The sequence below is a fragment of the Brevundimonas sp. genome, assembly GCF_029945885.1.
Lineage (GTDB): Bacteria > Pseudomonadota > Alphaproteobacteria > Caulobacterales > Caulobacteraceae > Brevundimonas.
This window is the reverse complement of sequence record NZ_JAQSDK010000004.1, coordinates 168,191-224,797: the sequence shown is the minus strand read 5'-3', so window position 1 is coordinate 224,797 and position 56,607 is coordinate 168,191. Positions and strand designations below refer to the sequence as shown.

General features: G+C 68.1%; 53 protein-coding genes and 1 tRNA gene (1 of these 54 running past the window's edge). 28 read left to right on the top strand and 26 right to left on the bottom strand.

From position 1 onward, the window contains the following. From PSV00_RS03645 to PSV00_RS03630, 4 genes are all read left to right on the top strand, one after another. Nucleotides 1-921 carry the 3' portion of a peptidoglycan DD-metalloendopeptidase family protein gene (locus tag PSV00_RS03645; protein ID WP_300445003.1) on the top strand. Its footprint begins 153 nt before the window's first position, so the window shows 921 of its 1,074 coding nt (coding positions 154-1,074); the start codon falls outside the window, past its left edge; its stop codon occupies nt 919-921. Nucleotides 922-1,074: 153 nt separating this feature from the next. Beyond that, nucleotides 1,075-2,439 carry a S41 family peptidase gene (locus PSV00_RS03640; RefSeq protein ID WP_300445000.1) on the top strand — a complete coding sequence of 455 codons (1,365 nt, stop codon included), beginning with the start codon at nt 1,075-1,077 and terminating at the stop codon, nt 2,437-2,439. Nucleotides 2,440-2,544: 105 nt separating this feature from the next. Then, nucleotides 2,545-3,753 carry a divergent polysaccharide deacetylase family protein gene (locus PSV00_RS03635; protein WP_300444997.1) on the top strand — a complete coding sequence of 403 codons (1,209 nt, stop codon included), beginning with the start codon at nt 2,545-2,547 and terminating at the stop codon, nt 3,751-3,753. 41 nt (nt 3,754-3,794) lie between these two features. After that, nucleotides 3,795-4,280 carry an RNA pyrophosphohydrolase gene (locus PSV00_RS03630; RefSeq protein ID WP_300444995.1) on the top strand — a complete coding sequence of 162 codons (486 nt, stop codon included), beginning with the start codon at nt 3,795-3,797 and terminating at the stop codon, nt 4,278-4,280. Between the two features lie 12 nt (nt 4,281-4,292). Here PSV00_RS03630 and PSV00_RS03625 read toward each other — a convergent pair whose 3' ends face one another. From PSV00_RS03625 to PSV00_RS03600, 6 genes are all read right to left on the bottom strand, one after another. After that, nucleotides 4,293-4,619 (bottom strand): multidrug efflux SMR transporter, encoded by a 327-nt coding sequence (locus PSV00_RS03625; RefSeq protein ID WP_300444993.1) that lies wholly within the window; start codon nt 4,617-4,619, stop codon nt 4,293-4,295. Nucleotides 4,620-4,748: 129 nt separating this feature from the next. Next, a complete protein-coding gene (locus tag PSV00_RS03620) occupies nt 4,749-5,018 on the bottom strand; it encodes an ATP synthase F1 subunit epsilon (RefSeq protein WP_300444990.1) in 270 nt (89 codons plus the stop codon). A gap of 3 nt (nt 5,019-5,021) precedes the next feature. Further along, nucleotides 5,022-6,578, bottom strand: coding sequence for a F0F1 ATP synthase subunit beta (gene atpD, locus PSV00_RS03615; protein WP_300444987.1), 1,557 nt, complete (start codon nt 6,576-6,578; stop codon nt 5,022-5,024). A 52-nt stretch (nt 6,579-6,630) separates the two neighbouring features. Next, nucleotides 6,631-7,509, bottom strand: a complete 879-nt coding sequence (locus PSV00_RS03610) for a F0F1 ATP synthase subunit gamma (protein ID WP_300444985.1) — start codon at nt 7,507-7,509, stop codon at nt 6,631-6,633. 31 nt (nt 7,510-7,540) lie between these two features. Further along, nucleotides 7,541-9,076 carry a F0F1 ATP synthase subunit alpha gene (gene atpA, locus PSV00_RS03605; RefSeq protein WP_300444982.1) on the bottom strand — a complete coding sequence of 512 codons (1,536 nt, stop codon included), beginning with the start codon at nt 9,074-9,076 and terminating at the stop codon, nt 7,541-7,543. A 66-nt stretch (nt 9,077-9,142) separates the two neighbouring features. Beyond that, entirely contained in the window at nt 9,143-9,697 is a 555-nt protein-coding gene (locus PSV00_RS03600) for a F0F1 ATP synthase subunit delta (RefSeq protein WP_300444979.1), read from the bottom strand. Between the two features lie 251 nt (nt 9,698-9,948). On the opposite strand from PSV00_RS03600, the gene PSV00_RS03595 reads away from it, so the two are divergent. The 3 genes from PSV00_RS03595 to PSV00_RS03585 are packed head-to-tail and all read left to right on the top strand — an operon-like array spanning nt 9,949 to nt 12,644. Beyond that, nucleotides 9,949-10,956 carry a cation diffusion facilitator family transporter gene (locus PSV00_RS03595; protein ID WP_300444976.1) on the top strand — a complete coding sequence of 336 codons (1,008 nt, stop codon included), beginning with the start codon at nt 9,949-9,951 and terminating at the stop codon, nt 10,954-10,956. A 57-nt stretch (nt 10,957-11,013) separates the two neighbouring features. Further along, nucleotides 11,014-11,853 (top strand): TerC family protein, encoded by an 840-nt coding sequence (locus PSV00_RS03590; protein WP_300444974.1) that lies wholly within the window; start codon nt 11,014-11,016, stop codon nt 11,851-11,853. A gap of 2 nt (nt 11,854-11,855) precedes the next feature. Next, the gene (locus PSV00_RS03585; RefSeq protein ID WP_300444972.1) at nt 11,856-12,644 is read left to right on the top strand and encodes a glutaminyl-peptide cyclotransferase; all 789 of its coding nucleotides are present in this window, start codon (nt 11,856-11,858) and stop codon (nt 12,642-12,644) included. 104 nt (nt 12,645-12,748) lie between these two features. Here the strand turns inward: PSV00_RS03585 and PSV00_RS03580 are convergent, their stop codons facing one another. Continuing rightward, nucleotides 12,749-14,911: a primosomal protein N' gene (locus PSV00_RS03580; protein WP_300444969.1), complete on the bottom strand. Its 2,163-nt coding sequence runs from the start codon at nt 14,909-14,911 to the stop codon at nt 12,749-12,751. A gap of 30 nt (nt 14,912-14,941) precedes the next feature. Here PSV00_RS03580 and fsa point away from each other — a divergent pair, with 30 nt between their 5' ends. Genes fsa through PSV00_RS03560 form a run of 4 tightly spaced genes read left to right on the top strand, consistent with a single transcriptional unit; the run spans nt 14,942 to nt 18,400 of the window. Further along, nucleotides 14,942-15,595, top strand: a complete 654-nt coding sequence (gene fsa, locus PSV00_RS03575; protein WP_300444967.1) for a fructose-6-phosphate aldolase — start codon at nt 14,942-14,944, stop codon at nt 15,593-15,595. 34 nt (nt 15,596-15,629) lie between these two features. Further along, on the top strand, nt 15,630-16,337 hold the full coding sequence (locus tag PSV00_RS03570; protein WP_300444964.1) for a DUF484 family protein: 708 nt from the start codon (nt 15,630-15,632) through the stop codon (nt 16,335-16,337). Then, on the top strand, nt 16,319-17,248 hold the full coding sequence (locus PSV00_RS03565; protein ID WP_300444961.1) for a tyrosine recombinase XerC: 930 nt from the start codon (nt 16,319-16,321) through the stop codon (nt 17,246-17,248). Before PSV00_RS03570 ends, PSV00_RS03565 begins: the two co-directional genes overlap by 19 nt. A 39-nt stretch (nt 17,249-17,287) precedes the next feature. Beyond that, nucleotides 17,288-18,400, top strand: coding sequence for an aspartyl protease family protein (locus tag PSV00_RS03560; RefSeq protein WP_300444958.1), 1,113 nt, complete (start codon nt 17,288-17,290; stop codon nt 18,398-18,400). Here the strand turns inward: PSV00_RS03560 and lpdA are convergent. The 5 genes from lpdA to PSV00_RS03535 all read right to left on the bottom strand — a co-directional run bounded on the left by lpdA (nt 18,354) and on the right by PSV00_RS03535 (nt 23,636). Continuing rightward, on the bottom strand, nt 18,354-19,760 hold the full coding sequence (gene lpdA, locus PSV00_RS03555; RefSeq protein ID WP_300444955.1) for a dihydrolipoyl dehydrogenase: 1,407 nt from the start codon (nt 19,758-19,760) through the stop codon (nt 18,354-18,356). The two genes, PSV00_RS03560 and lpdA, sit on opposite strands and share 47 nt — an antisense overlap. Nucleotides 19,761-19,903: 143 nt before the next feature. Beyond that, nucleotides 19,904-20,371, bottom strand: coding sequence for a hypothetical protein (locus tag PSV00_RS03550; RefSeq protein ID WP_300444953.1), 468 nt, complete (start codon nt 20,369-20,371; stop codon nt 19,904-19,906). A 72-nt stretch (nt 20,372-20,443) separates the two neighbouring features. Beyond that, nucleotides 20,444-22,231: a PAS domain-containing protein gene (locus PSV00_RS03545; protein ID WP_300444950.1), complete on the bottom strand. Its 1,788-nt coding sequence runs from the start codon at nt 22,229-22,231 to the stop codon at nt 20,444-20,446. A gap of 245 nt (nt 22,232-22,476) precedes the next feature. Beyond that, a tRNA-Gly gene (locus tag PSV00_RS03540) sits at nt 22,477-22,551 on the bottom strand. A gap of 302 nt (nt 22,552-22,853) precedes the next feature. Continuing rightward, nucleotides 22,854-23,636: an SDR family oxidoreductase gene (locus PSV00_RS03535; RefSeq protein WP_300444947.1), complete on the bottom strand. Its 783-nt coding sequence runs from the start codon at nt 23,634-23,636 to the stop codon at nt 22,854-22,856. Between the two features lie 55 nt (nt 23,637-23,691). Here PSV00_RS03535 and PSV00_RS03530 point away from each other — a divergent pair, with 55 nt between their 5' ends. Beyond that, nucleotides 23,692-24,090, top strand: a complete 399-nt coding sequence (locus tag PSV00_RS03530; protein WP_300444944.1) for a YkvA family protein — start codon at nt 23,692-23,694, stop codon at nt 24,088-24,090. A gap of 13 nt (nt 24,091-24,103) precedes the next feature. Here PSV00_RS03530 and PSV00_RS03525 read toward each other — a convergent pair whose 3' ends face one another. Next, on the bottom strand, nt 24,104-25,105 hold the full coding sequence (locus PSV00_RS03525) for an NADPH:quinone oxidoreductase family protein (RefSeq protein ID WP_300444942.1): 1,002 nt from the start codon (nt 25,103-25,105) through the stop codon (nt 24,104-24,106). A 194-nt stretch (nt 25,106-25,299) separates the two neighbouring features. On the opposite strand from PSV00_RS03525, the gene PSV00_RS03520 reads away from it, so the two are divergent. Both PSV00_RS03520 and PSV00_RS03515 read left to right on the top strand, forming a co-directional pair. Further along, the gene (locus PSV00_RS03520; RefSeq protein WP_300444938.1) at nt 25,300-26,208 is read left to right on the top strand and encodes an isoaspartyl peptidase/L-asparaginase; all 909 of its coding nucleotides are present in this window, start codon (nt 25,300-25,302) and stop codon (nt 26,206-26,208) included. A 95-nt stretch (nt 26,209-26,303) separates the two neighbouring features. Next, complete coding sequence (locus PSV00_RS03515) at nt 26,304-29,174, top strand: pitrilysin family protein (RefSeq protein ID WP_300444935.1); 2,871 nt, start codon at nt 26,304-26,306, stop codon at nt 29,172-29,174. A 47-nt stretch (nt 29,175-29,221) separates the two neighbouring features. Here the strand turns inward: PSV00_RS03515 and PSV00_RS03510 are convergent, their stop codons facing one another. From PSV00_RS03510 to rlmN, 3 genes are all read right to left on the bottom strand, one after another. Next, nucleotides 29,222-30,052 (bottom strand): serine protease, encoded by an 831-nt coding sequence (locus PSV00_RS03510; protein ID WP_300444933.1) that lies wholly within the window; start codon nt 30,050-30,052, stop codon nt 29,222-29,224. 7 nt (nt 30,053-30,059) lie between these two features. Then, on the bottom strand, nt 30,060-30,503 hold the full coding sequence (locus tag PSV00_RS03505) for a DUF350 domain-containing protein (protein WP_300444931.1): 444 nt from the start codon (nt 30,501-30,503) through the stop codon (nt 30,060-30,062). Nucleotides 30,504-30,632: 129 nt separating this feature from the next. Beyond that, on the bottom strand, nt 30,633-31,817 hold the full coding sequence (rlmN, locus tag PSV00_RS03500) for a 23S rRNA (adenine(2503)-C(2))-methyltransferase RlmN (RefSeq protein ID WP_300444929.1): 1,185 nt from the start codon (nt 31,815-31,817) through the stop codon (nt 30,633-30,635). A gap of 285 nt (nt 31,818-32,102) precedes the next feature. Between rlmN and PSV00_RS03495 the strand changes: the two genes are divergently transcribed. Then, nucleotides 32,103-32,681, top strand: coding sequence for a manganese efflux pump MntP family protein (locus tag PSV00_RS03495; RefSeq protein WP_300444926.1), 579 nt, complete (start codon nt 32,103-32,105; stop codon nt 32,679-32,681). 4 nt (nt 32,682-32,685) lie between these two features. On the opposite strand, the gene hslU is transcribed toward PSV00_RS03495, so the two are convergent. Beyond that, nucleotides 32,686-33,987 carry an ATP-dependent protease ATPase subunit HslU gene (gene hslU, locus PSV00_RS03490; RefSeq protein WP_300444923.1) on the bottom strand — a complete coding sequence of 434 codons (1,302 nt, stop codon included), beginning with the start codon at nt 33,985-33,987 and terminating at the stop codon, nt 32,686-32,688. Next, on the bottom strand, nt 33,984-34,571 hold the full coding sequence (gene hslV / locus PSV00_RS03485; protein WP_300444921.1) for an ATP-dependent protease subunit HslV: 588 nt from the start codon (nt 34,569-34,571) through the stop codon (nt 33,984-33,986). Before hslV ends, hslU begins: the two co-directional genes overlap by 4 nt. 141 nt (nt 34,572-34,712) lie before the next feature. On the opposite strand from hslV, the gene PSV00_RS03480 reads away from it, so the two are divergent. After that, nucleotides 34,713-35,120, top strand: coding sequence for a BLUF domain-containing protein (locus PSV00_RS03480; protein ID WP_300444919.1), 408 nt, complete (start codon nt 34,713-34,715; stop codon nt 35,118-35,120). Between the two features lie 45 nt (nt 35,121-35,165). Next, nucleotides 35,166-35,906 carry a molybdopterin-synthase adenylyltransferase MoeB gene (gene moeB / locus PSV00_RS03475; protein WP_300444916.1) on the top strand — a complete coding sequence of 247 codons (741 nt, stop codon included), beginning with the start codon at nt 35,166-35,168 and terminating at the stop codon, nt 35,904-35,906. Between the two features lie 2 nt (nt 35,907-35,908). Here moeB and PSV00_RS03470 read toward each other — a convergent pair whose 3' ends face one another. Then, on the bottom strand, nt 35,909-37,969 hold the full coding sequence (locus tag PSV00_RS03470; protein ID WP_300444914.1) for a S9 family peptidase: 2,061 nt from the start codon (nt 37,967-37,969) through the stop codon (nt 35,909-35,911). Nucleotides 37,970-38,036: 67 nt separating this feature from the next. Then, nucleotides 38,037-39,023 (bottom strand): D-glycerate dehydrogenase, encoded by a 987-nt coding sequence (locus tag PSV00_RS03465; RefSeq protein ID WP_300444911.1) that lies wholly within the window; start codon nt 39,021-39,023, stop codon nt 38,037-38,039. 74 nt (nt 39,024-39,097) lie between these two features. On the opposite strand from PSV00_RS03465, the gene PSV00_RS03460 reads away from it, so the two are divergent. The 8 genes from PSV00_RS03460 to PSV00_RS03425 all read left to right on the top strand — a co-directional run bounded on the left by PSV00_RS03460 (nt 39,098) and on the right by PSV00_RS03425 (nt 45,381). Then, a complete protein-coding gene (locus PSV00_RS03460; RefSeq protein ID WP_300444908.1) occupies nt 39,098-39,685 on the top strand; it encodes an SH3 domain-containing protein in 588 nt (195 codons plus the stop codon). An 88-nt stretch (nt 39,686-39,773) separates the two neighbouring features. Beyond that, complete coding sequence (gene fabA, locus PSV00_RS03455) at nt 39,774-40,316, top strand: 3-hydroxyacyl-[acyl-carrier-protein] dehydratase FabA (protein ID WP_300444905.1); 543 nt, start codon at nt 39,774-39,776, stop codon at nt 40,314-40,316. Between the two features lie 58 nt (nt 40,317-40,374). After that, complete coding sequence (gene fabB, locus PSV00_RS03450; protein WP_300444904.1) at nt 40,375-41,604, top strand: beta-ketoacyl-ACP synthase I; 1,230 nt, start codon at nt 40,375-40,377, stop codon at nt 41,602-41,604. 49 nt (nt 41,605-41,653) lie between these two features. Then, the gene (locus PSV00_RS03445; RefSeq protein ID WP_300444902.1) at nt 41,654-42,916 is read left to right on the top strand and encodes a cation:proton antiporter; all 1,263 of its coding nucleotides are present in this window, start codon (nt 41,654-41,656) and stop codon (nt 42,914-42,916) included. Between the two features lie 83 nt (nt 42,917-42,999). Further along, nucleotides 43,000-43,797 carry an enoyl-ACP reductase gene (locus tag PSV00_RS03440; RefSeq protein WP_300445167.1) on the top strand — a complete coding sequence of 266 codons (798 nt, stop codon included), beginning with the start codon at nt 43,000-43,002 and terminating at the stop codon, nt 43,795-43,797. Nucleotides 43,798-43,901: 104 nt separating this feature from the next. Continuing rightward, entirely contained in the window at nt 43,902-44,456 is a 555-nt protein-coding gene (locus PSV00_RS03435) for a hypothetical protein (protein WP_300444900.1), read from the top strand. Nucleotides 44,457-44,512: 56 nt separating this feature from the next. Continuing rightward, entirely contained in the window at nt 44,513-45,031 is a 519-nt protein-coding gene (locus PSV00_RS03430) for a hypothetical protein (RefSeq protein ID WP_300444898.1), read from the top strand. Nucleotides 45,032-45,204: 173 nt separating this feature from the next. After that, complete coding sequence (locus tag PSV00_RS03425) at nt 45,205-45,381, top strand: YegP family protein (RefSeq protein ID WP_300444896.1); 177 nt, start codon at nt 45,205-45,207, stop codon at nt 45,379-45,381. 30 nt (nt 45,382-45,411) lie between these two features. On the opposite strand, the gene rimM is transcribed toward PSV00_RS03425, so the two are convergent. The 3 genes from rimM to ffh form a co-directional block, all read right to left on the bottom strand. Beyond that, nucleotides 45,412-45,939 carry a ribosome maturation factor RimM gene (gene rimM / locus PSV00_RS03420; protein ID WP_300444894.1) on the bottom strand — a complete coding sequence of 176 codons (528 nt, stop codon included), beginning with the start codon at nt 45,937-45,939 and terminating at the stop codon, nt 45,412-45,414. A 111-nt stretch (nt 45,940-46,050) separates the two neighbouring features. Beyond that, nucleotides 46,051-46,653, bottom strand: a complete 603-nt coding sequence (gene rpsP, locus PSV00_RS03415) for a 30S ribosomal protein S16 (RefSeq protein WP_300444892.1) — start codon at nt 46,651-46,653, stop codon at nt 46,051-46,053. A gap of 27 nt (nt 46,654-46,680) precedes the next feature. Beyond that, nucleotides 46,681-48,204 carry a signal recognition particle protein gene (gene ffh, locus PSV00_RS03410; protein WP_300444890.1) on the bottom strand — a complete coding sequence of 508 codons (1,524 nt, stop codon included), beginning with the start codon at nt 48,202-48,204 and terminating at the stop codon, nt 46,681-46,683. A gap of 423 nt (nt 48,205-48,627) precedes the next feature. On the opposite strand from ffh, the gene ppc reads away from it, so the two are divergent. Then, nucleotides 48,628-51,324 (top strand): phosphoenolpyruvate carboxylase, encoded by a 2,697-nt coding sequence (gene ppc, locus PSV00_RS03405; protein WP_300444889.1) that lies wholly within the window; start codon nt 48,628-48,630, stop codon nt 51,322-51,324. A 72-nt stretch (nt 51,325-51,396) separates the two neighbouring features. Here the strand turns inward: ppc and PSV00_RS03400 are convergent, their stop codons facing one another. Continuing rightward, nucleotides 51,397-53,568: a M3 family metallopeptidase gene (locus PSV00_RS03400; RefSeq protein ID WP_300444887.1), complete on the bottom strand. Its 2,172-nt coding sequence runs from the start codon at nt 53,566-53,568 to the stop codon at nt 51,397-51,399. Nucleotides 53,569-53,693: 125 nt separating this feature from the next. On the opposite strand from PSV00_RS03400, the gene PSV00_RS03395 reads away from it, so the two are divergent. Both PSV00_RS03395 and PSV00_RS03390 read left to right on the top strand, forming a co-directional pair. Then, the gene (locus PSV00_RS03395; RefSeq protein ID WP_300444885.1) at nt 53,694-54,557 is read left to right on the top strand and encodes an aspartate/glutamate racemase family protein; all 864 of its coding nucleotides are present in this window, start codon (nt 53,694-53,696) and stop codon (nt 54,555-54,557) included. Between the two features lie 49 nt (nt 54,558-54,606). Continuing rightward, entirely contained in the window at nt 54,607-55,158 is a 552-nt protein-coding gene (locus PSV00_RS03390) for a hypothetical protein (protein ID WP_300444883.1), read from the top strand. On the opposite strand, the gene PSV00_RS03385 is transcribed toward PSV00_RS03390, so the two are convergent. Beyond that, a complete protein-coding gene (locus PSV00_RS03385) occupies nt 55,127-55,660 on the bottom strand; it encodes a carboxymuconolactone decarboxylase family protein (RefSeq protein ID WP_300444882.1) in 534 nt (177 codons plus the stop codon). The genes PSV00_RS03390 and PSV00_RS03385 overlap by 32 nt on opposite strands. 198 nt (nt 55,661-55,858) lie before the next feature. Continuing rightward, entirely contained in the window at nt 55,859-56,392 is a 534-nt protein-coding gene (locus tag PSV00_RS03380; protein ID WP_300444880.1) for a peroxiredoxin, read from the bottom strand. Between the last annotated feature and the right edge of the window lie 215 nt (nt 56,393-56,607).

Below are 56,607 nucleotides of genomic sequence, written 5' to 3'. Positions count from 1 at the left end.
GCCGCGGCCGAGATCGTCGACCTCGATCGCCAGCTGACCCAGCTGCGGACGACCGTGGCCACCGACGACCGCCAGATCACCGCCCAGCGGACCCGGCTGCGCGAACTGGGGGCCCGCGAGGCGGCCCTGATCGCCGACCTGTCGCGCGTGCGGGGGCGACAGTCGCGCCTTCTGTCGGCCTTGCAGATGATGAGCCGTCGCCCGCCGCCGCCGCTGTTGATCCCGGCGACGCGCGCGACCGAGACGGTGCGGGCCGCCATCCTGCTCAAGGCCATGGCCCCGGAGATCCAGGCCCGGGTCCGGGTCCTGACCGACCAGCAGGCCGAGATCGGCCGGGTGCGCCGGCTGGCGGCCCTGTCCAGCGAACGCCTGTTCACCGTCGAAAGCGCCCAAGGCGATCGCCGGGCCGAGATCGAGAGCCTGTCCGCCCGCAAGAGCGCCCTTCAGACCGTGCTGCGCAGCGAGGCCCAACAGGCCGAACGCGCCGCCGGCGTGCTGCAGGCCCGGATTCGCAGTCTCGGCGGCACGGTCCCGACCGGCGAGGTCGAGACGGTCAGTCGCACCGCCCGCCTGCCCGCCGGCCGCAGCCGGCTGACGCCGCCGGTCAGCGGCAGTCCGTCCGAACGGTTCGGGGCCGGCAGCGACGGCTGGCGCTGGCGCGCCGACCGTCGCGAAGTGGCGGCCCCCGCCACCGGCCGGGTCGCCTTCGCCGGCCCGCTCGATGACTGGGGCCAGGTCGTCATCCTCGACCTCGGTCCGGGCTGGCGCGTCGTCGTGGCCGGTCTCGAAGCCGTGTCGGTCAGCGCCGGGGACCGCGTCGACGACGGCGAGACCCTGGGACGCAGCGGGGCCGATGGCGAGGTCTATTTCGGTCTGAGGCGTGACGAACGGGCGATCGATCCCGCCCCGTGGCTGAAATGACCGGTCGGCTCGCGCCCGGGGCACGCGAAACCGCTTCCCAAGGCGTGATGACGCTGATTTTATCGCCGAAACCCGGCACGGCCACGATTTGGTCGCGACCACATCGCTTGTGAGTGACGGACGGGCCGTCGCAGGCCCACTGGAAAAGACCGAATGCGTAAATTGCTTCTCGTCGGCTGTGCCGTTCTCACCCTGGTGGGCGTCAGTGCCGCGACCGTGTCCCAGACCCCGCGCAACGAAACCTTCCGGATGGTCGAACTGTTCGGCGACGTCCTGGCCCTGACCGAGCAGGCCTATGTGGTGCCGGTCGACAACAAGAAGCTGATCGAGGCGGCCCTGGCCGGCATGATGACGGCGCTGGACCCCCATTCCAACTATCTGCCCCCCGCCGGCTACGGCGATCTGCGCGAGCGTACCGAGGGCCAGTATTCCGGCGTCGGCCTGACCATCACCTCCGAGGGCGGGCTGGTGAAGATCATCTCGCCGATGGATGACGGGCCCGCCGCCCGCGCCGGCGTCCAGGCGGGGGATGTGATCCAGTCGATCAACGGCCAGAACGCCGCCGGCCTGACCGTGACCCAGGTGTCGGAAAAGCTGCGCGGGGCCATCGGCACCACGGTCGACGTCACCTTCCTGCGCGACGGCGAGGATCCGCTGGAGGTCACGCTGACCCGCGAGGTCATCAAGGTGGAATCGGTCACCGGCCGGGTCGAGGGCGAGTTCGGCTATCTGCGGATCTCGACCTTCAACGAAAATACCGGCCGTGAGCTGACCGAGACCATCTCGCGCCTGAAGCGCGAGAACCCGGCCCTTAAGGGCTATGTCCTCGACCTGCGCAATAACGGCGGCGGCCTGCTGACGGCGGCCATCGATGTTTCGGACGCCTTCCTCGAACGCGGCGAGATCGTCAGCCAGCGCGGGCGCAAGCCGGACCAGATCGAACGCTATGCCGCCCGGCCCGGCGACCAGACCGGTGGCCTGCCGGTCGTGGTCCTGATCAACTACGGCTCGGCCTCGGCCTCGGAGATTGTGGCCGGCGCGCTGAAGGACCAGGAGCGGGCCACGCTGGTCGGCCTGACCAGCTTCGGCAAGGGATCGGTCCAGACCGTAATTCCGCTGAGGGGCGGGGCGGACGGGGCCCTGTCGATCACCACGGCGCGCTACTACACGCCGTCCGGGCGCTCGATCCAGAAGATCGGCATTGAGCCGGACCTCGAGGTGGCGCGCTCGGCCGCCGAGGCCCGGATCGTGTCACGCTCCAGCTTCATCTATTCCGAAGCCGCCTATGCCACGGCCCTGGACGCCTCGATCGGGGCCGAGCGCAGGGGAGCCCATACCCCCTATGAAGCGCCCGGCGAAGACTTCGACGAGGCCACGGACTATCAGCTGCAGCGGGCCTTTGACGTGCTTCGGGCCGGTGGGCATCTGGACCGGCTGGAGACCCCGCCGGCCGGTATAGTGGTCACCCTGCCCGAGGGTGCGGTCGACGGCGTCACCGCGGCGGCCCCGGCCAAATAGTCGCCACCGCATGGTGAACGCCGCGTTAGGGTTTCTTAACCGGCGTCGGGCACTCTGACTCTCGAAGAGGGCCGTGCGCACGGTCCCCGACCCGAGCGTACCGTCTTGTCCCTATTCGCCAAACGCCAGTCCGCCCTCGCCGCCGCCGCCGGTACGCCCCCGGCGCGTCGCAGCCTGCGTGAACGGGCGGCCCCGGTTCTGGCGGTGATGAAGAAGCCGCCGGCCGCCGTGGCCGGTGCCGGCCTGCTGCTGCTGGGGGCCGCGGCCCTGTTCCTGACCGTACTGGGCGACCCCCGGGCCGGAACCCCCTCCGCCCGGGTTTCGCTGACCCGCGAGGCCGTCGCCCCGCCCGAGGCCCCGTCCGGCCTCGACGCCTTTTCGGCCGGGGCCATGGGCCTGTACCAGGACCTGACCACGGCCGATGCCGGGCTCGACCCGAGCGGCGCGGCCGGAGGCGAGGCCCTGATCACCCTGCCCGACGGAGCCACCGTGGCCGGCGGATCCAGCATTACCGCACCGCGGCGCGAGGCCCAGCCCCTGCCCGCCAGCCCGATCGCCGGCCTCAGCCAGCCTGGCCCCAGCGGCCCCCTGCCGATGATCGCCACCGACGGCCGGGTGCCCGCCCAGGCCTATGCCCGCCCCTTCCGTGCCAACGGCAAGCCGCGCGTGGCCGTGATCGTCGGCGGCCTCGGCCTCAATGCCGTGACCACCCGCGCCGCCATCGAGCGCCTGCCCGCCGAGGTCACCCTGAGTTTCGTTCCCTATGCCGAGGGCCTGCAGGGCTGGATCGACCTGGCCAGGGCCCAGGGCCATGAGGTGATGATCGAAATCCCGATGGAGCCGACCGGCTATCCCGACAACGATCCCGGCCCCTACACCCTGCTGGCCGAGGCCGACGCCAATGACATCCAGGCCCGGATGGCCTGGTTGCTGGGCCGGGCGACCGGCTATTTCGGCGTGACCAACTATCTGGGTGACCGGTTCATGACCTCGGAGACGGGGATGACCGCCTTTATGGGCGTGCTGCGCCGCCGCGGCGTGGCCTTCGTCGACGACGGCTCGGCCAATCACAAGCCCGGGGCCTGGTCCCGCGCCAGCGCCGACCGGGTCATCGACGAGACCCAGTCCCCGACCGCCATCGTCGGCCAGCTGAACGCCATCGAGGCCCTGGCCAAGTCGCGCGGCCAGGCCCTGGGCACCGGCTTCAGCTATCCGGTGACGGTCGAGGCCGTCGCCCGCTGGAGCGCCGGACTGGACGCCCGTGGCCTGCAACTGGCCCCCGCCTCGGCCATGGCCCAGCGGCCCGGACGCTAAGCCGCTCGACCGCATCGGGACCGGAAGCTAAGGGTGGGATCATGACCGCGCCCGCGCCCGACCTGTCCCGCTATCGTGCCAATGTCGGCGTGGTGCTGTTCCACCCGGACGGGCGCGTCTGGTACGGCCGGCGTGCGGGCAGCAAATCCCCCCACTGCTGGCAGTTTCCGCAGGGCGGCGTCGACGACGGCGAGGCGTTCGAGATCGCGGCCCGGCGCGAGCTGTATGAAGAGACCGGCGTCCGCTCGGTCGAGCCGCTGGGGGCAACCGACGACTGGATCGCCTATGCGTTTCCGGTCGGCTACGGCGGCACCAAACAGGCGCGCGGCTGGCTGGGCCAGAAGCAGAAATGGTTCGCCTATCGCTTCACCGGGCCGGACTCCGAGATCGATCTGGACGCCCATGGCGAGATCGAGTTCGACGCCTGGCGCTGGGGTCGGCTGGACGAGGCCTGCGACCTGATCGTGCCGTTCAAGCGCGACGTCTATGCGCAGGTCGTGGCCGCCTTCACGGACCTGGCCGGCTAGGCCACGCCGGCATTAAACCGCATTGCCCGGCGCAAGCCGCATCAGGACCAGTCCGGCGACGATCAGGCCGGCGGCGGCCACCCGCATCGGATGCACCCCCTCGTTCAGCCACAGGGCCCCGACGACAAAGGCCCCGACCGCGCCGATGCCGGTCCAGACTGTATAGGCCGTGCCCAGCGGCAGGGCCTTCATCGAGATCGACAGCAGGCCGAAGCTCATCCCCATGGTCACGAAGGTGATCACACTGGGCCACAGGCGGGTGAACCCCGCCGACTGTTTCATGAAATAGGCCCAGACGATTTCGAGCAGTCCGGCGATGACGAGATAGACCCAGGCCATGGCGGCCCTCCACGTTGAAGGTGCCGGGCCGTCCCGGACTTCAACCCCGCAGATCCGGGGGAGGACGTGGCCTCGAGGTCGTATGTGGGACAGGGCGGCGGCGGTTCAGGCCGCGCCCGTCACCGGAAATCAGGTCGCGGCGACTTCCACCGCGTGCTCGGCCAGGATCGTCAGGCCTTCGGCGTTGACGTCGGCAAAGCCGCCCTGAACGTCAAAGGCACGGCGCGTATTGCCGTCGATGACCGTGACCCGGCCTTCGCGCAGGGCGGTCATGAACGGGGCGTGATCCGGCAGGACGCCGAAGTCGCCCTCAACGCCGGCGGCGTCGACCTGGTCGACGAGGCCCGTGAAGACCTCGCGCTCAGGCGACACCAGCGAGAACTGCAGCTTGCCGGCCATGGATCAGGCCGCCTCGGCGGCGAGCTTCTGGGCCTTCTCGACGGCTTCCTCGATCGCGCCGACCATGTAGAAGGCGGCTTCCGGCAGGTGGTCGTATTCGCCGGCGACAATGCCCTTGAACGAGCGGATCGTGTCTTCCAGCGACACGAATTTGCCCGGGGCGTTGGTGAACTGCTCGGCCACGAAGAACGGCTGCGACAGGAAGCGGCTGATCTTGCGGGCGCGCGAGACGATCAGCTTGTCCTCTTCGGACAGCTCATCCATGCCGAGGATGGCGATGATGTCCTTCAGCGCCTTGTACTGCTGCAGCACTTCCTGGACCGAACGGGCGACGCGGTAGTGTTCCTCGCCGATGACCAGCGGGTCCATGATGCGCGAGGTCGAGTCGAGCGGATCCACGGCCGGGAAGATGGCCTGGGCGGCGATGTCGCGGTTCAGCACGGTCGTCGCGTCAAGGTGGGCGAACGAGGCGGCCGGGGCCGGGTCGGTCAGGTCGTCGGCGGGGACGTAGATGGCCTGGACCGAGGTGATCGAGCCCTTCTTGGTCGAGGTGATCCGCTCCTGAAGGTTGCCCATCTCGGTGGCCAGGGTGGGCTGATAGCCCACGGCCGAGGGGATACGGCCCAGCAGCGCCGACACTTCGGAACCGGCCTGGGTGAAACGGAAGATGTTGTCGACGAACAGCAGGACGTCCTTGCCCTCTTCGTCACGGAAATATTCGGCCTGGGCCAGACCGGTCAGGGCGACGCGGGCGCGGGCACCGGGAGGCTCGTTCATCTGGCCGTAGACGAGGGCGCATTTGGAGCCCTCGGTCGAGCCGCCGTTCTTGGCAGGGTCCACGTTGACGTTGGACTCGATCATCTCGTGATACAGGTCGTTGCCCTCGCGGGTGCGCTCACCCACGCCGGCCAGAACCGAATAACCGCCGTAGGCCTTGGCGATGTTGTTGATCAGCTCCTGCATGGTCACGGTCTTGCCCACGCCGGCACCGCCGAACAGGCCGACCTTGCCGCCCTTGGTATAGGGGCACATCAGGTCGATGACCTTGATCCCCGTGACGAGGATTTCCGACGAGGTCGACTGCTCTTCAAACGAAGGTGCCTCGCGGTGGATCGGACGGTACATCGTGGTCTTGATCGGGCCCTGTTCGTCGATCGGCGCGCCGACGACGTTCATGATGCGGCCGAGGGTGCCGGGGCCGACCGGCGCCAGGATCGAGGTGCCGGTGTCGACCACGGCCTGACCGCGGGTCAGGCCTTCCGAGGTGTCCATGGCGATGGTGCGGACCATGTTCTCGCCGAGGTGCTGGGCGACTTCCAGAACCAGGGTGAACGGCTTGCCGGTCTTCTGGTCGACGTTCTGGGTTTCCAGGGCGTTGAGGATCGCCGGCAGCTGGCCGGTGAACTCGACGTCAACGACGGCGCCGATGACCTGGGCGATCTTGCCCACGCCGGTGCCGGCCGTGAAGGCGGTGTTGCCGGTCGCGGCGGCCGTGGAAGCCTTCGGAGCGGCCTTGGTGGCGGGCTTCTTGGCGGCGGGTTTCTTGGTTGTGTCGGTCATCGGTTCGTTCCGTTCGGAAGGTCGTGCGTGGCGTATCAGGGCGGGGATCGGATCAGAGGGCTTCGGCGCCGGCGATGATCTCGATCAGTTCGGTGGTGATCTGGGCCTGACGCTTGCGGTTGTAGCTCAGCGTCAGGGCATTGATGAGGTCGCCGGCGTTGCGCGTGGCATTGTCCATGGCAGCCATCTGGGCCGCGAAGAAGCTGGCCTGGTTCTCATACAGCGCGGCCAGCACCTGGGTCGTGATGTTGCGCGGCAGGAGCGTCTCGAGGATTTCCTCTTCCGACGGCTCATACTCATAGGCGGCGCCGTTCAGGTTGATCGGCGGCGCGTCACCGTCGACGACGGCCGGGATCAGCTGCTTCGGCGTCGGCACCTGGGCGATGACCGACTGGAAGCGGCTGTAGATCAGGGTCACGACGTCGGCGTTGCCGGTCTCGAACTCCTCGGCGATCAGGGCGGCAATCGGCTCGGCGGCGGGCAGGCCGACGACCTTGTGGTCGCTCATCTCGAAGGTGCGGACGATGCGGTCGCCATAGAGACGGCCAAGGCCGTCGCGAACCTTGCGGCCCACGGCGATGATGCGGACATCCTTGCCGGAGTCGATCAGGGTCTTGATGCGCTCGCGCGCGGCACGGATGACGTTGGTGTTGAAACCACCCGCCAGACCCTTGTCGCCGGTGGCGACGACGATCAGGTGCTTCTGGTCCGAACCCGTGCCCGCCAGCAGTTTCGGCGCGCCATCGCCCGACACCCCGGCCGCCAGATTGGCGATCACGGCGGCCATCTTGCGGGCATAGGGGCGGGCGCTTTCAGCCTGATCCTGGGCACGCTTCAGCTTGGCCGCGGCGACCATGTTCAGGGCTTTCGTGATCTTCTGCGTGGACTTCACGCTTCCGATCCGATTGCGCATTTCCTTGAGGCTGGCCATCCGGCGCTACTTTCTCGCTATCCGACCAGGCTCAGGCGAACGTCTTGAGGAAGGCGTCCAGCACCGACTTCAGCTCGGCCTCGAGCTCGGCGGTCAGATCCTTCTTGGCGCGGATGCCGTCCAGAAGGCCGGCGTTCGACGACTTGATGCGGGCCAGCAGCTCGGTCTCGAAACGGCCGATGTCGCCGACAGCGATGCCGTCGAGGTAACCACGCGTACCGGCGTAGACCGAGACGACCTGCTCTTCCATGGTCAGCGGGCTGTACTGGGGCTGCTTCAGGAGTTCCGTCAGGCGCGCGCCGCGGGCCAGCAGTTTCTGGGTCGAGGCGTCCAGGTCAGAGCCGAATTTGGCGAAGGCGGCCATCTCGCGATACTGGGCCAGTTCGCCCTTGATCGAGCCGGCGACCTTCTTCATCGCCTTGGTCTGGGCCGAGGAGCCCACGCGCGACACCGAGATGCCGACGTTCACGGCCGGGCGGATGCCCTGGTAGAACAGGTCGGACTCGAGGAAGATCTGGCCGTCGGTGATCGAGATCACGTTCGTGGGGATGTAGGCCGAAACGTCGTTGGCCTGGGTCTCGATCAGCGGCAGGGCCGTCATCGAGCCCGAGCCGTAGTCGGCGTTCAGCTTGGCCGAACGCTCCAGCAGGCGGCTGTGCAGATAGAAGACGTCGCCCGGATAGGCTTCACGGCCCGGCGGGCGGCGCAGCAGCAGGGACATCTGGCGATAGGCCACAGCCTGCTTGGAGAGATCGTCATAGACGATCAGGGCGTGCATGCCGTTGTCGCGGAAGAACTCGCCCATGGCCGTGCCCGAGAACGGGGCCAGGAACTGCAGCGGGGCCGGCTCCGACGCCGTGGCGGCGACGACGATGGTGTAGTCCAGCGCACCGCGCTCCTCGAGCGTCTTGACGATCTGGGCCACGGTCGAGCGCTTCTGCCCGATGGCGACATAGATGCAGTACAGCTTCTCGCCCTCGCCCTTGGCGGCGGCGTTGGTCGATTTCTGGTTCAGGATGGCGTCGATGGCCACGGCGGTCTTGCCGACCTGACGGTCACCAATGATCAGCTCGCGCTGGCCACGGCCGATCGGGATCAGGGTGTCGATGGCCTTGAGGCCGGTCTGCATCGGCTCGTGCACCGATTTGCGCGGGATGATGCCCGGGGCCTTGACGTCGACGCGGCGACGCTCGGTGAACTCGATCGGGCCCTTGCCGTCGATCGGCTCGCCCAGCGGGTTGACGACGCGGCCCAGCAGGCCCTTGCCGACCGGAACATCCACGATCTCGCCCAGACGGCGGACCTCGTCGCCCTCGGCGATCTGGTTGTCCTGACCGAAGATCACGGCCCCGACGTTGTCGCGCTCGAGGTTCAGGGCCATGCCCTTCACGCCGGCCTTCGGGAATTCGATCATCTCGCCGGCCTGGACATTGTCCAGACCGTGGATGCGGGCAATGCCGTCACCGACGGACAGAACCTGTCCAACGTCGGACACGTCCGCTTCCACGCCGAAATTGGCGATCTGCGACTTGAGGATAGCCGAAATTTCGGCGGCGCGGATGTCCATGATGGGCTCTCTGGCTTTCGTCTTTTGGGTCCGGACCCGCGGGCCCGGTCGTCAATTGGTGTTGGATCAGGCCCGCTTGAGGGCGAATTTCATCTGGTCGAGCTTGGTCTTCAGCGAGGCGTCGAACAGGCGCGAGCCGACCTTCACCTTCAATCCACCCAGCAGCGACGGATCGACGCGGGCGGTCATTTCGGGGTCCTTGCCCAGGGCCTGGGTCAGGGCGGCCTTGATGCTGCGCAGCTGCCCGGCGTCGAGGGCGGCGGCCGAAACCACCTCGGCGGCGACGATGCCGGCCTGTTGCGCATACAGGGCGTCGAAGCCTGCAATCACCGCCGGCAGGTCACCGGCGCGATGGTTCTGGCCCAGCAGGCCGAGGAATTTCACGGTGGTGGCGTCAAATTTCGCCTTTTCGGCCACGGCGACCAGGCCACGGCGCTGGTCATCGGCCGAGATGACCGGCGAACTGGCCAGACGGCGCAGGTCCGCGCTCTCGCCCCAGGCAGCGCGCAGGGCGGCCAGGTCGGCGCGTACAGCGTCGAGACACCCGGTCTCGCCAGCGAGGTCAAACAGCGCCTTTGCATAGCGCGCGCCGACTTCTGTCGTTCTGAATTCGTCAGCCACTTATTAGGTCCGCCCAAGGGAAAGCGTAGATCGAAGCGTTCGGGTCGCGACCGGCAACGGGGTCCGTGCCGGTCAAAGGCTTGAAATGCTTAGGAAAGCACGCCAAGGGCCGTTTCGTGAGAAACGCCCCGTGGAAGCCGGGCGCCTGATAGCATGGGCTTTTCCCGCTCGCAACCGACGCGAACGGAACGATAGGGTCGCAGCGACGCTCCCGTCGATCACCGCGCCTCTATCCGGACCCCGTTTCGCCCATGGCCGCTTCGACATCCAGGAACGTCATCTTCGCGGCCCTCGCCGGGAATACAGCCATCGCCATCACCAAGCTGGTGGCGGCCCTGTTCACCGGCAGCTCGGCGATGATGAGCGAGGCGATCCATTCCGCGGTCGACACCGGCAACCAGATCCTGCTGCTGATCGGGCTGAAACGGGCGGCGCGCCCGGCCACGCCCAGCCATCCGTTCGGTCACGGGTTGCAGCTGTATTTCTATACCTTTGTCGTCTCCGTGCTGATTTTTGGCGTCGGCGCGGTCATTTCCATCCTGCACGGCATCCACCGGATCGAATTCCCCGAAGCGATCCAGACGCCCTGGATCAACTATCTGGTGCTCAGTCTGGCCATCCTGTTCGAAGGGGCCTCCTGGTATGTCGCCCTGCGGGCCTTCGACCGCGAGCGCGCCGGCCGCCCCTTCCTCGCCGCCGTGCGCAACAGCAAGGACCCGACGGTCTTCACCGTCCTGTTCGAGGATACGGCGGCGCTGGCGGGTCTGGTGGTCGCCCTGGTCGGCCTGGCGGCCAGCCAGTGGCTGGGCCTGCCGGTGCTGGACGGCGTGGCCTCGGTCGTGATCGGGCTCATCCTGGCCCTGACGGCGGCCTTCCTGGCCTTCGAGAGCCAGAGCCTGCTGACCGGTGAGGCCGCCGATCCCGAGACCCGGGAGGGGATCGCCACCATCGCCCGGGCAGAGCCCGGCGTGGTCGGCCTGAATGACTCCAAGACCATGCATTTCGGGCCGAACGAGATTCTCGTGGTTCTCAGCCTCGATTTCGACAATGCCCTGTCTGCGGCCCAGGTCGAGAATACCGTCGCCCGGCTGGAACATCGCATCCGCGCCGCCTATCCCCAGGCGGGCCGCATCTATGTCGAGGCCCAGAGCGCCGCCAGCCACGCCGCCGTCCGCGCGGCCGTCCTGGCGGGCGGAGGACCGGGTGCCCTGGTCAGCGTGGTGCCGGACGGCGACGGGGGCGACACTCGGGTCGCTTGATGGCGGACCGCCCTGCCGCTACCAGAGGCACAGATCATCTGATCCGGGACCCCCTTCATGTTCGACAGCATCACACCCCTTCTCACCGACCCGGCGGCCTGGCTGGCCCTCGTCACCCTGATCATCATGGAGGTGGTGCTGGGGATCGACAATCTGGTCTTCATCTCGATCCTGTCGAACAAATTGCCCGAAAAGGACCGCCCGCGGGTGCGCCGCATCGGCATCAGCCTGGCCCTGATCATGCGCCTGGCTCTGCTGGCGACGATCGGCTTCATCGTCGCCCTGACCCAGCCGGTGTTCGACCTGGGCCTGACCGGCCCGATCGAACATGGCGCGCCCCTGTTCGAGACGGCCTTCAGCTGGCGTGACCTGATCCTGATCGCCGGTGGCCTGTTCCTGCTGTGGAAGGCGACCAAGGAGATTCACCACACCGTCGACCCGAGCCCGACCTCTGGCATGCTCGACAAGAAGGATGTGGTCATCGCCAACGCCGGGTCGGCGATCGTGCAGATCATCATGCTGGACCTGGTCTTCTCGGTCGATTCCATCCTGACCGCCGTCGGCATGACCGATCATGTGCCGATCATGATGGTCGCGGTGATCGTCGCCGTCACCGTGATGCTGCTGGCCGCGACCCCGCTGGCCAATTTCATCGACAAGAACCCGACCGTGGTGATGCTGGCCCTGGGCTTCCTGCTGATGATCGGCATGGTGCTGATCGCCGACGGCTTCGGCGTCCATGTGCCCAAGGGCTATATCTACACTGCCATGGCCTTCTCGGGCCTGGTGGAGGGTCTGAACATGATGGGCCGCCGATCCGCCGAGAAAAAACACGCGGCACGGGAAGCCCATGAGGCGGAACTGAACCCGCCCGTGGTCAACTCGTCCGGAGCCTGATCATGCGCCGGGCCGGACTGTTCCTGCTTCTACTGCTGGCTCCGGTTCCGGCCCTGGCCCAGGCACCGGCGGCCCCGCCCGCGCCCGCCGCCATTCCGGTCTACGGATTCGAGATCGTGAACCGCTATCCGCACGACCCCCGGGCCTTCACCCAGGGCCTTGAGTTCCGGAACGGCGAATTGCTGGAGAGCACCGGTCGCAATCCGTCGACCGTGCGCCGGGTTCGGCTGGAAGACGGGGTCGTGCTGCAGCGACGCGACCTCGACAGCGCCTATTTCGGCGAGGGCCTGACCGCCTTCGGCGACCGCGTCCTGACCCTGACCTGGAAGGGCGGCAAGGGCTTCATCTGGGGTCCCGACGACCTCGAGCCGAAGGGTGAGTTCACCTATGCGGGCGAGGGCTGGGGCCTGACCCATGACACAGAGCGGCTGATCCTGTCCGACGGCACGGCGACACTGCGGTTTCTCGATCCCCACACCCTGGCCGAGACCGGTCAGGTGCCGGTGACCCTGCGTGGACAGCCCCTGGCCCGGCTCAACGAGCTGGAATGGATCGAGGGCCAGGTCCTGGCCAATGTCTGGCAGACCGACTTCATCGTCCGGATCGATCCGGCCACCGGCCGGGTCAACGGCATTGTCGACCTGACCGGCCTGATGCCCGACCGATCGGGACTGGATCCGACCGACGCGGTGCTGAACGGCATCGCCTGGGACCCGGACGGTCGCCGCCTGTTCGTCACCGGCAAGAACTGGCCGATCCTGTTCGAAATCCGGCTGACCGGACCGCGCTAACCGCGGCATTCTGTCGGGCGGCGGTCGTCGGCCCTCCGGGACCTCCCGACCCGACACCGCCTGGCGCTCAAGCAGCGAGCGCCCGTGGCGCGAGCGGTAGCGCTTCAAAGAAAACTATAGGGATCCACGTCGACGGTCAGCCGAACCGAACCCGGCACCTTCACCCGGGCCAGCCAGGCGCGCAGGAAGCCCTGCAGGTCGACGTCGCGGTCGGCCCGCACCAGCAGCCGTTTGCGCCGCCGCCCCCGGATCAGACCCAGCGGCGCATCGGCCGGCCCATAGACCTCCAGCCGTTCGGCATTGGGAATGGCCTGGGCCAGGGCCTGGGCCGTGGTCTCCACCGCCACCGCATTCTCGCCCGACAGGATCAGGGCCGCCAGCCGGCCGTAGGGCGGCAGGGACGCCGCCTCGCGTTCGGCCAGTTCGGCGGCGACGAAGCCGTCTCGGTCGCCGGCCGCCAGCGCCTGCAGCACCGGATGGTCGGGCGTCCAGGTCTGCAGCAGGGCCCGACCCGGCCGGTCGGCCCGGCCGGCCCGGCCGGTGGCCTGGGTCAGCAGCTGGAAGGTGCGCTCGGCCGCGCGCAGGTCACCGCCGCGCAGGCCGAGATCGGCATCGACCACCCCGACCAGGGTCAGGTTGGGGAAGTTGTGACCCTTGGCCGCCGCCTGGGTGGCGACGAGAATATCGATCTCACCCGCGACCATGCTCTGGATCAGGGCCCGGGCCGATTTCGCATCGGGCACGGTGTCCGAACTGAACACGGCGGTGCGGGCCTCGGGGAACAGGGCGCGCACCTCCTCCTCGACCCGTTCGACCCCGGGGCCGACGGCGACGAGGGAGTCGACCGCCCCGCAGGACGGACAGGCCTTGGGCCGGGCCATGGTAAAGCCGGTCAGGTGGCAGACCAGCCGCCCGGTATAACGATGCTCGACCAGCCAGCTGTCGGTGTCGGGAGCCGTCAGCCGGTGGCCGCAGGCCCGGCACAGCACCACCGGCGCATAGCCGCGGCGATTGAGGAACAGCAGGGTCTGCTCGCCGCGGGCGAAGGTCTCGCCGATCGCCTCGCGCAGGGGCTGGGACAGCCAGGTCTGGGGGTCGGGCGGGGTTTGCCGCAGGTCCAGCAGGGCGATATCCGGCAGGACCGCCGCCCCGTGCCGCGCCGCCAGCTTCAGCCAGCCGTAGCGACCGCCGTGGGCATTCCACAATGTCTCCAGCGACGGGGTGGCCGAGGCCAGGACCACCGTTGCCCCTTCGATCCGCGCCCGGGCCACGGCCAGGTCGCGCCCGTGATAGACCAGCCCGTCCTCCTGTTTGAACGAGCCGTCGTGCTCCTCATCGATGATGATCAGCTTCAGGTTCGGAAAGGGCAGGAACAGGGCCGAGCGGGCCCCGACGACGATCGGGCAGGTCCCGGCGGCCACGGCCTCCCAGACCCGGCGGCGGCGCGGCGGGGTCACGCCCGAATGCCATTCGGCCGGGGCCGCGCCGAACCGGGCGGTGATACGGGCGATCAGGTCCTGGGTCAGGGCGATTTCAGGCAGCAGGATCAGCACCTGGGCCGCCGGGTCGCGCCTCAGGGTCCGGGCCACGGCCTCCAGATAGGCCTCGGTCTTGCCAGAGCCGGTGACCCCGTCCAGCAGGAAGGGCTCGAAGCCGCCCCGGGCCGTGGCCGCGGCGATGGCATCCGCCGCCGCCGCCTGATCCGGGTTCAGCGTCGCCGGGGCATGGTCCGGATCCGGTGCAGCAAAGGCGGTTTCGGCCGTGATCTCGACGGTTTCCAGCACCCCCTCGTCGACCAGACCCTTGATCACCCCGGCCGAAACCCCGGCGACCCGGGTCAGATCGGCGGCCGTCATCGATGTCTCGGCCAGGGCCGCCAGCACCGCCGTTCGCGCCGGGGTGGCCCGGCCCGGCTCCCGCTCTCCGATGCGTCGCACGCGGCGCTCCGGGCGCGGTCGCGGGGCGCGCAGCCCCTTGAGGGCGGCGGCGGCCATCTCGCCGGGCGGACTCAGGGTCCAGCGCGCGGCCCATTCGACGAAGTCGACAGTCCGGGGCGGCAGGCGCGGATCATCAACCAGCGCCGCCACGGGCTTGAGCCGCCGGTTCGATCCGGTAGTCTCGCGCACCTCGACGACAATGCCGCGGATCAGGCGCGGGCCCAGCGGCACAGAGACCTGATCCCCGCGCTCCAGCGCCAGGTCCGCGGGCACCTCATAGTCAAAGGCCTCGGCCACCGGCAGGGGAATGAGCACGGAGGCGACTTTCACTGTCTGTCCCCCTCGGCTAGAACCAGCGGCATGAAACTCTTCCTCGACACAGCCGACGTCGCCGTCATCAAGGACATGGTCCCCACGGGCATGGTGGACGGCGTTACCACCAATCCTTCGCTGATCGCCAAATCCGGTCGTAACATCGCCGAGGTCATCGCCGAGATTTGCGCCCTCGTCGAGGGGCCGATCTCCGCCGAGGCCGTGGCGACCGATTTCGAGACCATGGTGCGCGAGGGCGAGAAACTGGCCGCCATCGCCTCCAATGTCGTGGTCAAACTGCCCCTGACCTGGGACGGACTGCGGGCGACGCGGGTGTTTGCCGACAAGGGTATCCGCACCAACGTCACCCTGTGTTTCTCGGCCGCCCAGGCCCTGCTGGCCGCCAAGGCCGGGGCGACCTTCGTCTCGCCCTTCGTCGGCCGGCTGGAAGATGTCGGCGCTGATGGAATCGGCCTGCTGGACGACATCCGCACCCTGTTCGACATCCATGATTTCAGCACCGAAATCCTGGCCGCCTCGCTGCGCAATCCCGAACAGGTCACGGCCGCCGCCCTGGCCGGGGCCGACGCCGCCACCCTGCCCGCCGAAACCTTCAAGGCCCTGATCAAGCACCCGTTAACCGACAAGGGTCTTGATGCCTTCCTGGCGGACTGGGGCAAGACCGGTCAGTCGATTCTGTAATCGCGCCCCTGACGGGGTTCCGGGAGAGATCTTGTTGAACGGTACGCCTGATCTTTTTCCGGACGTCGAGACCGACGCGCCGCACTGGCCGGAAATCCGCACCTGGCTGCAGGCCCATCCGCATTTCCTGCTCGACGACCGGACCCTGCTGGAAGAGATCGGTCTGAAGCCGCACGGCCGCAATGTCGTCGAGTTCGGCCGGGCCGCCCTGACCCGGCTGGAGGCCGCCGCCGAGCGCGAGGCCGACGCCCGCAAGCGGATCGAGGCCGTGGCCCGCGCCAATTTCGCCGCCCAGACCCAGACCCATGTCGCCGCCCTCGACCTGCTGGAAGCCCGCAATCCGTCGGATCTCGCCCGCCGGCTCGACGCGGTGGCACAAGGGCGTTTCGGCCTGGCCGGGGCCGCCATTGCCGTGGAAAAGCCCGGCGGCGTTCCCTTCGGCTGGCGTAGTCTTGAAGCCGGCGGTGTCGACGGCCTGCTGGGCGACCATGGCCTGACCTGGCTGGGCCCCCATTTTGACGAACTCGACCTGTTCAGCGCCCCGGACGCCGAGGTGAAATCGGTCGCCCTGATCCGCATGACCCCCCATTTTCCCGGGGCTGACGCCACCAGCCGCCCGGCCCTGTGCGCCTTCGCCTCGGCCGAGGCGGACGGTTTTACGCCGGAGATGGGCTGCGAACTGGTGGCCTTCATCGCCCGGGTCGTCGAACGCACGGCCGAACGATGGCCCATCCTGAACTGACCGCCGCCGCCGCCCTGTCGGCCTGGCTCGAACATCTGGCCCACGAACGGCGGCTGTCGCCGCGGACGCTGGAGGCCTATGGCCATATCGGACGGCAGTATCTGGCCTTCCTCGAACGGCATCGCGGCGCGGCCCAGCGCCTCGCGGACCTGGGCACGGTCACGGCCGCCGAGGTTCGCGCCCATCTGGCCGAGCGTCGCGGCGGCGATCATCCGCTGAACGCCCGGTCCCTGAGCCAGACCCTGTCGGCGATCCGCACCTTGCACGGGTTTCTCGACCGCCGACTGGACACCCCGTCCCCGATGGTCGCCCTGGTGCGCGGCCCGCGCGTCAAACCGTCCCTGCCGCGGCCGATCACCGAGGACCAGGCGCGCGGCCTGTTGCACGAACCGCAGGCCGATCCCGACCTGCCCCCGTGGGAGGCGGCCCGCGACCGGGCGGTCCTGACCCTGTTGTACGGCTGCGGCCTGCGAATTTCGGAAGGCCTGTCCCTGACCCGGGCCGACGCTCCGGTGCCGGAGACCCTGCGCATCACCGGCAAGGGCGGCAAGACGCGGCTGGTGCCGGTCCTGCCGGTCGTGCGCACGGCGGTGGACGCCTATCTGGCCCTGGTGCCGTTTCCACTGCAGCCGTCCGACGCCCTGTTCCGGGCGCGCCGGGGCGGGCCGCTGAGCCCGCGCCACGTCCAGGCCACGGTCCAGACCCTGCGGGGGCGGCTGGGCCTGCCCGACAGCGCCACGCCCCACGCCCTGCGCCACAGCTTCGCCACCCACCTGTTGGGGGCGGGCGCGGACCTGCGCATCATCCAGGAACTGCTGGGCCATGCCAGCCTGTCGACGACCCAGAAATATACGGCCGTCGACGCTGAACGGCTGATGGGGGCCTATGCGGCCGCCCACCCGCGCGCCTGACCGTCGCGGATTCGCCATCGGGCCGAAACCCGGCTTAACATGACGATCGAAACCGCCGGGGAGTCCGCCCTGACCGTCGATCGAACACCAGGACCTGATCGCAGACTCCTGCTCGCCGGGCTCGGTGCGACGTTTGGGGGATTCGGCGGCGCGCCCGTCTGGGCCCAGGACAACGGGCCCCGGGAGGCCGTGCCGCTCGCGCCCGCCGCCGATGTCGCCGAAATCCGCCTGCTGACCAATCTGTTCAACCGGGTCGGAGCCCGGGTCTATATCAACGGACAGGGCCCCTTTGTCTTTGTGATCGACACCGGGGCAGGCACAACCTCGATCGCCGATACGGTCGCCGATCGCCTGGGCCTGCCGGCCGGTGACCCGGTGTTGGTCCACGGCATCACCGAAGCGGCCATGGCCCGCACGGTCAGGGTCGAGCGGCTGGACCTGAACGGCATGGGCTTTCCGCAGCTGCAGTGCCCGGTGTTCCAGCGCGATCAACTGGGCGCAGACGGCCTGATCGGCCTTGATGTCCTGAGCCGTTTCCGCCTGATGTTCGACGTGGCGCGCCGCACCGCCACCCTGACCCTGCGCGGGGTTCGGATTGTCCTGGGCGGGGACGTCCAGACCGGCTCACGCATCCGCAGGGGCCGTATGAATACCGTCCGGGGGCGCTATGGCCAGCTGGTCCTGACCCAGGTGCAGGTCGACGGGCAGACAACCTCGGCCTTCGTCGACAGCGGGGCCCAGTATTCAATCGGCAATCTGGCGCTCAGCCGGGCGATCTCGGCCCGCAATCCGGACCGGCGACGCGCCCCCCGACCGGTGCGGGTCTATGGGGTGACGGGACAGCGGCTGAACGCTGACCTGCTGCAGGTCGACGATCTCAGGCTGGGCCTGACCCGGCTGGGCTCAACCCCCCTGCTGTTCGCCGACCTTCACTGTTTCGAGACCCTCGAAATGGCGGATCGGCCGGCCCTGCTGTTGGGGGCCGACGTGCTCAGCCGCTTCCACGAGGTGACCCTGGACTTCCCGGACAATGCCGTGGCCTTCACCGGCCGTCGCCCGGCCCCGACCCGCGCGCTGAACCGACCGGCGAGCCAGACGCCGCCGGTCAGGCCTGCATGGTCCAGTTCTCGACGCCCATGGCCGCCTGTTTGACGGCCTCGGACCGGGTCGGGTGGGCATGGCTGGTGCGGGCGATGTCTTCCGACGCCCCGCCGAAGGCCATGGCCAGACAGGCCTCGCCGATCATCTCGCCGGCCTGGGGGCCGAGGATGTGCACCCCGAGGATCCGGTCGGTCGTCGCGTCGGCCAGCACCTTGGCATAACCCTCGGTCTCATGATTGATCTTGGCGCGGCTGTTGGCGCTGAACGGGAATTTGCCAACCTTGTAGGCGACCCCGTCGGCCTTCAACTGGTCTTCGCTCTGACCGACCCAGGCCACTTCCGGCGACGTATAGACCACGCTCGGCACCAGGTTGTAGTCGACGTGTCCGGCCTTGCCGGCGATCAGTTCGATCACGGCGACCGCGTCCTCCTCGGCCTTGTGGGCCAACATCGGACCGGTGGTGACGTCGCCGATGACCCAGACCCCGTCCTTGCCGGTACGGAAATGATCATTGCCGATGACACCGCGCTTGTCCGGCTCCAGCCCGACCGTCTCCAGACCGAGTCCGTCCGTATACGGACGGCGGCCGATGGCCACCAGGACCACATCGCCCTTCAGCGTCTCGGCGGCCCCGCCGGCGGCCGGCTCGACGGTCAGTTCGACGCCGTCCTTGCCCGATTTGGCTCCCGTGACCCTTGAGCCCAGCTTGAAGGTCATACCCTGTTTGGTCAGGACGCGCTGGAAGGCCTTGGCCAGGTCGCTGTCCATGCCGGGACTGATACGCGGCAGATATTCAACCACCGTGACCTCGGCCCCGAGGCGACGCCAGACCGAACCCAGCTCCAGGCCGATGATCCCGGCCCCGATGACGATCAGGTGTTTGGGTACCGCCGACAGCGACAGGCCGCCGGTCGAGTCGATGACCTTGCCGGCCTCGAAAGACACGCCCGGCAACGGGGTCGGCTCGGAGCCGGTGGCGATGACGATGTTCCTGCCCGACAGTGTGGTGGTCTTGCCATCGGCGGCGGTGACCTCGACCCTGCCCGGGCCGGTGATGCGGCCACGGCCGCGGATCCAGTCGACCTTGTTCTTCTTGAACAGGAATTCGATGCCCTTGGTCAGGGCCTCCACGCTTTCGGCCTTCTGTTTCATCATCTGGACCAGGTTCAGCTTGGGGCTGACCTCGATACCCAGGGTGGCGAACTCGGTATTGGCGGCCTCATACATTTCGGAGGCGTGCAGCAGGGCCTTGGACGGCATGCAGCCGACATTAAGGCAGGTCCCCCCGAGGGTGTCGCGCATCTCGATACAGGCTGCGGTCATCCCCAGCTGGCCGGCGCGGATCGCGGCATTGTAGCCACCCGGTCCGCCACCGATGATGATGACGTCATACGAATTGGCTTCGGCCATGAAATCCTCTGGGTCTCGAACGGGCGCGGGGGGAGCGCGCGGAACCTAGCGTCCGCCCTGCGGGCGTCAACTGTCACAGCCGATATAGGCGTCCCGGAGGCGATCAAACAGGGTTGCGCTGCGCAACAGGTCGGATCGCCGCCTCAGATCGTCAGCTGTCCCGGGGTCCGGACCCGACGCCGGCGACGACTGGCCAGCACGACCAGAACGCCCACAACCAGCAGGATGGCCAGCACCAGCCAGGCTGGATCGATCCCGAGACCGGATGTGGCCGGGCCGACAGCCTCGGCCGAGCGGGCGGCGATGTCGCTGCCGCTCCCCCCGCTGTCGAGTGCCAGTCGCAGGGCCGCATCCGCGATGAAGCCGAGGAAATAGGCGATCGCCGCCCTGGGGTTGCCCGCCCCCAGCATCAGGGCCGCCACCAGATACAGGACCGCTGCAGCGATCCAGAGCACGGCGGTGGGCAGGCCTCCGCCCGCAGCCTCGGCACCGGCCCGCATCGCGGCGGCCCCGGGGGAGGCCCCCTCAAGGAAGGGGGACACGATCGGCCAGGCCAGCCAGCCGGCATAGGCAATGACGACCAGGACGAGGATGAAGCGCAGCAGTTTCATGGTTGAACCTCCCGTTTCGGGACAAGGCTAACCACTGTTTCGGGGTCGAGACCAGACCCGGGTCGTCGGGCCTCAGGCGCTGGCAGGCAGGGTGATGGCCACCTCGGCCCCGTCACCGGGACGGCTGTCGATCGACAGGACCCCGCCGGACTGGCGCGCGAAGGCATAGGCCTGGGACAGGCCCAGACCGGCGGCCCCCTCCTTGGTCGTGAAGAAGGGTTCGACCGCGCGGGCCGCGAGTTCGGCGTCCATGCCGGGACCGGAATCCCGCACGCTCAGCCGCACCCCGCCCTCCATCAGGGCCTCCAGCCGCACCGCGACCGAACCCCGACCGTCGAGGGCCTCGATCGCATTGGCGAGCAGGGCCCGGACCGCGCCGTCAAAGGCGACCGGATCCAGACGGACCCGGACCTCTTCCGACGGCCCCTCGATCATCAGGTCGATGCCCGAACCGGCCTGGTCGCGCAGCTTGCCCTCGAGACCGCGCAACAGCACGCCCGCGTCCAGCACCTGCAACACCGGCGAATCGTCGCCCTGGGAGAAGGCGGTCAGCCGCCGCGTCAGCAATTCGCCCTTGCGGCCCGCCGCCAGGGCGGCCTGGCCCAGTCGCCGGATCCGTCCCGGATCGTCGGCCTGGCGCAACATCATGTCCAGGGCCCCGGTCATCACGCCGAGCAGGGCGTTGAAATCATGCGCCACACCGCCGGTCAGCCGGCCGACGCTCTCCATGCGGCGACCCCCCTCCAGTTCGGCGCGGGCATCGGCCTCGACCTTGCGAGCGGCCTCATGGGCAGCCACAGCCTCGGCACGGGCCTGATCCGCCGCATGACGGGCCGCAACAGCCTCGGCCACCAGCGCCGCCTCGCGATCAGCCGCCTCGGCCGTCACGACCTCCACCGTCGCCGCCGCCGCCGCCGCCGCATCCGCCTCGCCGCGGCCCTCGGCCCGTTCGCCGGCCAGAAGCACGGCGTCCGGCACGCCGGCCTCATTCAGCAAGGGCAACAGGGACCAGCGGACCGGACGGTCCGACTCCATCCCGGACAGGATCGGGTCGTTCACCTCCCTGCCCGTGACAGCCGCCTGCAGGACCGCCTGGCCGGAGACCCGGTCGGCCGCGTCGAGGAAGACATCAACAAAGGCCTGGCCGGTCAGGTCGGCGACCGTGTCCAGCACACCGAGGGCGGTCCGGTTGGCTTCCCGTATCCGGCCGTCGGCATCCACCACCACCAGGGCGCTGGAAGCGGCCTCGAACACGCGACGGGTCAACGGATCGGACGGGGCGACCGGGACCTCGATCATCTCGACCGGGGCGGGCTCGGGCTGGGTCAGGCTTTCGGTCTCGACGATGGCGGCGATCGAACCGGTCACCTCGCCGCGCGTGTCCTCGATCGGCATGGCGGTGACCGAGACCAGCATTTTGCGGCGGGTCGCCGGATTGGCCATCAGATGCTGGAACCCCTTGACCGTCTGGCCGCGTAGGGCCCGGGCGCTGGGCAGCAGGTCGGGCGGCACGGGACGGCCGTCGGGATAGGTGATGCCCCAGGTGGCGGAATGGAACCGCAGGCCGATCAGTTCGGCGTCGCGCCGTCCCAGCAGTTGGTGGGCGGCCCGGTTGGCGAAGACGAATTTCCCGGCCCGGTCGGTCTCGACCAGGGCGACCGGAATGGCGTTCAGGGTTTCCAGCAGCCGGCGGTCGGCGGCCTCGGCGACCTTCTGGACCATGTCCAGCTGGTCACTGGTGCTGACGTGCCGCACGCGGTGGGTCAGGGCGAACCAGAGGGAGACCAGGGTAATCGCCGCCAGCACGGCACATGTGCCGCCCAACAGCAGAACCCAGTTCACCTCACCTTCCATGAACATGCGCGATCGTCCCAAAGTGGCGCCCTGCGCGCCTCGCCCGCGACACCTTGCAAGAGGCGAACCGCAGGATTGTGGCACCCCTGTGAAGCGAGTCGCCACTCCGCCCCCAACCCTGGACGGGATGTGAGCTCAAACGCGACGATTGGCCCCGGCAAAAGACTCCGGGCGGCGGGCGGGGATGGGTCTGATATGCCCCTGGCGAAGGGCGCGAAAGACCGCGCCGCGCCGGGGACAGACTTCTCGACTGGAGCGGGCGAAGAGATTCGAACTCTCGACCCCAACCTTGGCAAGGTTGTGCTCTACCACTGAGCTACGCCCGCACTCCGCGACGGGCCCTGCATGGGCGATCCGTCTCGTCGAGAGGCGGGCGTATAGCGGACACCCCGGCCCCCTCGCAAGCCCCTTTTTCGTTTCACCGCTTTTGTTTAGCCGCGCTGAGAAGGCTTCGCCTTCTCGACCCGACTCGGCCTGGCGCTTCGCGCTGCGCTCATGTCGGGAGCGACCGCGTCCCGTCCCAGGCCGGAGGCGCTCGGGCCGGGAGCGACCGCGTCGCGACCATAGCGCCCAAAAGACGATGCGGATCGTCCGGGGCGATCAGCCTCGAGCGATCCGCTTCCGGCGATCAGCGCGGGGCCATCCGGATCGCCCCGTCCAGACGGATGCATTCGCCGTTGATGTAGACGTTGCGAGCCAGTTCCAGCACCAGGGACGCATAGTCGGCCGGTGTGCCCAGACGACTGGGGAAGGGAATCTGGGCGGCCAGGGCGTCCTGGATCTTCTGGTCCATGTCGGCCATCATCGGCGTCCACATGATACCGGGCAGAATGGTGTTGCAGCGGATACCTTCCCGGGCCAGATCGCGGGCCACCGGCAGGGTCATCGCATAGACCCCGCCCTTGGAGGCCGCATAGGCCGCCTGACCCACCTGGCCGTCCTGGGCCGCGACCGAGGCTGTATTGACGATCAGGCCGCGCTCGCCGTCCGCCATCGGCTCCAGAGTCACCATTCCCGCCGCCGATTGCGACAGGACGCGGAACGTGCCGAACAGATTGACCCGCACGGTGCGCTCGAAGGACGCCATGTCATGGGCGCGGATCTCGCCGGTGTCCTTCTTGCGCGACACGGTCTTCTGGCCGGTGGCGATCCCGGCGCAACTGACCAGCAGCCGCTCCTGGCCATGGGCGGCCCGGGCCTTGATGAAGGCGGCGGCGACCGAGGCGTCATCCGTGACGTCGACCTTGCAGAAGACCCCGCCGATCTCACGGGCGATGGCCTCGCCCTTCTCCTCATTGAGGTCGAACAGGGCGACCCGGGCCCCGGTGGCGGCGATGGCGCGCGCCGTGCCCTCGCCCAGGCCAGAGGCCCCGCCGGTCACCACGGCCGCGATCGAACTGTCGAGTTTCATGGCCGGAGCCCCTATATTGGAATGAACGTAAGCGTATCGCGGGGCTTTAGCCGCCATGACCGACAATGCCAAACCCGCCGACCCGGACGCCGCGCTGGATCCGGCCCGCGCCCTGATTCCGTCGGTGCAGCGCGTCAATGAGACACGGGTCGCCCGCGGTTTCTGGCCCAAGATCCGGCGGACAGCCGCCCGCATCCCCTTCGCCGACCAGGCGCTCAGTGTCTGGTACGCGGCCCGGGACCCCGAAACCCCGGCGGCGGCCAAGGGGCTGATGCTGGGGGCGCTGGCCTATTTCGTCATGCCGATCGACGCCATTCCCGACGTCTTCGCCGGGATCGGCTTCACCGACGACGCCGCCGTCATCGCCGCCATGATCGCCATGCTGGGGGCCAACATCAAACGCCGACACCGGGATGCCGCCGCCGAGGCCCTGAAGCGCCTCCAAGGCGACTGAACCCGCCCCGGGATCAGGACTCGACCGTCACCACGATCTTGCCCATGGCGCTGCGGTCGCCCAGGGCCTGGATCGCCAGATGGGCCTGTTCCAGCGGGAAGGTGCGGCTGACGCGCGGCTTGATCTTGCCCTCGCTCCAGAATTTGAACAGCTCGGCCATGTTGGCGGCATGCCCCGCCGGATCGCGCGCCACGGCGGCCCCCCAGAAGACCCCGATGACCGAGACGGACTTCAACAGGGTCAGATTCAACGGCAGGGACGGAATCCCGGCCGGAAAGCCGACGACCAGATAGCGACCGTTCCAGTCCATCGCCCGCAGCGCCGGCTCGGCATAGTCGCCACCGACCCCGTCATAGACGACGTCGGCCCCGTCGCGACCCGTGGCCAGTTTGAACTCGCCCGACAGCTGTTTCTGGGCCTCGCGGTCCAGCTTGCCCGAGGGGTAGATCAGGCCGTTGTCAGCCCCCAGGTCCAGGGCGAACTCGACCTTGTCATTGGTCGAGGCGGCGGCCACCACCCGGGCCCCCATCGCCTTGCCCAGCTCGACCGCCGCTGCACCGACACCCCCGGCCGCACCCAGCACCAGCAGGGTTTCGCCCGGCTGCAGCAGGGCCCGGTCCTTCAGCGCATAATAGCTGGTGCCATAGGTCATGATCAGGGCCGCGGCGGTCTCGAAATCCATGCCGTCGGGAATGGGGATGACCGAGTCCGCCCGCACGGCGAGACGTTCGACCAGACCGCCCCAGCCCGGAACGGCGATGACCCGGTCGCCCTTGCGCAGATGTTTGACACCCTCGCCGACCGCCTCGATCACCCCGGCCACCTCGCCCCCGGGCGAGAACGGTCGCGCGGGCTTGAACTGGTAGCGATCCTCGATGATCAGCGTATCGGGGAAATTGATCCCCACGGCCTTCACCTCGATGATCACCTCGCCCTTCATCGGCGTCGGATCCAGAACCTCCTCGACCACCAGGGTCTCGGGGCCGCCGGGGGTCTTGGAGAGTACTGCACGCATGTCGAAATTCCTGAAAGGTGGGCCGGATCTGGCGACCGGGGGACCCGAAACCGCCAGAATTCGGCGTCACGGGGAGGCCGTGAAACTTGCACGGACCGCCGGATCACGCGCATGGACAGGTCGAATACAAACCGCCCGGCGACGGCGCGAGACAGAACGCTAGCGGTCGCCGCCGCCCCAGGGAAGAGCCAGCCATGACCCGACACGCCCTTATTCTCCATGGCGGTGCCGGTGCCCGTCCGGAGCGCAACTACGATCGCGAGATCGACAACATGCGTGCCGTGGTCGAGGCGATGAAGATCCGGCTCGAGGCCGGGGCCTCGGCGCTCGACGTCGCCGTCGAGGCTACGGTGATGCTCGAGGACTCGGGCCTCTATGTCGCCGGGCGCGGGGCCTCGCCCAACCTGGCCGGGGCCTATGAGCTGGACGCCAGTCTGATGGACGGGGCCACGCGCAAGGCCGGGGCCGTCGCCGCCCTGCAGGGCTTCCGCAATCCGGTCCGCGCCGCCCGGGCCGTGATGGACCGGACCCCCCACGTGATGCTGGTCGGCGAGGGCGCGGCCCTGTTCGCCCATGACCAGGGGCTGGAGGCGATCGGCGACGAGGCCGCCTGGTTCACCCACGCCGGCAAGGGCGAGGACAACCATCCGCCCGGCACGGCCCCCGATGTGCTGGCCGGGGCCCTGTCGCACGGCACCGTCGGCTGCTGCGTGCTCGACTCGGCCGGTCGCCTGGCCGCCGCCACCTCGACCGCCGGGGTGTTCGGCAAGATGCCGGGCCGGGTCGGCGACACCCCCATCCCCGGGGCCGGAAGCTGGGCCGATGGCCATGTCGCCGTCTCGGGCACCGGTCAGGGCGAGTATTTCATCCGCACGGTCGCCTGCGCCCAGGTCAGCTGGCGCGTGGCCGCCGGGGCCAGCCTCGACGACGCCACCCGCGCCGTGATCACCGAGATCGGTGACCTTGGCGGCGACGGCGGCCTGATCGCCCTCGACCGTGACGGCCACATCGCCCATCCGTTCAACAGCCAGGGGATGAAGCGCGCCTGGCTGACCACCGACGGCGAAATCGGCGTCGAGGTTTTCGGCCAGACCACGGCCTGACCACGGCCTGACATTACAGCTCCGTAACGTGCGTGGAGGCGCGGCCCTGATAGGGTTGTGAAAAGCCCCTGACGGGGCCGTCCGGGAACCCACGCATGAAACTTCGTCTGATCACCACCGCCGCCGTGGTCGCCCTGCTGTCGTCCAGCCCCGCATGGGCCTATGAGGCCGCAGCTCCGGCCACCGCCGTCACTGTCACCGTCGCCGACACGGCACCGACCGGCATCGAGGTACCGCCGCTGGGCTTCACCCGGCGCACCCTGGCCAATGGCCTGGAAATCTATTCGGCCCTGGATGCCAACACCTCGAACGTCACGGTCCAGGTCTGGTACCGGGTCGGCTCCAAGGACGACCCGGCCGGTCGCTCGGGCTTCGCCCACCTGTTCGAACACCTGATGTTCAAGGCCACGCGCAACCTGCCGCCCGAGACCTTCGACCGGCTGACCGAGGATGTCGGTGGCTTCAACAACGCCTTCACCGCCGACGACATGACCGCCTATTACGAGGTCGTCCCCGCCAACCATCTGCAGCGGATGCTGTTCGCCGAGGCCGAACGGATGGGGTCGCTGGTCGTCGATGAGCCGACCTTCGATTCCGAGCGAGACGTGGTGAAGGAAGAATACCGCCAGCGGATCCTGGCCAGCCCCTATGGTCGGCTGTTCGGCCTGTTCACGCCCCAGACCATCTATCTGGACTCGCCCTACCGCCGTCCCGGGATCGGTTCGATCGAGGAGCTGGACGCCGCCACCCTCGATGACGTCCTGCGCTTCCACCAGACCTACTACAGACCCGACAATGCCATCCTGATCGTCGCCGGCAATTTCGATCCGGCGCAGATGAACGCCTGGATCGACCAGTATTTCGGCCCGCTGAAGCGGCCCACGACCCCGATGCCGGCCAATGACGTGGTCGAGCCCGAGCCGACCGGACCGCGCGAGGCCACCTTCTACGCCCCCAATGTGCCCCTGCCCGCCGTGGTCATGGCCTGGCCGACCGTCGCCTATCGCGACGCCGACCGCGCCGCCCTGACGGTACTGGACGGCGTCCTCTCCACCGGCGAGAGCAGCCGGTTGTACCGGTCGCTGGTCTATGACCAGCAGATTGCCGCCCAGATCGGGTCCAACCCGGACTTCGCCCAGCAGGCCGGTAATCTGACCGCCTATGCCATCATGACCCAGGGCCAGTCGCCCGAGGCGGGCATCGCCGCCCTGAAGGCCGAGATCGCCCAACTGCGCGATGAACCGGTGAGCGCCGCCGAACTGGCCGAGGCCAAGAACGAACTGGTCGCCAATACCCTGCGCGGACGGGAGTCGGTCGATGACCGCGCCACCACCCTCGGCAATGTGCTGATCATGACCGGCGACGCCAGCGTGGCCGACCGCGAGATCGCCGACATCCAGGCGGTTACGGCCGCCGATGTGCAGCGGGTGGCCCGGCGCTATCTGACCGACGACCGCAGCATCACCATGCGCTATCTGCCGGCCGACGACGAGCATCCGGCCTCGGTGCAGAACATGAATGTCGACGCCCCGGTGACCCTGGCCGAACTGGCCCCGGTCGGGACGCCCGCGACCCTGCTGCCTGCAGAACAGCGGCTGTCCCTGCCCCAGCCCGGGACCGAGATCGCCCCGGTCACGCCGCTGGTGTCGGACTTCCGCCTGTCGAACGGCCTGCGTGTCCTGGTCGCCGCGACCGAAGGCCTGCCGCTGGTCTCGGCCCGGCTCAGCTTCGAGGCCGGCTCGGCCGAGGATCCTGCCGGCAAGGCCGGGGTCGCCGCCCTCACCGCCGCCCTGCTGACCCAGGGCACGGCCGACAAGTCGGCTCCGGAGATCGCCACCCAGATCGAACAGCTGGGGGCCTCGGTCGGGGCCGGATCGGGCGTCGATTTCTCCAACGTCTATGCCAATGCCCCGGCCGACGTCTTTCCCCAGGCCATGGCCCTGATGGCCGACCTGGTGCGCAATCCGGCCTTCGCCGCAGAGGAGCTGGAGCGGCAGCAGGCCCAGACGCTGGACGGCCTGCGTGTGGCCCTGAGTCAGCCCGGGACCATCGCCTCCCAGACCGTGGCCCGGGTCATCTACGGCGGGGCCCCCTACGGGGCACCGTCGGGTGGCACGGTCAACAGCATCCCGGCCATCGACCGCGCTGATGTCGCCGCCTTCCACCGGGCCTATTACCGGCCGTCGGACGCCACCCTGGTGTTTTCGGGCAAGATCACCCCGGCCGAGGCGCGCACCCTGGCCCAGCAGGCCTTCGGTGACTGGCGCAATCCGGCCGACGCCGCCGCGACCGCCGCCCACCCGGCCGGCACAGTGCTGAGCCCGCGGATCATCGTCATCGATCAGCCCGGTGCCGGTCAGGCCGCCGTCGTGGCCGCCATCCGTGGCGTGTCACGCACCGACGCCGACTATTTCCCGCTGACGGTCGGCAACACCCTGCTGGGGGGGGGCTTCTCGTCGCGGCTCAATCAGGAGATCCGCATCAAGCGCGGCCTGTCCTACGGGGCCGGGTCCTCGCTCGGAGCCCGTCAGGACGTCGGCGTCTTCACCGCCTCGGCCCAGACCCGCAACGATGCCGCCGTGGAGGTGTCCGACCTGATCCTGGCCGAGATCGCCAGCCTGGCGACCACCCCGACCACCGAGGCGGACCTGGCCCCGCGCCGGGCAACCCTGATCGGCGGCTTCGGTCGCTCGCTGGAGACGGTCGACGGGCTCGGCGGTCTGGTGGCCAACCTGGCCCTGTACGACCTGCCGATGAGCGAACTGGCCGCCTATGCCGGCCGGGTCCGTGCCGTCACGCCCGAACAGCTGGAGGCCGCCTTCGCCCGCCATCTGCCGGTCAATGAGGCCAGTCTGGTGATCGTCGGCGACGCGGCCCAGTTCATCGACGCCCTGCGCGCCAAACATCCGGACGTCGAGGTCATCCCGTTGACCGACCTGAACCTGGACTCGGCGACGCTGCACTAGAGCGGGTCACAAGCCCCCGTCCGCCCGACGGGCGGGGGCACCGGTCGTCAGCCGCCGAGGCAGACCACCTGGGCCACCCGCAGGTCGCGCCGCATCGCGTCGGCGACCCGGCCATAGTTGTCGATCGTGACCGGCTCGCCCAGCAGCGGTTCATCAGCCTCCTGCAGGCCGCGCAGGGCGGCGCTGAAGCCTTCGGGCACCGTCGTATAGATCCGGCCGCGACGCGGGGCCTGGGCGATGGTCACACCCAGCGCCCGCCCCTGCCGGTCCAGCACCGGCGCACCGGACAGTCCGGCCAGGGTGCCGTCCAGTCCGGCCGTGCGGCCGACCTCGGCCCAGGCCAGGGCCTCTTCCTCGCGATGGCCACGGGCGCGGCCCTTCAGCGTTTCGCGACCCAGCAGGCGGGTGGTGACCTCACCGGCCCCGCCCTGCGGGAAGCCGGGATGAAAGGCGCGCTGGCCCGACCGCAGCGGCCGGTTCAGGGCCACCGGCACCGCCGGGGGACCGCCCTCGGTGATCAGGACCGCGACATCGGCGCGCGGGGCCAGACGCACGGCAGCGGCCACCGCGCGCCCCCCTCCGACCACCAGGGCGGGCTTGCGGCAGCCCTCGACCACATGACGGGCGGTGACCCAGCGACCATCGGCGGCGATGGAAAAGGCGGTGCCGGCGGTCGGCCGGAACAGGGAGTCGGGGGCATTGACCGTGACCGCGGGGTCGAACGGGGTCACCGGTCCCAGCAGGGCGTCCTCGATCTGATCCAGCGGCGGTGGGGCCGGCGGGGCATCCGCATTCTCACGGCGGCCCAGCGAGACCACCACGAGCACGCCGACGACGGCACCGTAGATCAGCCAGTCGGGCAGGCGAGGAAAATACATGGGCGCGTCAGCCCGTCAGGGCCGCTGCCAGGATCAGGGCCGTGGCCAGCTTGGCCCCGACCAGCAGCACCGCCGCCGAGATCTCACCCTCACGAATACGCTGCGGCAGGCCGGTCAGCAGGGTGTCGACGATGCGGAAGGCGAACAGCTGCAGCACCACTGTCGCCACGCCCCAGATGGCGATGTCGCGCACCGAGGTCGAGACCGACAGGGAGACGGCCAGCGGCACGGCCAGGCCGACCAGAATGCCGGCAAAGGCCACGGCCGCAGCGGAATTGCCGTCGCGGATCAGCGCGATCTCTTTCCACGGGGACAGCATCGCATAGACCGCCGCGCCCACGACCAGCAGGGCCAGGGTCAGGCCGAGATGCATGACCATGACCGGGAAGCCGCTGGCGAACGCCTGCACCTCCGGGCTGGACAGAACATTGGTAAGCGACGAGGGGTCCATGGAAATTCCGGCGAACGAAAGCAAAACATCCTTGCCTGATTGCGGACGTGATCCGCAAGCGTCGGCGGGCCACACCCGGTCAAGAAAGGTGACGGTGCGTTTCGGGGACCCCGACCAGGCCCCCGGGATTCAGGCGGCCACGACGGCGTCCGGGTTCGCCTTGCGCAGGGCGGAGGCGCGGACCTTTTCGCTTTCGGATTTCAGCTGGCCGCAGGCGGCCAGGATGTCGCGACCGCGCGGGGTGCGGATCGGCGAGGCATAACCGGCCTTGTTGAGGATGGCCGCGAACCGTTCGATCGTCTTCCAGTCCGAACACTCATAGTCGGTGCCCGGCCACGGGTTGAACGGGATCAGATTGACCTTGGCGGGAATGCCCTCGATCAATTTCACCAGCGCCCGCGCCTCTTCGGGACTGTCGTTGATACCCTTCAGCATCACATATTCGAAGGTGACCCGGCGGGCGTTGGAGATGCCGGGATAGGCGCGGATGCCGGCCATCAGCTGGTCCAGCGGATATTTCTTGTTCAGCGGCACCAGCACGTCGCGCAGGGCGTCATTGGTGGCATGCAGGCTGATCGCCAGCATGGCCTGGGTATTGGTTCCCAGTGGCTCCAGCTGCGGCACCACGCCCGAGGTCGAGACGGTGATGCGACGCCGGGACAGGGCGATCCCCTCGCCGTCCGAGATGATCTCGATCGCGTCGGCGACATGGTCCAGATTATAGAGCGGCTCGCCCATGCCCATGAAGACGATGTTCGACAGCCGGCGCTCGTCCTGGTCGGTGACGTCCTCGCCGAATTTGGGCCATTCCTCGAGGTCGTCACGGCAGACCTGGACCTGGGCCACGATCTCGGCTGCGGTCAGGTTGCGCACCAGCTTCTGGGTGCCGGTGTGGCAGAAGGTGCAGTTCAGGGTGCAGCCGACCTGGGAGGAGACGCACAGGGCACCGGCCCGGCCGACGTCAGGGATGTAGACGGCCTCGACCTCGATGCCCGGTGCCGTACGGATCAGCCATTTGCGGGTGCCGTCCTTCGACACCTGGCGTTCGACGATCTCGGGCCGGGCGACAGTAAAGACCTCGGCCAGCTTCGCCCGGGTTTCCTTGCCGATGTCGGTCATCAGGGCAAAGTCGGTGACGCCGTAGAAATGGATCCAGCGCCACACCTGGGTGGCACGCATCTTCGCCTTCTCGGGCGGGCAGACGCCGGCGGCGATCAGGGCCTCGCGCAGGGCCGTCCGCGTCATCCCCGACAGGGTGACGGGCGCGGGGGTGGCGGGCGTGGAGACACGCGAAAGATCGAGCGTGACGCTCAAGGCGATGATCCTGCGAAAACGGGGGAAGGCCGGCCTTATAACACAGATCGTCCGGGATTTAAGGCGCGGGAATGACGCTTGATCCCGACCACCGGCGTCTCTAGAAGCCGCGGGGTTGGGGAGTAGCAGCCGGCATCGCCCAGCCGGGATCGTATCAACACACTCGCACCTCCGTGGTGCGTGGTGCGATCAGCGGACCATCCGCCTTGCGAGACCAGCGCGCCCTCTGTCCGGCACCGGCCGGGGCGGGGGTGTGCTGTCACGCATCCGGTGGAGTCCCGACCCATGTCCCCGATCACCATTCTGCTGCTGTCCCTGAGCCTGTCCGCCGACGCCTTCGCTGCCGCCATCGGGCGCGGGGCCGTGCATCGCCCCACCCTGCCGGAGGCCCTCAGGGCCGGGCTGGTGTTCGGAATCATCGAGGCCGTCACCCCGGTGTTCGGCTGGGCCCTGGGCCTGGCCGCGGCCGATTTCGTCCAGTCGGTAGATCACTGGATCGCCTTCGGCCTGCTGGGCCTGGTCGGCGGCAAGATGATCTGGGAAGCGACCCGGAGCCCCTCTCCCGACGACGCGGCCCCCGCCCGCCCGCGAAGCCGGGGCCGGCTGGCCCTGGTCGCCACCGCCGTGGGAACCAGCCTGGACGCCGCCGCCGTCGGCGTCTCCCTGGCCTTTCTCGGCGTCAACATCGGCGTGATTGCCGTATCGATCGGCCTGACCACCTTCGTGCTGGCGACCCTGGGCATGCTGGTCGGCCGCGCCGCCGGGACCCGGCTGGGTCCCATCGCCGAACTGATCGGCGGCATCCTGCTGATCGGCATGGGCACGCGCATCCTGCTGGAGCACCTCGGCCTGATCGCCTGGTAAGGCGCTACAGGATGAACCGGCTCAGGTCCGCATTCCTGGCCAGATCACCGACCTTGTCGCGCACCGCCGCCCCGTCGAAGGTGACGGTCTGGCCCGACAGGTCGGCGGCCCGGTAACTGGTCTCTTCCAGCACCTTTTCCAGCACCGTCTGCAGCCGCCGCGCCCCGATGTTCTCGACCGCGCCATTGGCGGCTACCGCCGCATCAGCCAGGGCCTCGACCGCGTCGTCGGTGAACACCAGCGTCACCCCCTCCGTCGCCAGCAGGGCCTGGTTCTGGCGGATCAGATTGGCCTCGGGCTCGACCAGGATCCGCTTCAGGTCATCACGGGTCAGGGCCTTCAGCTCGACCCGGATCGGCAATCGTCCCTGCAACTCCGGCAGCAGGTCACTGGGCTTGGAGACGTGGAAGGCCCCCGAGGCGATGAACAGGACGTGGTCCGAGCGCACCGGTCCGTATTTGGTCGAGACCGTGGTGCCCTCAATCAGCGGCAGCAGGTCGCGCTGGACCCCCTCGCGCGAGACATCGGCCCCCGAGGTGCCCTGGCGCGCGGCGACCTTGTCGATCTCGTCCAGGAAGACGATGCCCTCGTTCTCGGCCAGCAGCAGGGCCTCCTTGGTCAGACTCTCCTGGTCCAGCAGCTTGTCACTCTCCTCGGCGACCAGCGGGCCCACAGCGTCGCGCACCGGCAGCTTGACCGTCTTGCTGCGCGGTCCGCCCATCTTGCCGAGCATCTCACCGAGATTGATCATGCCGACATTGCCGCCGCCGGGCATATCGAACCCCTGCATCGGCGAACTGGTATCGGTCAGGGCGATCTCGACCTCCTTGTCATCCAGCTCGCCCGCGCGCAGCTTCTTGCGGAAACTGTCGCGGGTCGCGGGCTGCGACCCCGGTCCGACCAGGGCGTCGAGCAGCCGCTCCTCGGCCGCCCCTTCGGCGCGGGCCTTGACCCCGGACCGGCGTTTGTCACGCACGATCACCAGGGCGCTCTCGACCAGGTCGCGCATGATCTGGTCGACGTCGCGGCCGACATAGCCGACCTCGGTGAATTTGGTCGCCTCGACCTTGAGGAAGGGCGAGCCGCCCAGTTTCGCCAGCCGCCGGGCGATCTCGGTCTTGCCGACGCCGGTCGGACCGATCATCAGGATGTTCTTGGGCGTGACCTCGTCGCGCAGGTCCTCCGGCACGCGCTTGCGCCGCCAGCGATTGCGCAGGGCTACGGCCACGGCGCGCTTGGCCTCGTCCTGGCCGACGATGAACCGGTCCAGTTCGGAGACGATTTCGCGGGGGGACAGGTCGGTCATCGGGCTGCCTCCGTCGCCGGAGACCGGTCACCCAGAACCTCGACCGTCAGATTGCCGTTGGTGTAGACACAGATCTCGGCGGCGATGGCCATGGCCTTGCGCGCCACCTGTTCGGCATCGAGTTCGGTGTGATCGATCAGGGCCCGGGCCGCCGACAGGGCGAAATTGCCGCCCGATCCTACCGCCGCCACCCCGTGTTCGGGCTCCAGCACATCGCCGACGCCGGTCACGGTGAAGATGGAGGTCGCGTCCGCCACCAGCAGCATCGCCTCCAGCCGGCGCAGATACCGGTCCGTACGCCAGTCCTTGGCCAGGTCGACACAGGCCCGGGCCAGCTGGTCCGGATACTGTTCCAGCTTGGCCTCCAGCCGTTCGATCAGGGTGAAGGCATCGGCGGTGGCCCCGGCAAAACCCGCCAGGACCCGGCCGTCCGCCAGGGTGCGCACCTTGCGTGCGGCCCCCTTAACGATGGTCGGCCCCATCGAGACCTGGCCGTCGCCGGCGATCACGGTGAGACCGTTTCGTCGCACCGCCAGGATGGTGGTGCCGTGCCAGTCGGGGAAGGTCGGATGCGATTGGGTCATGCAGGGCAGATGGCGACGCAATTGAAGCACATCAAGGCGAAAGCCATGAAGTTTCAACGGGACCCAAAGCCATATTATTGCCCATGTAATCCGTTACATTGTTAATACGTACCCTTAACCTGTCTAAATTGGGCCAAAGCTTTGCTATACCGGCTGATCTTCGTGAGCGACGCCGTTGGCCCCACAGGCACGACCACCCTGTCGATCGCCCAGATTCTCGGGGTTTCGGAACGCAACAACCGGCGCGACGACCTGTGCAGCGCCGTCCTGTTCCATGGCGGCAAGATCCTGCAGGCGGTCGAGGGAGCCCGCGCCGACATCGACCGGCTGATGCGCCGCCTCTCGACCGATCCCCGCCATTGCAGCCTGCGCATTCTCAGTGACGACCCGATCGACAGTCGCCGGATCAAGAGTCCGATGGCGCTTTGCGCCGTGCCGGCCCGCGAAGTCAGCCGGCGACTGGGTCAGCGCGACCTGACGCAGCTGAGCGCCGAGGAGGCACGGACCCTGCTGGGGGCCTGCCCCCAGTCCTGGCGCGTCGCCGCCTGACCCCGCCGGGGTGACCCGACGCCGGACCCGCGCTAGAGTTCGCGGGTGAACTTTTCAGACATCGAGATCGAGCGATACGCCCGTCACCTGGTCCTGGCCGAGATCGGCGGGCCGGGACAGCAGGCCCTGGCCCGGGCCCGGGTGCTGATCGTCGGCCTCGGCGGGGTCGGCGGGCCGGCGGCCCTGTATCTGGCGGCAGCAGGGGTCGGTGCCCTCACCGTGATCGACGACGACACCGTGGCCCTGTCCAACCTGCAACGCCAGATCGTCTTCGACACCGCCGACGTCGGCCGGGCCAAGGTCGAGGCGGGGACCGAACGCCTGGAGGCCCTGAACCCGGGCGTCGCGATCCGGGCCCTGGCCGAACGGCTGACGGCCGCCACCGCCACCGGGATGATCGCCGGTCATGACCTGGTGCTCGACGGCAGTGATGATTTCAGCACACGGTTCGCGGTCAACGCCGCCTGTGTCGCCACCGGCGTCCCGCTGGTCTCGGGGGCCCTGGGCCGCTGGAGCGGTCAGGTCGCGGTCTTCGAAGGCCGCCCCTGCTACCGCTGCCTGGTCCCTGACATTCCGCCCGAGGCCGAATCCTGCGCCCGCGCGGGGGTCGTCGGGGCCCTGGCCGGCGTGATCGGGGCCATGGCGGCCCTTGAGGCGATCAAACGGATCACCGGGGCCGGCACGCCCCTGTCCGGCCGGCTGATGCTCTACGAGGGCCTGGCCGGAACCGCACGGACCGTGGCCCTGCCCGCCGACCCCGCCTGTCCGGTGTGCGCCGGCGGCTGATCTCAGTCGGCCGACACCGGCGTGTCCACGGCCGGGACCGGACCTGCCCCGCCGGCCGGAAGGTGGGTGGCCAGGAAGGATTCCATCTCGCTCAGAACCCGCGTTTCGTCACGGCTGAGCCAGCGGCTGTGGCCGGCCCCCTCCATCACCACGAGGTGGACATCCTTTCGGGCACGGCGCAGGGCCCGCTCCATGTCCCGCGACTGGCTGACCGGCACCACCGTGTCCGCCTCGCCGTGGATCAACAGCACCGGCAGACGCCAGTCGTCGACCGCCCGGATCGGCGACACGGCGTCCAGCGCCGCCCGGTCATCCCGCGGATCGCCGATCGCCTTCAGCCAGTATTCGTAACTGTCGGAGTTCGCCCCCTCCTCGGTCCAGACCCAACGCAACATGGTGACCAGGTCGGACGGACCGGCGATCGAGATGACACAGCGGTAGAGGTCGGGCTGGCTGGCCCCGGACTGCAGCGCCGCATAGCCCCCGTAGCTGGCCCCGACGATACAGGCCCGGCCGGACTCGGCCAGGCCCGCAGCGATCAGATGGTCGACCCCGGCCGTGACGTCGTCCTGCATCCGGCGACCCCATTGACGATAGCCGGCCTGGGCGAAAGCCCGCCCCATGCCGGCCGAGCCGCGGAAATTGGGCTGGAACACCTGGTAGCCGCGTGTGGCCAGGAATTGGGCCCAGGTGTCATAGGTCAGATAGTCCCGGGCCTCCGGTCCGCCGTGCGGCATGACCACAAGCGGCAGGACGGCGTCGGGCGCCGCCCCCGGCGGGCGCGTCAGATAGCCGAACAGGGGCTGGCCGTCGGCCGCCGTATAGTCGATCCGCGACATCGTCCCGAGGGCGGTCTCGGGCAGTCGCGGATAGACCGCGTCGATATATTCCATGCGTCGCTCGTCGACGTGGAAGATGAAGAGCTCGCCGGGATTGTTGGGGGCCGAGGCCCGGACCAGCCAGCGCCCACCGTCCCGCGCCTGGGAGACCACCGAGACGCTCCAGCCCTCGCCGAAGAAGCGGCGGATTCCCGACATGACCGCATCGTCCTGCGGATCGAGGAAGTCGCAGCGATAGATGTCGGCCCAGTAGCAGCCGGCGACCAGTTCCCCCGAGTCGGCATTCTGCAGGATGCCGGTCACATCATAAGCGGGTTGCTGCCAGATCGCCGGGCCCATGGTGCGGCTGGTGAAGTCGAAGATATGCACGGCGGCCGTGGTGTCGTCCCCTTCCGGGGCCTCGGGCTGGACGGCGACATAGACCTTGCCGGGCGCTCCGGTCCCGCCCAGGATTTCGTAGTCCGGCAGGTCGCGAATCTCGTTGCGCCGCAGGCGATAGACCTCGGACCAGCTGCCGTCCGCCTCAAGCGCCTCCATGATCTCGATCTGGCCGACGCGGCGATAGGCGATGCGGCCGACGACGGTACCGTCACGATCGGTCACATAGTCGAGGACCCGGCGGTGGCCGGTCAGGACCTGCTCGGCCTCCCCGGTCAGGATATTGACGCGAGCCACGTCCAGCGAGCCCAGGGCCGTGCGATAGATCATCAGGATGTTGTCCGGATCGTTTCGCAACAGGTCGAGCACCTCGCCCGGCCGCGTATCCTTGGTGTCCGGGGCCTTGAGCTGAATGTGCGACGTGCCGTCCCGGGACATCGACAGGACCGACCGGCCGTAACGGTAGGACCGGATGTCGCCGGTGTCGCGATTGCCCGATCGCCTGACCTCCATCCGCGTGATCCCGATCACCAGCCGGTCGTCGGTCTTCCAGCGGATCCAGTCGATATAGACACCGCCGAAACTCTCGCGCGCCTCCCCGCCGGTCAGGACCATGACGGTCTTTTCCTGAAGATCGCGAACCTGGATGTCGCTGCGGTCGCCGTCGTGCGCGACCCAGACCAGATAGCGGCCGGACGGCGACAGACTGGCCCCGCTCACGGAAGGATCGGCAACGAAATCGGCGATGGTCGGCGGATCGGCGCGCGCCGGCGACGGCAGCAGCAGACCTGCCACGGTGAACCCGGCGGCCAGAAAGGCCACCCCGATCATACGGATAAGTTGCACAGACAATTCCCCCGAACCCTCGCGGGCATCAAGCCCCGCAGACCCCGGCGTCGTCAAGTCATGGAATTCAAAGCATTGCGGGAATGACGCGATCCGGCGGCCGGTGGCCGTTCTGATAGGTCAGGATATTGCCGATGACGCGGTCGCCCATGTCCTGACGCGCCTCGATGGTGGCCGAACCCAGATGGGGCAGCAGCACCACATTGGCGTGGCCCAGCAGGCCCGGATGGATCACCGGCTCCTGTTCGAACACGTCCAGCCCGGCCCCGGCGATCCTGCGGGTCCTGACCGCCTCGGCCAGGGCGGCCTCGTCGATCAGCTCGCCGCGCGCGGTGTTGATCAGGATCACATGCGGCTGCAGCTTCGCCAGCCGTTCAGCCGAGATCAGATGATAGGTATCCTTCGTCGCCGGGCAGTTCAGCGAGATCAGGTCCATCCGCGCCAGCATCTGGTCCAGGTCGTCCCAGTAGGTGGCCCCCAGCTCCTCGGCGATCATGGCCGGGACCGGTTTGCGGTTGTGATAGTGGACCTGCATGCCGAACGCCCTGGCCCGCCGCGCCAGGGCCTGGCCGATCCGGCCCATGCCGACGATGCCCAGCCGCTTGCCCCACAGTTTGCGCCCCGTCATCCAGGTCGGGGACCAGCCCTCGAATCCCCCGGCGGCCACCACCTGGGCCCCTTCGACGATGCGGCGCGACACCGCCAGAATCAGCCCCATCGCCAGGTCGGCCGTGTCCTCGGTCAGCACCCCCGGCGTATTGGTGACGATCAGTCCGCGCCCGACCGCCGCGTCGATGTCGATATGATCGACCCCGGCCCCGAAATTGGCGATCATCTTCAACTGCTCGCCGGCCCCGGCGATCAGGCTCGCGTCGATCTCGTCGGTGATGGTCGGCACGAGAACATCGGCGCGCTGCATGGCCGCCTCCAGCGCCGCCCGATCCATCGGCCGGTCGGTCAGGTTCAGCTCTGCGTCGAACAGTTCCCGCATCCGCGTCTCGACCGCGTCGGGCAGGCGTCTGGTTAATACGACCTTAAGCTTGCGGACGGACATTCGGAGCCTTCGGATTGACGGGTGACGGCGGGCAGAGACGCTCGCAACGCCCGCCCGCGACGGATTTCACACCGGTGTCTAGCAAAGCTGTCCCCCGCCGCCAAAGCCTGTCGAAGCGTATCGCCCTCGGGGCGGTCGCGATCGGCCTGGGCCTGATGGCCGGGGCCGGGGCCACCATGCCCGACGGACGTCCCACCCCGACCGGCCTCGACGTACCGCGCTGGGTCACGCTGAAGTCATCCCGGGTCCGCGCCCGTCAGGGTCCGGGCCTCGATTACCGTATCCTGTGGGAATACCGGGCCGCGGGCCTGCCGGTTCAGGTGATCGCCGAGACCCGGGAGTGGCGCAAGGTCTGCGATCCCGAAGGGTCGATCGCCTGGATCCACCGCACGGTCGCCTCGGGTCGCCGCACCGTCTTCAATGCCACGGCGGTCGAGGTTCCGGTCCACACCGGACGCTCCGACGAATCCCCCCTGCGGGCGCGCCTGTCCGCCCGCGCCATCGTTCCGCTGGATGAGTGCGAATCAGGCTGGTGCCGCATTCGCGCCCGCAAGCTGCACGGCTGGGTGCGCGCCGAGGCCGTGTTCGGAACCGAGCGGCACCCCCTGTGCGATGCGGCCCGTCCGGCGGGACAGGGACCGGACCGGCTGCCCGCTGGTTGAGCCGCCCGCCCGGCTCGTGTAACCCGGCGCAACACCGGCCCCATGCAGCGCGATGCGCCGCAGGTCGAAAGATATCCGGAGCGCCTGAGTGACCCAGTCGAAATACCCGTCGTCCTTCGATCACGAGGCCCTGCTGGCCTCGGGCCGCGGCGAACTGTTCGGCCCGGGCAATGCCCAGCTGCCGGCCCCGCCCATGCTGATGTTCGACCGGATCGTGACGATCAACAGCGACGGCGGTGAACACGGCAAGGGCTATGTCGAGGCCGAACTCGACATCCATCCGGACCTCTGGTTCTTCCAGTGCCATTTTATCGGCGATCCGGTCATGCCCGGCTGCCTCGGCCTCGACGCCATGTGGCAGCTGGTCGGCTTCTACCTGGGCTGGATCGGCGGCCCCGGCCGTGGCCGCGCCCTCGGCGTCGGTGAGGTCAAATTCACCGGCCAGGTCCAGCCGGACGTCAAGAAGGTGGTCTACAAGATCAACCTCAAACGGGTCATCAATCGCAGATTGGTGATGGGGATCGCTGACGGGGTGCTCGAAGCCGACGGCGTCCCCATCTATACTGCATCGGACATGCGGGTCGGCCTGTTTGGAGCCGCCCCGGTCTCCGGCGCTCCGTCCGGCGACTGAGCCGCGGCGAACAACAACCGCGGTCAACGCGGATACGGATTTAGGTAAGGAAGTCAGCATGCGGCGTGTGGTCGTCACCGGTCTGGGTATCGTCTCTTCCATCGGTCATGGAGCCGATGAGGTCACAGCCTCCCTGCGCGAGGCGCGTTCGGGCGTGGTCGCCGCCCCCGATCACATCGAACACGGCTTTCGCAGCCAGGTCTGGGCCCCGCCGTCGCTGGGCGTAAAGGCCGAGGACTGGGCCCCGCTGGTCGACCGCCGCGCCGCCCGCTTCCTCGCCAACGGCACCGCCTGGGCCCATATCGCCTTCGAGGAGGCGCGGAAGGATTCCGGCATGACCGCCGAGGAGATCCAGTCCGAGCGCATCGGCCTGATCGTCGGTGAGGGTGGTCCCTCGACCCAGGTCATCCTGCAGGCGGCGGCCACCACCATCGAAAAGGGCTCGCCCAAGCGTATCGGCCCGTTCGCCGTGCCCAAGGCCATGGCCTCGGGGCCCTCGGCCGTGCTGGCCACCTGGTTCCAGCTCAAGGGCATCAACTATTCGATCAGCTCGGCCTGCGCGACCAGCGCCCACTGCATCGGCGCGGGTGCCGAACAGATCGCCTGGGGCAAGCAGGACGTGGTCTTCGCCGGCGGTTGCGAGGACATCGACTGGTCGATGTCCAACATGTTCGACGCGATGGGCGCGATGTCGTCCAATTTCAACGACACCCCGTCGACGGCCTCGCGCGCCTATGACGCCACCCGCGACGGCTTCGTCATCGCCGGCGGGGCCGGCATCGTCGTTCTGGAAGAATATGAGCGGGCCGTGGCCCGTGGCGCGACCATCTATGCCGAGGTCACCGGCTATGCTGCCAACTCGGACGGCTATGACATGGTCGCCCCCTCGGGTGAGGGCGCGGAACGCTGCATGAAGCTGGCGCTCGACATGGCCGGCAATCCGAAGATCGACTATCTGAACCCGCACGGCACCTCGACCCCGGTCGGCGACTCCAAGGAGATGGGCGCGGTCCGTAACGTCTTCGGCGACCAGATGCCGATGATCTCCTCGACCAAGTCCCTGACGGGCCATTCGCTCGGCGCGGCCGGGGCCCAGGAAGCGATCTACTGCCTGCTGATGATGAAGAACGATTTCGCGGCCGAGAGTGCCCATATCGAAAACCTCGACCCTGAGTTCGAGGGCATGCCGATCCTGCGCAAACGCCACGACGGACCCCTGACCCACGTCATGTCCAACTCGTTCGGCTTCGGCGGCACCAACGGCACCCTGATCCTCAGCAAGGTCTGAGGACGGGAGCCAAACCGGGTCCGGTGCGCTAGCTTGTCTCCTGCATGAGGTGACGACCCTGACCGCCGATCCCTACGTCCTGTTCCTGCTCGGCCTCGGGGCCGTGATCCTGATGGTGTCCTGGGCCCCCGTCGGGCTGAAACGCTGGCCGCTGACCCTGGCCATATTGTGTGTCGCCATCGGCGTCGTGGTGTTCAGCACCGGGGTCCTGTCCTTCGATCCCGACCCGCGCACCTGGGACACCTTGACCGAACGGCTGGCCGAGCTGGTCGTCCTGATCAGCCTGATGGGGGCCGGACTGAAGCTGGACCGGCCGCTGGGCTGGCGACGCTGGGGCTCGACCTGGCGGCTGCTGGCCGTGGCCATGCCCCTGACCATCATCGCCACCGCCTTTCTGGGCTTCATGGGTCTGGGCTTCAGCCTGGCCATGTCGCTGCTGCTGGGGGCGGCCATGGCCCCGACTGATCCCGTGCTGGCCGCCGACGTCCAGGTCGGTCCACCCAGTTCCGGCGAGGAGGACGAGGTCCGTTTCGGCCTGACCTCCGAGGCCGGCCTCAACGACGCCCTGGCGTTTCCCTTCGTGCATCTGGCCATCCTCGCCGCGGCCGGAGGCCTGGCCTCGACCGCGGCCCTGACCGACTGGTTCACGATCAATGTCGTCTGGAAGCTGCTGGCCGGGGCCGGGGTCGGCTATCTGGTGGGGCGCGGCCTCGGCTATCTGATCTTTCATAGCCAGAGGACGGGCCTGTCGCGCCTCGGCGACGGCCTGGTGGCCCTGGCCGCCACCTTCCTCTGCTACGCCTTGGCCGAACTGGCCCACGGCTACGGCTTCCTCGCCGTCTTCGTCTGCGGCCTGACCATCCGGGCCTGGGAGCGCGACCACGACTTCCACAAGGAGATGCACGACTTCTCCGACCAGTTCGAACGGCTGCTGATGATGCTGCTGCTGGTGCTGTTCGGCGGGGCCCTGGCCAACGGCCTGCTGGACGCCCTGACCTGGACCGACGCCGCCATCGGCCTGGCCATCCTGCTGGTGGTGCGGCCGGTCGCGGGCCTGATCGCCATGATCGGTTCGCCCCAGCCGTGGCGCGAGCGGCTGCTGATGGCCTTCCTCGGCATCCGCGGCATCGGCTCGATCTACTATGTGGCCTATGCCCTCAACCACGGCGACTTCGGCAGCAGTGAGCGGCTGTGGGCCATTGTCGGCTTCATCATCCTGGCCTCGATCGTGATCCACGGGGTCAGCGCCAGCCCGATGCTGATGCGGCTGGCGCGACGCCGGGCCCGTCAGACGGCGGACGCCGACAGCTGATGCTTTCCCCGCGCGCGGCCCCCTGCTAACGCTCGGCCCAACAGATCAGGAGACAGACCATGGCGAGCGAGAGCGGCTGGAACATGCCCAAGGGTGACCTCATGAAGGGCAAGAAGGGCCTGATCATGGGAGTCGCGAACTCCAACTCCATCGCCTGGGGCATCGCCTCGCAACTGGCCGCCCAGGGGGCCGAACTGGCCTTTACCTATATGGGCGAAGGGCTGGAGCGCCGCGTGCGCCCGCTGGCCGAGAGCGTCGGCGCGAAACTGTTGCTGCAGGCCGACGTCACCGACGACGCCTCGATGGACGCCGCCTTCGCCGAGCTGGAAAAGGAATTCGGCACCATCGACTTCGTCGTCCACTCCGTCGCCTTCGCCAACAAGGACGAGTTGAAGGGCTCCTTCGTCGACAATACCAGCCGCGACAGCTTCCTGCTGGCCCTGAACATCTCGGCCTTCAGCTTCGTCGACGTGGCCCGGCGCGCGTCGAAGATCATGCCCAATGGCGGGTCGATGATCACCATGACCTATCTCGGCTCCGAGCGAGCCATCCCCAACTACAACACCATGGGTGTGGCCAAGGCGGCGCTGGAGGCGGCGACCCGCTACATCGCCCGCGACCTGGGGCCCAGGGGCATCCGCGTCAACGCCATCTCGGCCGGGGCCATGCGCACCCTGTCGCTGGCCGGCATCTCGGGCGGCCGCGGCATGATCAGCCAGGGCCGGGCCATGAGCGCGATGAAGGAGGACACCTCGATGGAGGGGGTCGCCGGCTGCGCCCTGTGGCTGTGCTCGGACCTGGGCCTGTCGACCACCGGCGAGATCATCCACGTCGACGCCGGCTTCCACATGATGGGCCTGGCCGGCGACGAGGAGGGCTGAGGCCGGGTCTCGCCGGATACTCGATTCCCTCTTAACGGGAACTTGATTCGGAGCGCAACCGGCCCTCAGGCATCGCGCCGTCTCTGACAGACAGGAGGCGAGCCGTGACCAACCCGGGCGACATCAGCGTCGTCGGCCAGCGCCGGTGGCCCGGAGGGTCGTTCCCGGGCGGTGGCAGCAAGGACGAGACCACCGGGGAAGTCCCGGAAACGGGGGAACTGCCGGACCCGCTTGAAGAGGTCATGCCGGATCCCTGCGCGGACTCCGTGCTGGCTGCTGTCTGGAACGCCGATGCGACCGGAGCGGAAGCGTTTTCTGGATTCAAAGTCAAAGCAGCGGAACTGGGTGACACTGGCCTGTATCAACGGGAGTTCGGTGCCAAAATATATCAGCACCCGGACGGGAGCATATATCTCGGCCCAATTACCTGGGGCGATCCAATGACAGGCACATTCAACTTCGACGAAAGTGGCATGACGCAAGCTAATTTGATCGGCGAGATTCACTCTCATCCTTCTCCGCAAATGGAGCCGTCAGCGGCCGATTGGACAAGACTGAACACGTTCAGCGACTGGACTCAGCGCAATTTCCGAACATACATCGTGTCACGGGATCAGAATGATCCGACCTCGGATTTTGCAATTCGTGTTCACGACTAGAGTTCCGATCAGAGCAGCGACAACCCGGGTCCCGAAGTGAACCCGGAGGCGCAACCATGTTCCTGACGATCTTGCTGGCTGGAGCGATCAACGCGCCGTCCCCGGTCGACTGGCTTCAACAACTGCAGGCGGAGCCTTTCGAACAGTCACGCCCGAAGGCGGTCATCATCCAGACTCGGGAGTTTGCCGCCTCAACGGCCATCAGCCTGTATGAGACGCGTTCGGCGGACGGGACCGGAACGGAGTCGTCCATCTGGCATGCGCGGCGCGAGGTCCGGACCGGAGATGACCGCGTCGTCGCCTGGACCTCAACCGTGTCGTGCGCGCCGTTGTTCTCGGTCGTTGTCGCCCTGGAGCGGCTGGCGCTGCCGAATGTCGAGCTGCGCCAACCTTCGGTGGACCAGTTTCCGACCCCCGCACCGGTGATGGGGAGCCTGCACCAGACGCATCTGGTGTGGGTTACCGCTTGGGATTCCGGAAACGCGCCGGTTCAGCTGACGCTGGAATCCCTCGGGTCGGGCCCGCCGAAACAGATCTATGACCTGGTCGACGCCCAGCTCTCGGACTGCTGGTGAATCCGAAGGACAACCGGCGGCACAAGCGCCCTTTTACACGGGCCTCCCGATAGTGGGCGCGGTCGGTCATCACGGCCCTGTGTCGGGAAACCCCGGTTTCACGCCTTGCCCCCGAGCCTGACTGTGACAGCCTGTGTCCGCCCCACGCCGGGGCCGACACAGGAGACTGCCGCGTGGCCCACAAATTCGAAATCTACAAGGACAAGGCCGGCGAGTTCCGGGTGCGCTTCAAATACAATTCCGAGATCATGTTCGCGTCCGAGGGCTACAGCTCGAAGGCCTCGGCCCAGAACGCCATCGACTCGGTCAGAAAAAATGCCCCCGGGGCCCCGGTCGAAGACAACAGCTAGGCCTCCCGGCCCGACGCAACCGATTTCGCTCTAGTCCGGTTCGCGCTCACCGACCTCTTCGGGGCGCACCACCCGCAGCCAGCCGTCGGCGATGTGCAGGTCCGGCACGGCTTCCCGGGTGAAGGGTACGAACCAGGTCGGCCCGCCCGTGGCCGGGGTGATTTCCAGCATGTCGCCGGCCCCGAAATTCTGCACCGTCCGGACCGTGCCCAGCACCGAGTCTTCGGGATCGCGCGCCTCCAGACCGACCAGGTCGGCCAGGTAGAATTCGTCCTCCTCCGGCTCGGGGAAGCGGTCGCGCGGCACATAGAGTTTCAGATTGCGCAGGGCGTCGGCCTGTTCCTTGGTCTCGACCTCCTTCACCCGGCCGACGATGCCGTCCCTGGTCGGACGGGCCGTCAGCACGGTCAGGGCGTGGCTGCCGTCGGCCCGCAGCAGCGGCCCATAGGCGGTCAGGGCCAGGGGGTCGGCCGTATAGGCGGTGATCTTGACCTCGCCGCGCACGCCGAAGCCGCCCGCCACATGGCCGACGAGGATAAGAGTGTCTGATGCCGTCATGACGTCCGTTCCCGCTTTCGCCCCCGGATAACAGAAAAGCAGCGCCCGGGCTTCGGGCGCTGCCTTCTGTCACCTGATCCCCGGCACAGGCCGGGGGCGGGCGGCTGAGGCCTAGGCCTCGGTCTTTTCTTCGGCCGGGGCTTCCTCGGCAGCCGCTTCAGCGGCCGGAGCCTCTTCAGCGGCAGCTTCGACGGCCGGGGTCTCTTCGGCAGCGGCTTCGGCGGCCGGGGCCTCCTCGGCGACGACTTCCGGCTCCGGAGCCGGGGCATTCCTAGCGGCTTCAGCAGCGGCAGCCGCCTCTTCCTTGGCCTTCACGGCAGCTTCGGCGGCTTCGATCTTGGCAGCGGCCTCGGCCTCGGCGCGGTCGGCCTCGCGCTGGGCGCGCTCGGCGGTGCGTTCCTGGGCCTTCTTGCCGGGGACAGCCTTGTTCGGGTTGTTGGACTGGGTCCATTTGACCGTCTGGCCCAGGGTCTCGTCCAGGCTCAGGAAGCGGGCGACGCGGTCGGTCGGCTGGGCACCCTTGCCGAGCCATTCAGCGATACGTTCGACCTTGAGCGTGACGCGCGGCTTGTCGCCGTCCTTGGGCAGCATCGGGTTGTAGGTGCCGACGCGCTCGATGAATTTGCCATCGCGCGGCGAATGGGAGTCAGCAACGACGATATAGTAGTAGGGGCGCTTCTTGGCACCACCACGGGCCAGACGAATCTTCAGCATTTTCAGTCTCTTTCTAGGGTTCTAATTCTATTTCTTGGAAGGGAAGCCCGGCAGGCCGGGAAGGCCTCCCGGCAGTTGTCCGCCGCCCAGGCCGGAGAGCCGGTCCTGGATGGCTTTCATTTCGTCAGCAGAGGGTTCCGGCATCTTGCCGCCGCCCATGGCCTTCAGCCGGGCCATGTCGGCCCCGCCGCCGCCCATGCCGGGCAGGCCGCCCATCATGGCCGCCATCTTCTGCAGGTTCTTGCCGCCGCCGCGCGACAACGACTTGACCATGTCGGCCATCTGCCGGTGCTGTTTCAGCAGGCGGTTGATCTCCTGCACCTCGACGCCGGACCCGGCCGCGACCCGCTTCTTGCGGCTGGCGTTCAGCAGGTCGGGCTTCCTGCGCTCGGTCTTGGTCATCGAGCTGATGATGGCGATCTGACGCGCGATCATCTTGTCGTTGATATTGTTGTCGGCCATCTGGGCCTTCATCTTGGCCACGCCCGGAAGCATGCCCATGATGCCCTGCAGGCCGCCCATCTTGGCCATCTGCTGCAGCTGGGCCGACAGGTCATTCAGGTCAAACTGGCCCTTGGCCAGTTTGCGGGCCATGGCCTCGGCCTTGGACTGGTCCAGTTCCTGGCTGGCCTTCTCGACCAGGGCGACGATATCGCCCTGGCCCAGGATCCGGCCGGCGACCCGGCGGGCGTCGAACACATCGAGCGCGTCGACCTTCTCGCCCGAGCCGAGATATTTGATCGGCAGGCCGGTCACGGCCCGCATCGACAGCATGGCCCCGCCGCGCCCGTCGCCGTCGGCGCGGGTCAGGACCAGGCCGGTCAGCGGCAGGCGCTCATGGAAGGCGGCGGCGGTGCGCACCGCATCCTGGCCGGTCAGGCTGTCGGCGACCAGCAGGGTCTCGACCGGGTTCGAGACCCGGGCGACCTCGGCCACCTCGTTCATCAGGGCCTCGTCGAGCGTAATCCGCCCGGCGGTGTCGAGGATCAGGACGTCGAAGCCCTGGAGTTTGGCCGATTGCAGCGCCCGCTTGGCGATCTCGACGGCCGACTGGCCCTCGACGATCGGCAGGGTCGCGACCTCGATCTGTTTGCCGAGGGTGGCCAGCTGTTCCATGGCCGCCGGACGACGCGTGTCCAGCGAGGCCATCATGACCTTCTTGCGATCGAATTTGGTCAGCCGCAGCGCCAGCTTGGCCGAGGTCGTGGTCTTGCCCGAGCCCTGCAGGCCGGCCATCAGGATCACGGCCGGCGGGGTGGCGTTGATATTGAGCGGGGTCGGCTCCTCGCCGCCCAGCATCTCGACCAGACCGTCATAGACGATCTTGACCACCTGATCGGCCGGCTTGACCGAGCGGATCACATCCTCGCCCGTGGCGCGTTCGGTGGCGAAGGCGATGAAATCCTTGACCACCGGCAGGGCGACATCGGCCTCCAGCAGGGCCACGCGCACTTCGCGCATGGCTTCCGCCACGTCCTTTTCGGACAGCGCGCCGCGCCCGGTGATCCGGTCGAAAACGCCTGTCAGTCGCTCGTTCAGGGCCTCGAACATATAAACCTCATGCCCGGTTTCGCTTCAGGCCAGAATGACCTGAATCCAGAAAACGGGCGCTCAGCACCGACGAGTTGGTTCGGTCCCCATAGAGAAATATCCCCTGGCGACGATCACGTCGGCAGGGGGTTCTCGCCCACCTCGTTCTCTCTCGGGGGCTAACGGTCTGTCGACCTACTTGAGCCCGACAGGGCCGTGCTCAAGTAGCGCGAAGCGCGGTAGCACCACCGACAAAGCTGTCGTGTGGGTGGAGACGCGAGGTTCACTTGCGCCGGAAGCCGGGGCTTATGCGCGAAAACCCGGCCAAAGACAAGCTGGCCCCGCGACGGAGCACACATCGGGTTTCAGCGTTACCATAGGCACTGCCCGTCCACCGCCATCCCGATAGGCTTGTCCGCTCATCCTCTCCCGAAAGACCCCGCCATGTCTCCCGCCACCGACGACCGCCTGCGCGAAGAAGTCCGACTGCTCGGCAGTCTGCTCGGCGATGTGATCCGGGATGAGGGCGGACCGGCCCTGTTCGACCGGATCGAGGCGGTTCGCCAGGCCTCGGTCGCCTATCACCGCGATCCCGAGGCCCACGACACCGGGCCGCTGGAGGCCCTGCTGGCCGAGCTGTCGCTCGACCAGGCGGTCGGCCTGGCCCACGGCTTCGCCACCTTCTCCCTGCTGGCCAATGTCGCCGAGGACCGCGCCGGTAAACGCCATGCCCGCGCCCTGTCCGCCGAGGGTGCCCGCGCCGACACCCCCGAAGGGGCGCTGGCCCGTCTGGCCGAGGTTGACCGCACCCCGGAGGATGCCCGCGACCTGCTGGCCGGGGCCCTGATCTCACCGGTCCTGACCGCCCACCCGTCCGAGGTCCGCCGCAAGAGTGTGCTCGATCGCATCGCCGCCGTCAGCGACCTGCTGGATTCCTGCGATCGCGACGATCTGGCCTGCGCGCCGGATAAACTGACCCGCGGCCTGCGTCGCCAGACCGTGATCCTGTGGGCGACGCGTCTGGTGCGCACCACCGGCCTGGTGGTCCAGGACGAGATCGACACCGTGGTCTCCTTCCTCGAACGCGTCTTCCTGCTGGCCGCCCCGGCCCAGCTGGCCGACTGGCGTCGCCGACTGAACGCCCCCGACCTGCCGCCCTTCATCCATATCGGCACCTGGGTCGGCGGCGATCGCGACGGCAATCCCAATGTCGACGCCACCGTGCTGGAGGCCGCCTTCCGCACCCAGGCCCGGGCCGTGCTGCGCTTCTATATGGAGGAGGTGAACGCCCTCGGGGCCGAGCTCAGCCTGTCGGACTCCCTGGCCGGGATCAGCGACGATCTGCGCGCCCTGGCCGAAGCCTCCGGTGACACGTCTCCCCACCGCGCCGGCGAGCCCTATCGCCGCGCCCTGTCCGAAATCTACGCCCGGCTGTCGGCGAGCCATCTGGTTCTGACCGGGATGCCGGCCGCCCGCCCCGCGCCGTTCGCCGCCCCCGCCTACAGCGGCCCGGACGCCTTCCGCGCCGACCTGCGGGTGCTGCGAGACAGCCTGATCGCCCACCACGGCGACGCCTTCGCCGACGACCGGCTGACCCATCTGATCACCGCCGCCGAGGTGTTCGGCTTCCACATGGCGACGATGGATTTGCGCCAGAACGCCGACGTCCATGAGCGGGTGGTCGCCGACCTGTTCCGCGCCGCCGGGGTCTGCGCCGACTATCTGGCCCTGGATGAGGAAGCCCGTATGACCCTGCTGGCGTCGGAGCTGGCCTCCGAGCGTCCGCTGTTCAGCCCCTATGCCGACTATGCCCCCGAGACCCTGAAGGAACGGGCGATTCTCGAGGTCGCCGCCGGGGCCCTGGCCCGCTTCGGCCCCCGGGCCCTGCGCACCCATATTGTCTCCAAGACCGACGCCGCCTCGGACCTGCTGGAGGTCTATCTTCTGCTCAAGGAGGTCGGCCTGTACCGGCCGTCCGAGCCCGGGGCCTGCCCGATCCAGGCGGCCCCCCTGTTCGAGACCATCGATGACCTGCGGGCGTCCAGGGCGACCCTGGCGCGGCTGTTGACCGAACCCTCGGCCCTGGCCGTAGCCCGGGCCCGCAGCGTGCAGGAAGTCATGATCGGCTATTCCGATTCCAACAAGGACGGCTCCTATCTGACCTCGACCTGGGAATTGCACGAGGCGTCGCGCGCCCTGCTCGACGTCACCCGCGAGGCCGGGGTGCGGCTGCAGCTGTTCCACGGTCGCGGCGGAGCCGTCGGCCGCGGCGGCGGCTCCAGTTTCGCCGGGGTCATGGCCCAACCCCAGGGCACGGTCGACGGACGGATCCGCATCACGGAACAGGGCGAGGTCATCGCCAACAAATACGGCGAGCCCGATGTGGCGCGGCGCAATCTCGACGCCCTGACCTGCGGGGTCCTGCTGGCCTCCTTGCGCCCGGCCCCGGACGAGACCTTCACCGCCCGCCACGGCGCGACCGTGGCCGGTCTGTCCAGCGCCTCGATGGCCGCCTACCGGGCCCTGGTCTACGAGACCGATGGCTTCGTCGACTATTTCCGTGCCGCCACCCCGATCGCCGAGATCGCCGAGCTGAAGATCGGCTCGCGCCCGGCCTCACGCAGCGCCTCGACCGCGATTGAGGACCTGCGCGCCATTCCCTGGGTGTTCAGCTGGTCGCTGTCGCGGGTTATGCTGCCGGGCTGGTACGGTTTCGGCTCGGCCATTCAGGGGGCCGACATGGCCGAACTCCAGGCCATGGCCGCCGAATGGCCCTTCTTCCGCACCCTGGTGCAGAACATGGAGATGATCATGGCCAAGGCCGATATGAGCATCGCCCGCCGCTATGCCGATCTGGTGCCTGACGCTGCCCTGGCCGACCGCATCTACGGGGCCCTGGTCTCGGAGTGGGACCGCACCCGTGACGCGGTCCTGACCATAAGCGGCCAGGACGACCTGCTGGGTGACCAGCCCGAGCTGGACCGACTGATCCGCCTGCGCCTGCCCTATATCGAGCCGCTGAACCACCTGCAGATCGAACTGATCCGGCGACGTCGCGCTGGAGACACCGACCCCCGGGTCCGTGAGGGGATTCTGCTGACGATCAACGGCGTCGCCGCGGGCCTGCGCAACAGCGGCTGACCGCCACGCCGCGGACATGAAAAAAGCCCGGCGGAGCGATCCGCCGGGCCTTTTTCATTCGGGTCGCCGGTCCTAGCTGACCGGGAAGCCCCGCACCCTGAGCAGGGCCGTCACATCGGGATCACGGCCGCGGAAGCGGCGATAGGCCTCGGCACGGTCGGTGGTGTTGCCCTCGGCCAGGATGATCGCCTTGTAGCGGGCGGCGATATCCGGATTGAACACGTCGCCCGACTCCTCGAAATAGGCCCAGGTGTCGGCGTCCATGACCTCGGACCACAGGTAGGAATAGTACCCGGCGGAATAGGCATCCGAGGTGAACAGGTGATTGAACTGCGGCAGGCGGTGCCGCATCACGATCTCCTTGGGCATTCCCAGCCGGGCGAGGCTATCGCGCTCGAAGGCATCGATGTCGGTCGGCGGCGTGGCCCGGGTGTGCAGGTCCATGTCGACCAGGGCCGAGGACAGATAGCTGACCGTGGCATAGCCCTGGTTGAAGGTTGAGGCGGCTTCGACCTTGTCGACCAGTGCCTGCGGCATCGGCTGGCCGGTCTCCACATGCTTCATGAAGCCGTCGAGGATCGGGCGCGACAGCACCCAGTGCTCATGCACCTGCGACGGATATTCGACATAGTCGCGCGGCGTCCCGCCAAGGGCCGGATAGACCACCTGCGATGACAGATAGTGCAGGGCGTGGCCGAACTCGTGGAACAGGGTCTCGGCGTCATCCAGCGAGATCAGCACCGGCTGGCCGCCTTCGGCCTTGGTAAAATTGTTGTTGTTCGACGCCAGCACATTGTCGATGCCGTCGTAGGCCGAATAGGAGCGGTAGGTTGTCATCCAGGCCCCGGAGCGCTTGCCGGCGCGGGCGAAGTCGTCCGAATAGAACAGACCGACATGGCGACCACTGGCCTTGTCCTTGACCTCGAACACCTCGACGTCCGGATGGAAGACCGGAACCCTTCCCGCCGGCAGCGGCGTGAACTCGAAGCCGTACAGACGCTCGGCCATGTAGAAGGCCCCGCGCTTGACGTTGCTCAGCTCGAAATACGGCTTCAGCTCATTCTGATCAAGATCGTACTTCTGTTTCCGGACCTTCTCCGCATAGTACAGATAGTCCCAGGGCTCGATGTCGTGGCCGGCGATCGCGCGCATGTCGGCGACCTCCTCGGTGACCCGCGCCTTGGCCGGAGCCCAGACCCGGTTCATCAGGCTCATGGCGGCGGCCGGGGTCTTCGCCATCGTGTCCTGCATCCGCCATTCGGCGTGGTTCGCGAAGCCCAGCAGGGCCGCGCGCTCGGCCCGCAGCTTTGCGATCTCGGCAATGATGGCATTGGTGTCATTGCCGTCGCCGTTGTCGCCCCGATTGACGAACTTCTTCCAGACCTGCTCGCGCAGAGCCCGATCGTCGGCGAAGGACAGGAAGGGGTCGACGCTGGAGCGGGTATTGACGATGGCAAAGCCGGTCAGGTCGCGGCTGCGGGCGGCGGCAGCTGCTGCCGCCTTGTTCGACGCGGGCAGGCCGGCGACGCCGGCCTCGTTCGGGATGAGGGTGTAGGCGTTCTCGTCAGCGACAACCTTCTGGCCGAAGCTGGTGAACGCGTTGGACAGGGCAGTGTTGATACGACCCAGTTCGGCCTTGCCGGCGGCGTTCAGGGCCGCACCGTTACGGACGAAAGCGTCGCGCGAGCGTTCGGCGATTCGGGTCTGCGCAGCGGTCAGGCCGGCCGCTGCGGCACCGTCAGCCACCGCCTTGACGCGCCGGAACAGTTTTTCGTTGAACGTGATCTCGTCGCCTGCGGCCGACAGAAGCGGCGACACCTCGGTGTCCACCGCCTGATAGTCGTCCGAGCCGATGTTGGAAGTCATGACGCCGTAGATGGCACCGGCGCGATCCAGCGGCTCGCCGGCCATCTGCATGGCCACCATTGTATTGGCGAAGGTCGGCGGCTCCGGATTATTGGCAATGGCGTTGATCTCGGCGCGCTGCAACTCAATGCCTTCCAGCAGGGCTGCGCGCAGCTTGGGTGCCGTGACCTGGCCCCAGGGCGGAACGCCTTCATAGGGGCCGGTCCACGGCTGCAGAAGTTCCGCACGCGGGGTCTGGACCGGCAACACCGTCCGGGCGACGCGGGCGTCTTCCGCGAGGGTGGCCGGCGAGGCCCCCCCCATATCAAGGCCGTTGGCTGCGCAGCCCGTAAGGGCGAAGAGGCTCGCGCCTCCGATGAGGACATGGCGTCTGTGCATGGTCGCTCCGTGATCTGGAATGTGTCTGATAGACCACCCTAGGCCTATTGCGCCTGACCGTCACATGAACGGAGCGTAATCTTGAACATTGGACGTGGCCGGGCCGGACGGCTAAAGGCCGCACCATGGCGATAGGCGTATTCGACTCCGGCGTGGGCGGGCTGACGGTCCACCGCGAACTGACCCGACGGTTTCCCCGGCGGGACTTCATCTATCTGGCCGACCAGGCCAACGCCCCCTATGGGGGGCGCGGCGGCGAGGACATCGTCGACCTGACCCGGGCCGGCTGTGAACGACTGTTCGAGGCCGGGGCCAGCGTCATCGTCCTGGCCTGCAACACCGCCAGCGCCATCGCCCTGCGCCGGCTGCAGCAGACCTGGGTGCCCGAGGCCCGGGCCCGCCATGGCCGCCCGGTCAATGTGCTCGGCATCATCGTCCCGACCATCGAGGCCGCCACCGGCCTGCCCTGGGCTTTCGAGGCGGAACGCTCGGAACGGTTCGGGGGCGAGAAGATCGAGGCGATCGACATCACCGGCGTCTTCTGCACGGCCGCCACGGCCATGAGCCGCGTCTATGAGATCGAGATCGACAAGCGTCGCGAGGACCTCGCGGTCTTTTCCGAACCCTGCCCCGGCCTTGCCGGACTGATCGAACTGGGTGCGCCCGCCGAGGAGCTGAAACTGGTCGTCGATGACCATGTCGACGCCCTGCGTCGCCGCATAGGCCGGCACCCGGACAAGGCCATCCTCGGCTGCACCCACTATGAGATCGTCGCCGACCTGTTCGCCGCCGCCCTGCCGCCCGGAACCACGGTGATCCACCAGCCGACCGCGGTGGCCGACGCCCTCGAACGCTATTTCCTGCGTCACCCGGACTATGATCTTGGTGTGGACGGCGGGCGTGAATTCCTGACGACCGGCAAGGCGGGCCCGCAGTCGGACCTGGTGGCCCAGTTCTGGGGCGAACCCCTCACCTTCAACCCGGCCTGACTTGACGGCGGCGACCACTGGTCGTCCGATCCGCCCGGGAGGATCCGGAATGCTGAAAGCAATTGTGAGCGCGACGGCCCTGGGCCTTTGTGTTGCCGAGCCGGCGGCCGCCGAGGTGGTCGATCGCCAGGATGACAGTTTCACCCTGCGCATGAGTGCGCCGGTTAATGCCGGATGGGGCCAGGCCTTCCTCGCGGTCGGCGACGTCCGTCATTGGTGGAACGCAGACCATACCTACAGCAACAACGCGGCAAACCTGTCGCTACCGCTCGAGCCGGGGGCCTGCTTCTGCGAGCAGATGGACGACGGCTCGGCCTTTGAGCACGGACGTGTCGTCACAGTGGACGCCCGGCACGGGGTTCGGCTGGACGCACCGCTCGGGCCGCTCAAGGGGCGGGCAACGCGGGCCTCCCTGACCTTCGGATGGACCGACACCATCGGGCGCGACCAGGTGCTGACCCTGACCTATGTCGTCGAGGGCGATGGTGTCGGCAGCCTGGCCGCGCCGGTCGATGAGGTTCTGACGGATCAGTTCGCGCGATGGGCCGCCTGGGCTCCCCGGATACGCCCTACGCCGAGAGTGCCGCCTCCGAGGCCGTGATCCGGCTGGCGGCGTGGACCACGGCGGCGATACGCATCGCGGCCTGCACCTGGGTATTGGGCACGCCGTGGGTCTTCAGCGCCGCCTCATGCGCGTCCATGCACGATCCGCAGCCGTTCAGGGTGCTGACGGCCAGTTCCCACAGTTCGAAATCGGCCTTGTCGACGCCCGGATTGGCCAGAACGTTCATCCGCAGCCGGGCCGGCAGGGTCGTGTACTCCGTGTTCTGCATCAGATGCAGGCCACGATAGTAGATGTTGTTCATCCCCATGATGGCTGCCGCCGACTTGGCCGCCGAGGCCGCCTCCGGGGTCAGGACCTCACTGGCCGCCGCCGTGATCAGCCGCACCACCGGGGCCACGCCGACCGCATGGGCGCAGGCCAGGAAACAGCCCCATTTCTGCTGGTCGTTCAGCACCGTCTCACTGGCCAGGGACGACAGGTTCAGCGAGATATCCTTGGCATAGGCGGGCATCAGGTCGCGCAGGGCGTCAATCGACATCTTGATTCCTTGGTGGGCTATCGCGCGCGACGCGGTCGCTCGCTACGTGAGCCGGATGGGGGCTGGTCTGGTTGACGGGCGCAGCCGCGCTCGGGCCGCGAGGCTCCGCGAGCCGGGCGTAGCGCCCGAAGAATGTGGCGGGTGACGGGAAGGCGACGACGCGAACGCCGCCGCCTTCCATCACGGGGTCAGCCGCCTTCAGGCAGCGAGCGTCTCACCGCCGACCGGGCGGTTGCAGGCGCACAGCTCGTCGGTCTGCAGGGCGTCAACGACCCGCAGGGTATCGGCCGGGGCGCGGCCGACGTTCAGGTTGGTGACATAGACGTGCTGCACGACATTGTGCGGATCGACGACGAAGGTGGCGCGCAGGGCCACGCCCTCCTCTTCGTTGAGGATGCCCAGTTGACGGGCGAATTTGCCGCCATTGTCGGCGAACTGCCAGATCGGCAGCTTGTTCAGGTCGGCGTGGTCACGGCGCCAGGCCAGTTTGACGAACTCGTTATCGGTCGAGCCGCCCATGACCACGGTGTCGCGGTCGTCGAACTCGCGAGCCAGCGAGGCGAACTCGGCGATCTCGGTCGGGCAGACGAAGGTGAAATCCTTCGGGTAGAAGAAGATGACCTTCCACTTGCCCTCGAAGCTCTCGCCGGTGATCGGTTCGAAGGCCGAGACGCCGTTTTCTTCGTGGTCGTTGAAGCCCGGCTTCACGCCAATGACTTTGAATTCCGGCAACTTTTCACCAACACCGAGCATATGAATTCCTGACAGACTAGGGACAAAAAAGACGGCGGAGAGGGGGAGCGCTCCGCCGATGACCGGTGAAATGGCCCTTCGCAGTTGCGAAGTCAAATCGATCATTTTGCAGGTGCGAATAAACAGAATCTATGTCGAGGAGGCGGACTTCGTGACGGCCTGTATAGATTTAACTGTTATTTCGAACAATCTTT

What these genes read in the sequence shown, in the direction of transcription:
- PSV00_RS03385 (WP_300444882.1), bottom strand. Translation starts at nt 55,660, where the DNA reads ATGTCGATTGACGCCCTGCGCGACCTGATGCCCGCCTATGCCAAGGAT.
- PSV00_RS03390 (WP_300444883.1), top strand. Translation starts at nt 54,607, where the DNA reads ATGCTGAAAGCAATTGTGAGCGCGACGGCCCTGGGCCTTTGTGTTGCC.
- PSV00_RS03590 (WP_300444974.1), top strand. Translation starts at nt 11,014, where the DNA reads ATGTTCGACAGCATCACACCCCTTCTCACCGACCCGGCGGCCTGGCTG.
- PSV00_RS03525 (WP_300444942.1), bottom strand. Translation starts at nt 25,105, where the DNA reads ATGCGTGCAGTACTCTCCAAGACCCCCGGCGGCCCCGAGACCCTGGTG.
- PSV00_RS03585 (WP_300444972.1), top strand. Translation starts at nt 11,856, where the DNA reads ATGCGCCGGGCCGGACTGTTCCTGCTTCTACTGCTGGCTCCGGTTCCG.
- PSV00_RS03495 (WP_300444926.1), top strand. Translation starts at nt 32,103, where the DNA reads ATGTCCCCGATCACCATTCTGCTGCTGTCCCTGAGCCTGTCCGCCGAC.
- PSV00_RS03610 (WP_300444985.1), bottom strand. Translation starts at nt 7,509, where the DNA reads ATGGCCAGCCTCAAGGAAATGCGCAATCGGATCGGAAGCGTGAAGTCC.
- PSV00_RS03530 (WP_300444944.1), top strand. Translation starts at nt 23,692, where the DNA reads ATGACCGACAATGCCAAACCCGCCGACCCGGACGCCGCGCTGGATCCG.
- fsa (WP_300444967.1), top strand. Translation starts at nt 14,942, where the DNA reads ATGAAACTCTTCCTCGACACAGCCGACGTCGCCGTCATCAAGGACATG.
- atpD (WP_300444987.1), bottom strand. Translation starts at nt 6,578, where the DNA reads ATGACCGACACAACCAAGAAACCCGCCGCCAAGAAGCCCGCCACCAAG.
- rimM (WP_300444894.1), bottom strand. Translation starts at nt 45,939, where the DNA reads ATGACGGCATCAGACACTCTTATCCTCGTCGGCCATGTGGCGGGCGGC.
- PSV00_RS03520 (WP_300444938.1), top strand. Translation starts at nt 25,300, where the DNA reads ATGACCCGACACGCCCTTATTCTCCATGGCGGTGCCGGTGCCCGTCCG.
- fabB (WP_300444904.1), top strand. Translation starts at nt 40,375, where the DNA reads ATGCGGCGTGTGGTCGTCACCGGTCTGGGTATCGTCTCTTCCATCGGT.
- PSV00_RS03505 (WP_300444931.1), bottom strand. Translation starts at nt 30,503, where the DNA reads ATGGACCCCTCGTCGCTTACCAATGTTCTGTCCAGCCCGGAGGTGCAG.
- ppc (WP_300444889.1), top strand. Translation starts at nt 48,628, where the DNA reads ATGTCTCCCGCCACCGACGACCGCCTGCGCGAAGAAGTCCGACTGCTC.
- rpsP (WP_300444892.1), bottom strand. Translation starts at nt 46,653, where the DNA reads ATGCTGAAGATTCGTCTGGCCCGTGGTGGTGCCAAGAAGCGCCCCTAC.
- PSV00_RS03440 (WP_300445167.1), top strand. Translation starts at nt 43,000, where the DNA reads ATGCCCAAGGGTGACCTCATGAAGGGCAAGAAGGGCCTGATCATGGGA.
- PSV00_RS03630 (WP_300444995.1), top strand. Translation starts at nt 3,795, where the DNA reads ATGACCGCGCCCGCGCCCGACCTGTCCCGCTATCGTGCCAATGTCGGC.
- PSV00_RS03640 (WP_300445000.1), top strand. Translation starts at nt 1,075, where the DNA reads ATGCGTAAATTGCTTCTCGTCGGCTGTGCCGTTCTCACCCTGGTGGGC.
- PSV00_RS03400 (WP_300444887.1), bottom strand. Translation starts at nt 53,568, where the DNA reads ATGCACAGACGCCATGTCCTCATCGGAGGCGCGAGCCTCTTCGCCCTT.
- PSV00_RS03595 (WP_300444976.1), top strand. Translation starts at nt 9,949, where the DNA reads ATGGCCGCTTCGACATCCAGGAACGTCATCTTCGCGGCCCTCGCCGGG.
- PSV00_RS03560 (WP_300444958.1), top strand. Translation starts at nt 17,288, where the DNA reads ATGACGATCGAAACCGCCGGGGAGTCCGCCCTGACCGTCGATCGAACA.
- ffh (WP_300444890.1), bottom strand. Translation starts at nt 48,204, where the DNA reads ATGTTCGAGGCCCTGAACGAGCGACTGACAGGCGTTTTCGACCGGATC.
- PSV00_RS03545 (WP_300444950.1), bottom strand. Translation starts at nt 22,231, where the DNA reads ATGTTCATGGAAGGTGAGGTGAACTGGGTTCTGCTGTTGGGCGGCACA.
- hslU (WP_300444923.1), bottom strand. Translation starts at nt 33,987, where the DNA reads ATGACCGACCTGTCCCCCCGCGAAATCGTCTCCGAACTGGACCGGTTC.
- PSV00_RS03515 (WP_300444935.1), top strand. Translation starts at nt 26,304, where the DNA reads ATGAAACTTCGTCTGATCACCACCGCCGCCGTGGTCGCCCTGCTGTCG.
- PSV00_RS03620 (WP_300444990.1), bottom strand. Translation starts at nt 5,018, where the DNA reads ATGGCCGGCAAGCTGCAGTTCTCGCTGGTGTCGCCTGAGCGCGAGGTC.
- PSV00_RS03625 (WP_300444993.1), bottom strand. Translation starts at nt 4,619, where the DNA reads ATGGCCTGGGTCTATCTCGTCATCGCCGGACTGCTCGAAATCGTCTGG.
- lpdA (WP_300444955.1), bottom strand. Translation starts at nt 19,760, where the DNA reads ATGGCCGAAGCCAATTCGTATGACGTCATCATCATCGGTGGCGGACCG.
- PSV00_RS03550 (WP_300444953.1), bottom strand. Translation starts at nt 20,371, where the DNA reads ATGAAACTGCTGCGCTTCATCCTCGTCCTGGTCGTCATTGCCTATGCC.
- hslV (WP_300444921.1), bottom strand. Translation starts at nt 34,571, where the DNA reads ATGACCCAATCGCATCCGACCTTCCCCGACTGGCACGGCACCACCATC.
- PSV00_RS03565 (WP_300444961.1), top strand. Translation starts at nt 16,319, where the DNA reads ATGGCCCATCCTGAACTGACCGCCGCCGCCGCCCTGTCGGCCTGGCTC.
- PSV00_RS03430 (WP_300444898.1), top strand. Translation starts at nt 44,513, where the DNA reads ATGTTCCTGACGATCTTGCTGGCTGGAGCGATCAACGCGCCGTCCCCG.
- atpA (WP_300444982.1), bottom strand. Translation starts at nt 9,076, where the DNA reads ATGGACATCCGCGCCGCCGAAATTTCGGCTATCCTCAAGTCGCAGATC.
- PSV00_RS03465 (WP_300444911.1), bottom strand. Translation starts at nt 39,023, where the DNA reads ATGTCCGTCCGCAAGCTTAAGGTCGTATTAACCAGACGCCTGCCCGAC.
- PSV00_RS03535 (WP_300444947.1), bottom strand. Translation starts at nt 23,636, where the DNA reads ATGAAACTCGACAGTTCGATCGCGGCCGTGGTGACCGGCGGGGCCTCT.
- PSV00_RS03510 (WP_300444933.1), bottom strand. Translation starts at nt 30,052, where the DNA reads ATGTATTTTCCTCGCCTGCCCGACTGGCTGATCTACGGTGCCGTCGTC.
- PSV00_RS03395 (WP_300444885.1), top strand. Translation starts at nt 53,694, where the DNA reads ATGGCGATAGGCGTATTCGACTCCGGCGTGGGCGGGCTGACGGTCCAC.